General features: G+C 60.3%; 55 protein-coding genes (1 of these 55 cut by a window edge). 30 read left to right on the top strand and 25 right to left on the bottom strand.

Features of this window, described 5'->3' with window-relative positions; all coding sequences use genetic code 11:
* The 3 genes from AC1D1Z_RS08360 to AC1D1Z_RS08350 all read left to right on the top strand — a co-directional run.
* On the top strand, positions 1-404 hold the 3' portion of the coding sequence (locus AC1D1Z_RS08360) for a carbohydrate kinase family protein (protein WP_130759239.1). The gene continues 655 nt to the left of window position 1, outside the view; only the last 404 of its 1,059 coding nucleotides appear in the window; the start codon falls outside the window, past its left edge; it ends in the stop codon at positions 402-404.
* Between the two features lie 136 nt (positions 405-540).
* Positions 541-1,329, top strand: a complete 789-nt coding sequence (locus AC1D1Z_RS08355) for an L-iditol 2-dehydrogenase (RefSeq protein WP_130759240.1) — start codon at positions 541-543, stop codon at positions 1,327-1,329.
* Between the two features lie 88 nt (positions 1,330-1,417).
* Positions 1,418-2,428 (top strand): zinc-dependent alcohol dehydrogenase family protein, encoded by a 1,011-nt coding sequence (locus tag AC1D1Z_RS08350; RefSeq protein ID WP_477850132.1) that lies wholly within the window; start codon positions 1,418-1,420, stop codon positions 2,426-2,428.
* Positions 2,429-2,461: 33 nt separating this feature from the next.
* Here AC1D1Z_RS08350 and AC1D1Z_RS08345 read toward each other — a convergent pair whose 3' ends face one another.
* Complete coding sequence (locus AC1D1Z_RS08345) at positions 2,462-3,478, bottom strand: LacI family DNA-binding transcriptional regulator (RefSeq protein WP_028734063.1); 1,017 nt, start codon at positions 3,476-3,478, stop codon at positions 2,462-2,464.
* A 316-nt stretch (positions 3,479-3,794) separates the two neighbouring features.
* On the opposite strand from AC1D1Z_RS08345, the gene AC1D1Z_RS08340 reads away from it, so the two are divergent.
* From AC1D1Z_RS08340 to AC1D1Z_RS08325, 4 genes are all read left to right on the top strand, one after another.
* Entirely contained in the window at positions 3,795-5,213 is a 1,419-nt protein-coding gene (locus AC1D1Z_RS08340; RefSeq protein WP_477850130.1) for a rhamnulokinase, read from the top strand.
* A gap of 20 nt (positions 5,214-5,233) precedes the next feature.
* Positions 5,234-5,989 carry a DeoR/GlpR family DNA-binding transcription regulator gene (locus AC1D1Z_RS08335; RefSeq protein WP_130759242.1) on the top strand — a complete coding sequence of 252 codons (756 nt, stop codon included), beginning with the start codon at positions 5,234-5,236 and terminating at the stop codon, positions 5,987-5,989.
* A gap of 90 nt (positions 5,990-6,079) precedes the next feature.
* Positions 6,080-6,781, top strand: coding sequence for a class II aldolase/adducin family protein (locus tag AC1D1Z_RS08330; RefSeq protein WP_130759243.1), 702 nt, complete (start codon positions 6,080-6,082; stop codon positions 6,779-6,781).
* A gap of 27 nt (positions 6,782-6,808) precedes the next feature.
* On the top strand, positions 6,809-7,582 hold the full coding sequence (locus tag AC1D1Z_RS08325; RefSeq protein WP_477850127.1) for an SDR family NAD(P)-dependent oxidoreductase: 774 nt from the start codon (positions 6,809-6,811) through the stop codon (positions 7,580-7,582).
* Positions 7,583-7,744: 162 nt separating this feature from the next.
* On the opposite strand, the gene AC1D1Z_RS08320 is transcribed toward AC1D1Z_RS08325, so the two are convergent.
* The 9 genes from AC1D1Z_RS08320 to AC1D1Z_RS08280 all read right to left on the bottom strand — a co-directional run bounded on the left by AC1D1Z_RS08320 (position 7,745) and on the right by AC1D1Z_RS08280 (position 15,505).
* A complete protein-coding gene (locus AC1D1Z_RS08320) occupies positions 7,745-8,605 on the bottom strand; it encodes a Pnap_2097 family protein (RefSeq protein ID WP_130759245.1) in 861 nt (286 codons plus the stop codon).
* 2 nt (positions 8,606-8,607) lie between these two features.
* On the bottom strand, positions 8,608-9,882 hold the full coding sequence (locus AC1D1Z_RS08315) for an MSMEG_0569 family flavin-dependent oxidoreductase (protein ID WP_130759246.1): 1,275 nt from the start codon (positions 9,880-9,882) through the stop codon (positions 8,608-8,610).
* A gap of 11 nt (positions 9,883-9,893) precedes the next feature.
* Positions 9,894-10,181: an MSMEG_0570 family nitrogen starvation response protein gene (locus tag AC1D1Z_RS08310; protein ID WP_018445851.1), complete on the bottom strand. Its 288-nt coding sequence runs from the start codon at positions 10,179-10,181 to the stop codon at positions 9,894-9,896.
* A complete protein-coding gene (locus tag AC1D1Z_RS08305) occupies positions 10,174-11,343 on the bottom strand; it encodes an MSMEG_0565 family glycosyltransferase (protein WP_130759247.1) in 1,170 nt (389 codons plus the stop codon). Before AC1D1Z_RS08305 ends, AC1D1Z_RS08310 begins: the two co-directional genes overlap by 8 nt.
* A complete protein-coding gene (locus tag AC1D1Z_RS08300) occupies positions 11,340-12,314 on the bottom strand; it encodes a sll0787 family AIR synthase-like protein (protein ID WP_130759248.1) in 975 nt (324 codons plus the stop codon). Before AC1D1Z_RS08300 ends, AC1D1Z_RS08305 begins: the two co-directional genes overlap by 4 nt.
* A gap of 2 nt (positions 12,315-12,316) precedes the next feature.
* The gene (locus tag AC1D1Z_RS08295) at positions 12,317-12,859 is read right to left on the bottom strand and encodes an MSMEG_0567/Sll0786 family nitrogen starvation N-acetyltransferase (RefSeq protein ID WP_130759249.1); all 543 of its coding nucleotides are present in this window, start codon (positions 12,857-12,859) and stop codon (positions 12,317-12,319) included.
* On the bottom strand, positions 12,856-13,974 hold the full coding sequence (locus tag AC1D1Z_RS08290; protein WP_130759250.1) for an MSMEG_0568 family radical SAM protein: 1,119 nt from the start codon (positions 13,972-13,974) through the stop codon (positions 12,856-12,858). Before AC1D1Z_RS08290 ends, AC1D1Z_RS08295 begins: the two co-directional genes overlap by 4 nt.
* Positions 13,901-14,947: a Nit6803 family nitrilase gene (locus tag AC1D1Z_RS08285; protein WP_130759251.1), complete on the bottom strand. Its 1,047-nt coding sequence runs from the start codon at positions 14,945-14,947 to the stop codon at positions 13,901-13,903. The genes AC1D1Z_RS08290 and AC1D1Z_RS08285 overlap by 74 nt, the downstream gene beginning before the upstream one ends.
* Before the next feature lie 75 nt (positions 14,948-15,022).
* Positions 15,023-15,505 carry an MSMEG_0572/Sll0783 family nitrogen starvation response protein gene (locus AC1D1Z_RS08280; protein WP_018244765.1) on the bottom strand — a complete coding sequence of 161 codons (483 nt, stop codon included), beginning with the start codon at positions 15,503-15,505 and terminating at the stop codon, positions 15,023-15,025.
* Between the two features lie 550 nt (positions 15,506-16,055).
* Here AC1D1Z_RS08280 and AC1D1Z_RS08275 point away from each other — a divergent pair.
* Positions 16,056-16,751 carry an alpha/beta hydrolase gene (locus AC1D1Z_RS08275; RefSeq protein WP_130759252.1) on the top strand — a complete coding sequence of 232 codons (696 nt, stop codon included), beginning with the start codon at positions 16,056-16,058 and terminating at the stop codon, positions 16,749-16,751.
* A gap of 162 nt (positions 16,752-16,913) precedes the next feature.
* Here AC1D1Z_RS08275 and AC1D1Z_RS08270 read toward each other — a convergent pair whose 3' ends face one another.
* Positions 16,914-18,755, bottom strand: coding sequence for an acyltransferase family protein (locus AC1D1Z_RS08270; RefSeq protein WP_477850121.1), 1,842 nt, complete (start codon positions 18,753-18,755; stop codon positions 16,914-16,916).
* 594 nt (positions 18,756-19,349) lie between these two features.
* On the opposite strand from AC1D1Z_RS08270, the gene AC1D1Z_RS08265 reads away from it, so the two are divergent.
* Positions 19,350-20,495, top strand: coding sequence for a right-handed parallel beta-helix repeat-containing protein (locus AC1D1Z_RS08265; protein WP_130728870.1), 1,146 nt, complete (start codon positions 19,350-19,352; stop codon positions 20,493-20,495).
* A gap of 45 nt (positions 20,496-20,540) precedes the next feature.
* Here the strand turns inward: AC1D1Z_RS08265 and AC1D1Z_RS08260 are convergent, their stop codons facing one another.
* Positions 20,541-21,875, bottom strand: coding sequence for an O-antigen ligase family protein (locus AC1D1Z_RS08260; RefSeq protein ID WP_477850119.1), 1,335 nt, complete (start codon positions 21,873-21,875; stop codon positions 20,541-20,543).
* A gap of 394 nt (positions 21,876-22,269) precedes the next feature.
* The gene (locus AC1D1Z_RS08255) at positions 22,270-22,416 is read right to left on the bottom strand and encodes a hypothetical protein (RefSeq protein WP_155295872.1); all 147 of its coding nucleotides are present in this window, start codon (positions 22,414-22,416) and stop codon (positions 22,270-22,272) included.
* 30 nt (positions 22,417-22,446) lie between these two features.
* Here AC1D1Z_RS08255 and ku (AC1D1Z_RS08250) point away from each other — a divergent pair, with 30 nt between their 5' ends.
* Positions 22,447-23,253, top strand: a complete 807-nt coding sequence (gene ku / locus AC1D1Z_RS08250) for a non-homologous end joining protein Ku (RefSeq protein ID WP_130715618.1) — start codon at positions 22,447-22,449, stop codon at positions 23,251-23,253.
* Positions 23,254-23,429: 176 nt separating this feature from the next.
* Here ku (AC1D1Z_RS08250) and ku (AC1D1Z_RS08245) read toward each other — a convergent pair whose 3' ends face one another.
* From ku (AC1D1Z_RS08245) to AC1D1Z_RS08235, 3 genes are read right to left on the bottom strand one after another with little or no spacing between them, the layout of a single operon-like run.
* Positions 23,430-24,284: a non-homologous end joining protein Ku gene (gene ku / locus AC1D1Z_RS08245; protein ID WP_130759255.1), complete on the bottom strand. Its 855-nt coding sequence runs from the start codon at positions 24,282-24,284 to the stop codon at positions 23,430-23,432.
* An 18-nt stretch (positions 24,285-24,302) separates the two neighbouring features.
* Positions 24,303-24,536: a DUF2188 domain-containing protein gene (locus AC1D1Z_RS08240; protein ID WP_018244775.1), complete on the bottom strand. Its 234-nt coding sequence runs from the start codon at positions 24,534-24,536 to the stop codon at positions 24,303-24,305.
* Positions 24,537-24,582: 46 nt separating this feature from the next.
* Positions 24,583-24,843 (bottom strand): hypothetical protein, encoded by a 261-nt coding sequence (locus AC1D1Z_RS08235; RefSeq protein WP_018244776.1) that lies wholly within the window; start codon positions 24,841-24,843, stop codon positions 24,583-24,585.
* Positions 24,844-24,987: 144 nt separating this feature from the next.
* On the opposite strand from AC1D1Z_RS08235, the gene AC1D1Z_RS08230 reads away from it, so the two are divergent.
* From AC1D1Z_RS08230 to AC1D1Z_RS08220, 3 genes are all read left to right on the top strand, one after another.
* Positions 24,988-25,416: an OsmC family protein gene (locus AC1D1Z_RS08230; protein WP_018244777.1), complete on the top strand. Its 429-nt coding sequence runs from the start codon at positions 24,988-24,990 to the stop codon at positions 25,414-25,416.
* A gap of 54 nt (positions 25,417-25,470) precedes the next feature.
* Positions 25,471-26,955 carry an FAD/NAD(P)-binding protein gene (locus AC1D1Z_RS08225; protein WP_197728757.1) on the top strand — a complete coding sequence of 495 codons (1,485 nt, stop codon included), beginning with the start codon at positions 25,471-25,473 and terminating at the stop codon, positions 26,953-26,955.
* 107 nt (positions 26,956-27,062) lie between these two features.
* Positions 27,063-27,956, top strand: coding sequence for a DMT family transporter (locus tag AC1D1Z_RS08220; RefSeq protein ID WP_018445835.1), 894 nt, complete (start codon positions 27,063-27,065; stop codon positions 27,954-27,956).
* A gap of 3 nt (positions 27,957-27,959) precedes the next feature.
* On the opposite strand, the gene AC1D1Z_RS08215 is transcribed toward AC1D1Z_RS08220, so the two are convergent.
* From AC1D1Z_RS08215 to AC1D1Z_RS08200, 4 genes are read right to left on the bottom strand one after another with little or no spacing between them, the layout of a single operon-like run.
* On the bottom strand, positions 27,960-29,579 hold the full coding sequence (locus AC1D1Z_RS08215; RefSeq protein ID WP_477850113.1) for a VOC family protein: 1,620 nt from the start codon (positions 29,577-29,579) through the stop codon (positions 27,960-27,962).
* Positions 29,580-29,600: 21 nt separating this feature from the next.
* Positions 29,601-31,196, bottom strand: a complete 1,596-nt coding sequence (locus tag AC1D1Z_RS08210) for a response regulator (RefSeq protein ID WP_130759256.1) — start codon at positions 31,194-31,196, stop codon at positions 29,601-29,603.
* A gap of 4 nt (positions 31,197-31,200) precedes the next feature.
* Positions 31,201-31,626, bottom strand: coding sequence for a response regulator (locus AC1D1Z_RS08205; protein ID WP_018244782.1), 426 nt, complete (start codon positions 31,624-31,626; stop codon positions 31,201-31,203).
* A complete protein-coding gene (locus tag AC1D1Z_RS08200; protein WP_477850110.1) occupies positions 31,613-33,916 on the bottom strand; it encodes a sensor histidine kinase in 2,304 nt (767 codons plus the stop codon). Before AC1D1Z_RS08200 ends, AC1D1Z_RS08205 begins: the two co-directional genes overlap by 14 nt.
* Positions 33,917-33,944: 28 nt before the next feature.
* Between AC1D1Z_RS08200 and AC1D1Z_RS08195 the strand changes: the two genes are divergently transcribed.
* From AC1D1Z_RS08195 to AC1D1Z_RS08185, 3 genes are all read left to right on the top strand, one after another.
* Entirely contained in the window at positions 33,945-34,322 is a 378-nt protein-coding gene (locus AC1D1Z_RS08195) for a response regulator (RefSeq protein ID WP_130728873.1), read from the top strand.
* Between the two features lie 480 nt (positions 34,323-34,802).
* Positions 34,803-35,507, top strand: a complete 705-nt coding sequence (locus tag AC1D1Z_RS08190) for a response regulator transcription factor (protein ID WP_018244785.1) — start codon at positions 34,803-34,805, stop codon at positions 35,505-35,507.
* A gap of 30 nt (positions 35,508-35,537) precedes the next feature.
* On the top strand, positions 35,538-35,975 hold the full coding sequence (locus tag AC1D1Z_RS08185; protein ID WP_018445830.1) for a response regulator: 438 nt from the start codon (positions 35,538-35,540) through the stop codon (positions 35,973-35,975).
* Between the two features lie 3 nt (positions 35,976-35,978).
* Here the strand turns inward: AC1D1Z_RS08185 and AC1D1Z_RS08180 are convergent, their stop codons facing one another.
* From AC1D1Z_RS08180 to ybaL, 4 genes are all read right to left on the bottom strand, one after another.
* On the bottom strand, positions 35,979-36,695 hold the full coding sequence (locus tag AC1D1Z_RS08180; RefSeq protein ID WP_130759257.1) for a sensor histidine kinase: 717 nt from the start codon (positions 36,693-36,695) through the stop codon (positions 35,979-35,981).
* Between the two features lie 163 nt (positions 36,696-36,858).
* Positions 36,859-39,405 (bottom strand): protein translocase subunit SecD, encoded by a 2,547-nt coding sequence (secD, locus tag AC1D1Z_RS08175; RefSeq protein ID WP_477850106.1) that lies wholly within the window; start codon positions 39,403-39,405, stop codon positions 36,859-36,861.
* A gap of 82 nt (positions 39,406-39,487) precedes the next feature.
* Positions 39,488-39,868: a hypothetical protein gene (locus tag AC1D1Z_RS08170; RefSeq protein WP_130759258.1), complete on the bottom strand. Its 381-nt coding sequence runs from the start codon at positions 39,866-39,868 to the stop codon at positions 39,488-39,490.
* A gap of 54 nt (positions 39,869-39,922) precedes the next feature.
* Positions 39,923-41,743: a YbaL family putative K(+) efflux transporter gene (gene ybaL / locus AC1D1Z_RS08165; RefSeq protein ID WP_477850104.1), complete on the bottom strand. Its 1,821-nt coding sequence runs from the start codon at positions 41,741-41,743 to the stop codon at positions 39,923-39,925.
* Between the two features lie 34 nt (positions 41,744-41,777).
* On the opposite strand from ybaL, the gene AC1D1Z_RS08160 reads away from it, so the two are divergent.
* Positions 41,778-42,083, top strand: a complete 306-nt coding sequence (locus tag AC1D1Z_RS08160) for a helix-turn-helix transcriptional regulator (RefSeq protein ID WP_018244791.1) — start codon at positions 41,778-41,780, stop codon at positions 42,081-42,083.
* A 6-nt stretch (positions 42,084-42,089) separates the two neighbouring features.
* Here the strand turns inward: AC1D1Z_RS08160 and AC1D1Z_RS08155 are convergent, their stop codons facing one another.
* Positions 42,090-43,511, bottom strand: coding sequence for an ArnT family glycosyltransferase (locus AC1D1Z_RS08155; protein ID WP_131647251.1), 1,422 nt, complete (start codon positions 43,509-43,511; stop codon positions 42,090-42,092).
* An 830-nt stretch (positions 43,512-44,341) separates the two neighbouring features.
* On the opposite strand from AC1D1Z_RS08155, the gene AC1D1Z_RS08150 reads away from it, so the two are divergent.
* The 13 genes from AC1D1Z_RS08150 (at position 44,342) to visR (ending at position 56,619) form a co-directional block, all read left to right on the top strand.
* Positions 44,342-45,970 (top strand): globin-coupled sensor protein, encoded by a 1,629-nt coding sequence (locus tag AC1D1Z_RS08150; protein ID WP_446947549.1) that lies wholly within the window; start codon positions 44,342-44,344, stop codon positions 45,968-45,970.
* Between the two features lie 63 nt (positions 45,971-46,033).
* Entirely contained in the window at positions 46,034-46,330 is a 297-nt protein-coding gene (locus AC1D1Z_RS08145) for an STAS domain-containing protein (protein ID WP_003545491.1), read from the top strand.
* A complete protein-coding gene (gene cheY1 / locus AC1D1Z_RS08140; protein ID WP_003545492.1) occupies positions 46,327-46,692 on the top strand; it encodes a chemotaxis response regulator CheY1 in 366 nt (121 codons plus the stop codon). Before AC1D1Z_RS08145 ends, cheY1 begins: the two co-directional genes overlap by 4 nt.
* Before the next feature lie 17 nt (positions 46,693-46,709).
* The gene (locus AC1D1Z_RS08135) at positions 46,710-49,001 is read left to right on the top strand and encodes a chemotaxis protein CheA (RefSeq protein WP_018244794.1); all 2,292 of its coding nucleotides are present in this window, start codon (positions 46,710-46,712) and stop codon (positions 48,999-49,001) included.
* 4 nt (positions 49,002-49,005) lie between these two features.
* On the top strand, positions 49,006-49,473 hold the full coding sequence (locus tag AC1D1Z_RS08130) for a chemotaxis protein CheW (RefSeq protein WP_131609408.1): 468 nt from the start codon (positions 49,006-49,008) through the stop codon (positions 49,471-49,473).
* Positions 49,470-50,378, top strand: coding sequence for a protein-glutamate O-methyltransferase CheR (cheR, locus tag AC1D1Z_RS08125; protein ID WP_017992932.1), 909 nt, complete (start codon positions 49,470-49,472; stop codon positions 50,376-50,378). Before AC1D1Z_RS08130 ends, cheR begins: the two co-directional genes overlap by 4 nt.
* Entirely contained in the window at positions 50,375-51,418 is a 1,044-nt protein-coding gene (gene cheB, locus AC1D1Z_RS08120; protein WP_018445823.1) for a protein-glutamate O-methylesterase CheB, read from the top strand. The genes cheR and cheB overlap by 4 nt, the downstream gene beginning before the upstream one ends.
* Positions 51,419-51,808 carry a response regulator gene (locus AC1D1Z_RS08115; protein WP_003556488.1) on the top strand — a complete coding sequence of 130 codons (390 nt, stop codon included), beginning with the start codon at positions 51,419-51,421 and terminating at the stop codon, positions 51,806-51,808. It begins immediately after the preceding gene.
* Entirely contained in the window at positions 51,805-52,359 is a 555-nt protein-coding gene (cheD, locus tag AC1D1Z_RS08110; RefSeq protein WP_018244796.1) for a chemoreceptor glutamine deamidase CheD, read from the top strand. Before AC1D1Z_RS08115 ends, cheD begins: the two co-directional genes overlap by 4 nt.
* A 16-nt stretch (positions 52,360-52,375) precedes the next feature.
* Positions 52,376-52,765 (top strand): chemotaxis protein CheT, encoded by a 390-nt coding sequence (gene cheT / locus AC1D1Z_RS08105; protein ID WP_018072555.1) that lies wholly within the window; start codon positions 52,376-52,378, stop codon positions 52,763-52,765.
* Between the two features lie 212 nt (positions 52,766-52,977).
* The gene (gene fliF / locus AC1D1Z_RS08100) at positions 52,978-54,669 is read left to right on the top strand and encodes a flagellar basal-body MS-ring/collar protein FliF (RefSeq protein ID WP_018244797.1); all 1,692 of its coding nucleotides are present in this window, start codon (positions 52,978-52,980) and stop codon (positions 54,667-54,669) included.
* Positions 54,670-55,117: 448 nt separating this feature from the next.
* On the top strand, positions 55,118-55,864 hold the full coding sequence (visN, locus tag AC1D1Z_RS08095; protein WP_028734030.1) for a transcriptional regulator VisN: 747 nt from the start codon (positions 55,118-55,120) through the stop codon (positions 55,862-55,864).
* Positions 55,865-55,872: 8 nt separating this feature from the next.
* A complete protein-coding gene (gene visR / locus AC1D1Z_RS08090; RefSeq protein ID WP_477850097.1) occupies positions 55,873-56,619 on the top strand; it encodes a transcriptional regulator VisR in 747 nt (248 codons plus the stop codon).
* Positions 56,620-56,647 lie beyond the last annotated feature (28 nt).

Here is a 56,647-nt window from a genome sequence, read left to right as displayed (position 1 = left end):
AGGCGGGTCGGGCAACCGGCGTCATCGTTCGCGATGCGAAGGGAGATTTGATCGAGGCGGGACTTTTGGAAGCGGGCGAGCGCCTGCTTGCGGCAGGCGTCACCAAAGGCGCGATTATCCATGCACCGGAAATCTGCTTCTGGTTTGCATCAGGCGCCTCCCCGATCATGACGCGTTCACGACCCGTCGATCCCGATGACATCGTCAGTACGGTCGGCGCAGGAGACGCCTTCTGTGCCGCCGTGCTCTACGGCCTGCATGAGAACTGGCCGGTCGAGCATATCTGCGCCGTCGCCCATGCGGCGGCTGCGCATTGCCTCGCGGGTGCGACGGCCACCGACGGCATCCCCGACATGTCTGTGCTCCTTCGGGAGGCGCAGGAGGCGAGCCCGCAATCCGCATAGCCCATTGGCGTCGTCTCAGGAGAGGGCGGCGCCGATCACCATCCAGTCAGAATGGAGGAGCAGACATGAAGCTATTCACGATGGCAGCCGCGCACGGCACCCTTGCCGGCGCAGGTCCGAGCGGGGAGGCAGTGCGATGACCTATACGGAAACGGCGCGGCTCTCGGGCAAGGTGGCATTGGTCACAGGGGGAGCGAGCGGTATCGGCAAAGCAGTATGCGAACGCTTCGCCGCCGAAGGCGCCAGGGTTGTCGTGGCGGATCTCGACGGTGAACGATGCGCACGGGTGGCGGAAGCGATCGGTCCGCATGCCTGGGGTGTGGCGCTTGACGTGACCAGCCAGGACAGCATCGAAGAATCTGCACGCTTCGCCATCGCCACTGCCGGCAAGATCGATATCCTGGTCAATGCCGCAGGCATTTACGAGGTCGAGTCCATTCTGGAAATATCCCGGGAGCGCACCGCTAGGGTATTTCAGGTCAATATCGAAGGCGTGATTTTCATGACACAGGCCGTTGCCCGGCACATGGTGGAGAGGGGGGAAGGTGGACGCATCATCAACTTCTCGTCCCAGGCGGGGCGTCGGGGCGAAGGACCTGCTGTGGCTTACTGCGCATCCAAGGCGGCGGTCATCAGCATCACGCAAAGCTGCGCTCTGGAGCTGATCCGTTACGGGATCAATGTCAACGCCATCGCTCCCGGCGTCGTCGATACGCCGATGTGGGACGTCGTCGATGCAAAACTCGGCAGCCGGGAAGCTTTGAAACCCGGTGACGTCAAGCGCCGCGTGGCCGCCGCCGTTCCCGCCGGACGATTTGGCGCTCCCCAAGAACAAGCTGCCATGGCCGCCTTCCTGGCCGGGCCTGATGCAGCATACATCGTGGCGCAGTGCTACAATGTCGACGGCGGCAATGTCATGAGCTGAGCGTTTGAGCCGCGTCGCGGGTGCATCATCCTGCAAGGCGGCTTCATCAGCACGATCGGCAATCGAACTTGAGGTCTGGAGGAGTGGAATGAAGGCTGTACGCTTGGAGTCGATCGGGTCTTTGACCATGCGCAACGTTGAGAAACCGGTTGCCGGGCCAGGCGAACTGCTTGTCAGGGTGGCAGCAGCCGGCATCTGCGGTTCCGATCGCCACATGTACAAGGGCGAATATCCGACAGCGATCCCCGTCACGCTGGGCCACGAATTCTGCGGCATCGTGGAAGAGATCGGCGATGGTGTGACACGGTTTAGCGGTGGGGAGCTCGTGACGGTCGACCCCAATATCGCCTGCGGCATCTGTCCGGCTTGCACGCAGGCGCGGCCGAACCTGTGCGAGAGCCTGACTGCCATCGGCGTGACACGGGATGGCGGCTTTGCGGAATATGTGGCGGTGCCGCACGCGCAGGCCTTCAGGCTGCCGGCCGACCTCGATCCCGTTCACGGCGCCTTCAGTGAACCGCTGGCCTGCTGCATCCACGCCATCGATAAGGCAAGGATCCGTCCGGGCGACAGCGTCGCGATCCTCGGCGGGGGCGTGATCGGTCTGCTGATGGTGCAATTGGCCCGCCTGGCGGGGGCGAGCGAGATCATTTTGATCACGCGCCAGCAATCGCGACGCCAAACCGCTCTGCGCCTGGGGGCGACGCACGCCTTCGACCCGGCCTCCTCGGACACGATCGCTTCCGTGCGAGAGGTTACCAAAGGCGGCACAGACGTGGTCATCGAGTGCGCCGGCGTGCCCGACACGCTTCAAAGCGGTCTGAGGATGGCGCGGCGCGGTGGCACATTCGTGCTTTTCGGGGTCACGCCGGCAGGTGTCGAGGTGCCGGTTCTGCCCTTCGATCTGCTGGTGAACGAAGTCGATATCAGGYCGGCCTACCTCAATCCTTTCACCCATTCGCGCGCTGCTGCAATGGTAGCAAACGGGGCATTGGAGCTGGACGCGCTGGTCACCAAAACCATCGGTCTCGAGGAGGTCGCCGACGTGGTGGGCAACGCGCCATTACCGGGCGAGATCAAGGTCATCGTCCGACCCTAGCTCACGTCGCTCATCTCCGATCGACACTGCCGCTCAGTTGCGGACGGGGCCGGTGGAATCACGCTCGATCAGCGTGACCGGCACTTTTACGACCGCGCCTTGAGATTCGTCCCCTGTTTGGTGCTCCTCGATCAGCGCTTCCAGCAGCCGTGCTGCCTGCCGCCCGACATCGCGGATCGGCTGCGCGACCGTTGTCAGCCGCGGAAAGACATAGGCTGCCTCCGGCAGGTCGTCGAAGCCGACGACCGAATAGTCGTTCGGAACGGAAAATCCGCGATCCTGAATGGCGTGGATTGCGGCAATCGCCGAAACGTCGGTTGTGCCGATGATCGCGGTGACCTCAGGTCGAGACGCCAGCAATTCTCGCGCCAGCCGGTAGGTTTCCGCAAAGCTGTGCTCTTCCGCCATCGCCACGATGGCAGGTGCGATGCCATCCTTGGCCATTTCCGCCGTGATGCCCTGAAGGCGAAGCTGGATAGGTTGGCTGTGTGCCGGCGCGCCGACGATGGCGATCGCCCGGTGGCCGAGGTCGATCAGATGGCGCGCCATCAGCCGTCCACCTTCCGCGTGATCGGCCATGACAGCGTCGTCGGCGATGCCGTTCAGCTCGCGGTCAATGGCGATGATCGGAATACGGGCGTCCCTGAGCACCCCGAAATGCTCGATACTGCCGAAGGCGCTCGCCACGATGACGCCATCGACGCGCTGGGCGAGCAGCATGGAGATATAGCGCACCTCGTGGTCCAAGTTTTCCGCCGTGCTGCAGATCAGCGTCTGATAGCCGTGCTGGAACAATTCCTGTTCGATGGCATGGGCCAGGATGCCGAAGAAAGGCACTTCAATCGACGGCAGCATCAGTCCGATCATCCGGCTTGGTGCACCCCGCAGCATACGTGCACCCTTGCTGGGTGTGTAGTTCAGTGATCGGATTGCCGCCTCGACCCGGTCCCTGAGCTCAGGCGAGGCATAACCGCTGTTGTTGAGAACACGCGAGACCGAAGAGACTGACGTTCCTGCAAGCTTAGCAATATGTCTGATGCTGGTCGTCACGTGCTCGCATTTCTTTCTCTACGGCGCCGCGCGTCTTTTCAGACGCGCATAGCACGCTAGCACAGGAGCGGTCGAACATTCATCAGGCGGGCTGCTGAAGTTCACCTCCATTTGTCATTCCACTAGATCACTCGCGGGACGTCGCATCAAGCGCGCCGCTGTTCGAAGACCTTTCTGTCGGTGCAAAACCGCAAGCCTGGCGCTATACAAGTCAAAATAAAATCACATAAAACCACATTTATAAAGATTGGTTTGTGTTTGCGGTCTGATATTGTCGCTTTGGCGGGCGTCCGAGCCATTTTTTGAGAGAAGCAAAATGATCAATTGCCTCGTAGTCGATTTGGGCGCTGGGAGCGGGCGGGCGATGCTGGGCCGCTTCGACGGACAAAAGATCGATCTTTCGGAGGTTCGCCGGTTCTCCGGGATGGAGATGCGCCTCGATGATGGACCCCACTGGGACCTCAATCGTTTGCTTGAGGAAATCAAGAAAGGCTTGCAGCTGGCACTCGAGCGTTGCGCGAAGATCGATTCCATCGGCGTGGATAGTTGGGGGGTAGATTATGCTTTCGTTGACGCCACCGGACAGCTGCAGGCCGCGCCTCACCACTACCGGCATCCCCGTTCCCAACGAGGCTATGACGCCTTTCCCACGACACCCAGCGAAATGTTCGAACGGACCGGTTCGCAGGTTCTCCCAATCAACACGGTCTATCAGCTTTTCAGCGCAGGCAAGGAAGATCCATCGGTGATTGCCACCAGCCAGCGCGTGCTGATGATCGCCGATGCCGTCAATTATCACCTGACAGGGGCAGTCGGCGGCGACCTTACGCTTGCGCGCACCTCCGGCCTTCTCTCGTTGGACGGAAAATGGGATCGTTCCATTTGCAGCAGCGCCGGCATCCCCCTCGGCCTGCTTCCACCGTTAACGCAGCCGGGCACGGTCCTTGGCCGGCTTCGGGAAGAGCTCCAATTGGAACTTCAACTACACAACCGAATTCCCGTGATCTCGGTCGCGGCCCACGACACTGCAAGCGCAGTATGCGGACTTCCACTACGCACGCAGGAAGCCTTCCTGATCTGTGGTTCATGGTCAATCATCGGCCGCGAGGTGCGTCACGCGATTACTTCGGAGGACGCCCGGTTAACCGGTTTCGGGAACGAAGGTGGCATTGAAGGTCGTCAGCTTTTCTTACGAAGTTTGAATGGGTTACATCTGCTGCAAAAGCTTCGTTCGCACTGGTCGGCGCGCGTAGGGCAGGAGATCAGCTTCGCTCAAATGTCAGACCTTGCGACGATTGCCTCCGCACGGGGGATGTCAGCCTCGATCAATCCGTCGGATCCAGCTTTCTTCGATCCGCCCGACATTGTGGCCGCTTTGACGCGCGCCCGCCCCGAACTCGCTGGATGCACCAATGACGACCTCGGCACTCTCGCACTTGCCGTTTACCGCGGGTTGACTGGAGACGTTGCAGAAAGTCTTTTGGCGCTCGAACGGCAGACGCATGAGCCTGTGGCCCGCCTTCGGATCTGTGGTGGCGGGGGCCAGGACGCTCTTTTGTGCCAAATGATAGCAAACCGCACCAGCCGTATTGTCACCGTCGGACCAATCGAAGCAAGCGCTTGGGGAAATATCGCGATGCAGCTGATTGGCCTTGGTTTGATCGAAAACCTTGCAGCGGCTCGCATCGTGATTGAAAAGTCGGCCGATATCCTGAATTACTACCCTCAGAAATAACAATGGGTTTCCCCTAAAAAATGCTCGCAGTCGAACGAAGACAGAAAATTCTTGACCTGGTCTATCGTCACAAGACGGTGCAGGTCACTGATCTCAGCAAGTCTTTTGGCGTCACCGAAGAGACGATCCGCCGCGACCTGCAGACCTTGGATGGAAGCGGGCTTCTGAGCCGTACACACGGCGGGGCGGTAGCAAGGGAAGCCGAAGCGGAAGATCTTCCCTACCGGATGCGTCAGGTCACCAATATCGAGGCGAAGCGAAAGATTGCCGCTCTCGCGGCTGCATTGGTGCACGATGCGTATGCCGTTATGATTGACTCTTCATCGACAGCTTTTGAGGTGCTCAGCGCGCTTAAAGATCATCACGACCTAACATTGATTACCAATTCCGTACGCATTACCGCCAACCCCGGAGCAACGCAGCACACCATCGTGTCTGTCGGCGGCGAGCTGCGTAAGCAGTCGATGACCTTCGTAGGAACATTGGCGACGCAGGCAATCGCCAAATTCAATGCCGATATCGCGCTCATCAGCTGCAAGGCCATCTCGATATCGGGAGGCGTTATGGATGCAAGCCTTCCGGATGCTGAGGTCAAGCGTGCGTTCATTGCCGCCGCCCGAAAGGTGTGTCTCCTCGTCGACGGGGACAAGTTTGATGGTTCGGCGCTCACCAGCGTCTGCCCTGTAGATCAAATCAACGCTGTTATCACCGATCGTCAGCCTTCCCAGGAATGGATCAAACATTTTCAGAAGCTGGACATCCCAATTCTCTATTAAAAACAACATTTTCAGACATTAAAATTTCTGTTTTTGTTGACTATGTCGCTGTCGCGGTTATGGTCCTCTCCGGTATTGAAGGTGAGGATCATGGAAAATAATCTCGAACTGCGTGAATTTATCTGCGAGGTGGGCCGACGCGCCTACGCGCGTGAGATGGGCGCGGCCAACGACGGCAATATTTCCGTTCTACTGGATGACGGTACGCTTCTTTGCACGCCGACCGGTGTCTCCAAGGGCTTCATGAAGCCGGAAATGATCTGCCATATCGAGCGCAGCGGAAAGCCCATCGGTGATGGGCGATATCGTCCGTCCACCGAAATGGGCATGCATTTGTGTGTCTACGATCATCGCGACGATGTGCGTTCCGTCGTGCATGCGCATCCGCTTTACGCCACCGTGCATGCCATTTGTGGCAAGCCGCTGACCCAACAGATCATGCCTGAGTCGACAATGTTTTTGGGCGAAGTCCCGTTAACCCCGTACGGCCTTCCGTCCACGCCGGAACTTTCGGACGCCATCATACCCTACCTGCAAAGACACGATGCGCTTTTGCTCGAAAACCACGGTGCCCTGACTTATGGGCATGATTTGAACAGCGCCTATTTCAAGATGGAAGCACTCGATTATTACGCCAAGGTCGTCTACCTCGCGGCCTCCTACGGCGGCGCCAAGGAGTTCAATGCAGATCAGATCGAGAGGTTGCTCGATGTTCGCCGCAAGCACTTCAACCAGCCAGGCCGCCATCCGTTTTTGAATCTCGCAGAGCAAGTTCGTCAAGATGATCATTGATCTTCTGAAGTCTATGTGGAGGACACAATGTACGCAGAAAAGTTTCGCCTGGATGGCAAGGTCGCCGTCGTTACGGGTGGCGGACGCGGCATAGGGCTAAGCTGTGTCGAGGCGCTTGCCGAACACGGAGCAAAAGTTGTCATTGCCGATATTGATAAGGCAATCGCCGATGAGGGCGCGGCGGCAATGAAGGCAAAGGGATACGATGTCGCCACCTACCAGGTCGATGTTACGAAATCGGCGGACGTCGATGGGCTGGCCGACTGGGTGGTCTCGACCTATGGCAAGGTGGACATCCTGGTTGCGAATGCAGGGATCGCTCGTTCCGGCGTCGCCGCAGAAGACGTGACCGACGAGCATTGGCTCCACGTCAATGACGTCAACTACAATGGCGTCTTTTGGTGCAACCGCGCCTTCGCCCGGCATATGCTCAATGCCAATTCGGGCTCGATCGTCAACATTGGGTCGATGTCGGGTCTGATATCGAACTGCCCACAGAAGCAAACCTACTATAACGCCGCCAAGGCTGCCGTGCACCAGATGACATCGTCGCTTGCGGCCGAATGGGCCGACCGTGGCGTCCGTGTCAACGCCGTTGCGCCCACCTACATCGAGACTGCGATGACCACCTATCGTCACGACAATGAGGGAATGATCGATGTCTGGCTGCGAGATACGCCGATGCACCGTCTCGGCAAACCTGACGAGATCGCTTCCGTCGTCCATTTTCTTGCATCGGATGCGTCAAGCCTCATGACTGGTACGACAGTCGTTGCCGATGCTGGTTTTACCTGCTGGTAAATCCATTCCGAATGTATTTTGGCCGGCGGATCAAACGACCGGTGAGATCATGTCTAGTTTGAGGTTCGCATCCATGAGAGTGATGGCCAAGCTTGGGCTGCCGGCTTTCAGTCGGTTCCGACTTGCAAACCGAACCGAGGTGGCTGAAATCTGCAGGTAGCCTCAGCGAAGACATGTCCACGTACCGAATATTTTGGCGATCACTTTCCCGTTCTCACGTCGCAACTGCCCATGGACAGTTCTTTGCTCGTCGGAAAAATCAACAAGGTCGAAGAAAACGCTTTCATTTCGTTCGATATTTCCCAGGAAGAAGACGGCCTTACGGACGACCGGCCCCTTGCAGGGAAACCAGTTTTCCAAGGCGCGATCGGCGAGAGCCTGATACTCGGCAAAGTAAAACAGGCCTGCGCCGTTGAACTCCTGGGAGGTGCTGGGATCAAACCGAAAGGTTCGGAGCGCTTTGTTGGCGGGGACCGGAAACCCGAAATGCGTTGCTAACCGCCCATTCCGGATGTCTGCAGCATTCTGGGCGAGAAGGCTGGGCTGGAACCGCTGTCCCTGCGGCTCAGGCAACGTCACACGGGCTATCGAGTGATTGTTGTCTTTGATCGTTCTGTGAACGAAGGTTGAGATGAGTTCGACCGCGCCGACGCTTCGTCCGTGGACAGACAATTCGTGTCGGGTCGACGTCCGGGTTCGCGAGACTACGGACAGTCTCGAATGGATGGTCAAAATGTCGTTTGCCTGTACGACGTCGAAACATGCATCCGTCAGTGACGTTGCACAGATCGCGGCATAGGCCTCCTCTCCATCGGCCGTTCTGAAATCCGCATTGTCGAACCCGAGATGACAGGCAAGCATCAGCCAGTGACGATGGCCGAGTTCCTTCATCAGCCAGGTCTCCGATAGCCCGTTTCCATTCAAATGGGGCATGCCGAGCAGCATATGCGGATCAAGGGCACGTTCCATCAGGTCGCGTGCCGAAGGTCCTGCGGGCGGAAAATCGAGAAGGGCCGCGCTCATGATTAGGCGCTGACCGATTGCTTGAGAGACGATGTCTGCGCCGAACGTCGAGCTGCCAGATGCCCGACCACATGTTCGGCATCTCTGCCGACGCTGAGGAACCGGCCCGAGCCCCAGGTCCAGAGCCAGGGAAGTCCGAGCACGTAAACGCCATCGACGACGGTGACGCCGCGGCGATGAACGGGATAGGCATTGCCATCGAAGATCGGCAGTCCGACGAAGGACCAATCCGGACTGAATCCCGTGGCCCAAATGACCGAGGTGATCCCCTCCGCCTTCAGGTCGAGTTCGGCGATCTCCGCCTCAGGCTCCCAGACGGGGATATAGGGGGACCCGGCCGGAGCATCGATGCCCTTTTCGGCGATGTGCCGGTCAATCAGGGCATTGATGCCGTTGTAGACACGGTCGGCGCCGTCGAGATTGGCCTTCAGGTTCGGCTCGAACAGCATCCGGCCGGCGGCGACGCCGGACATGCGGCCATAAAGCGCCATGCCCTCCAGCGCGAACTTGCGCAGATCGATATCGCGTCCGCCGTCGCGTCCTGTCAGGTAATGGTTGGTGTCGTGCTTCTTCTTCGTCATGCCATCATGTTCGACCGTGATGTCGTACTGGCCGATATCGGAAAGCCAGTCGACTACATCGCGACCGCGATAGAACCGGGCGCAGCGTGGCGCGTTGCCGGTGACGAGATGCACCTTGCGGCCGGCCAGATGCAGATCCTCTGCAATCTGGCAGCCGGACTGGCCGGAGCCGACCACGATGACGCCGCCGTCCGGCAGGTGATCGGCGCTGCGGTAGGCGGCGGTGTGGATCTGCATGATGTCCTCGGGCAGGCGCTCGGCAGCACGCGGAATGGCCGGAGCTGCATAGAGGCTGGTGGCGATCACCACGGCGTCGGCGGTCACCGCGCCCGCCGAAGTCGCGAGCCGGAAGAGGTCGCCGTGCTTTTCGAGCGACGTCACGCCGGTTTGCTCGAAGACCGGCGCATCGAGCTTTTTCACGAAGCGATCGACATAGGCGAGAATCTCGTCCTTGACCATAAAACCGTGCGGATCCGTGCCGTCATAGGGATGGTCGGGAAGCTGGCATTGCCAGTTCGGCGTCACCAGGCAGAAGGCGTCCCAGCGTTCGTTCTTCCACTTATGCGCAACGGTCTTCTTCTCGAAGACCACGTGATCGATGCCGTGCCCCTTCAGATAATGAGAGGCCGAGAGCCCGGCCTGGCCACCGCCGATGACGACTGCACTGTAATGGCTCTTGAGGAATGGTGTGGTCATGGTGGGTCCTTTCAAAGGATGAAGCTTTCGCAGCGGACTTCGGCCCCTGCGTCGGTGAGATAGGGAGTGGCGGCCTGTTCGATGCGCGACAGCTGGCCGAGCGCTAGGGAACAGGGATAGCCGTATTTCGCCTTGACCCTGTCGCTGGCGATGGTCAGCGCCGTGCGGCTGCGATCGAGAAAGTCGGACAGCGGATAGCTTCGGCCCTCGGCGAAATAGTCCTTGATCACCAGGGAGGGCGAGTAACAGGTCTCCTTGCGGCCATCCGGCCAGGCAATGACGAACCGCATTTCAGGCATGGTTGGGCTCCAACAGACTGTGATAGCGGGCAAGATGGGCTATTGCGGTTTGGTGCCAGCCATGGCGGGCGGCAACCTCGAGACCACGGGGAATGATCTGCTCGCGGATCGGTGCGACCAGCGCCAGCGCCATGCCCTCGGCAATGGAGACGGGATGGTGCGGATCGCACCAGATCGCATCGCCGGGACCCAGATATTCGGTGAAGGGCGCAATCGAGGACGTCACGACCGGAATGCCACTGGCCATGGCTTCGAGAACGACGAGGCCGAAACCTTCCTTGAACGAGGGAAATACCAGCGCATCCGCCAGCCGGTAGAGGCTGGGCATGTCGGTATCTGCTATCGGACCGGTGATATGCACCGCCGCGGCGTCCCGACCGAGGCAGGCGAGGCAAGAACGGAACTCTTCCTGATAGTCGCCATGGTCCAGGAGCGAGGCGCCCCCGGCAATGACGAGCTGGGCATCCGGCCGGATGGCGCGGACCTGACGAAAGGCTTCGAGAATACCAAGGGTGTTCTTTCGCGCCTCGATGCCGCCGACACTAAGGAAGATCGGCCCGCTTCCCAGCTGCAGCCTGTCGCGCAGAGCGACCTGCTCCCCGCTCCAGGCCGGCGAGAAGCGGTTGGTGTCGACGCCATTGCCGACTACCACCGCATCAATGCCGCGATCCTCTCTCAGCTTGTCCCGCCAGAGGCGGCTGACGGCGAAGACGATATCGGCCGCGTCGATCGCGCGATCTTGCAGAGCCATCAGACGCGGATCGGCGAACTGGTCGATGTGGTGGACCGTGCGGGCAAAATTCGGGATCAGGCCCTCCAGCTTGAGGGTTGCCAGCGCATTGCCGGAAATGCCGTCATGGGCGTGGAACAGGTCGAAGCCATTGGTTGCGGTTCTTCGGAAATAACCGACATAGTCGGCAATCCGCTGCTCGACCATTTCCGTCATGTCCGCGGGTGCCGGCGGCACGGCAATGCAGGCCGTGCCGCAGGAGGGCTGACGAAAGAAGCCCGCCCCCTTGGCATCAGGCGCATGCAGGACCACCTCATGGCCAAGCGAGGTCAGCGCTTCCGAAAGCTGCATGGCATGAACCACGCCGCCACGCGGATTGGTGGAATGGGTCAGCATGGCAATGCGCAAGGTTCGGTGCGACGGGAGGCTCATGCGGCGACATCCTGCCGACCGAGCTGCAGAAGGGGTGTTTCGGCATGATTGCGCACCACTGCACGGCTATCGCCATCGACCAGTGCGACCTCGGCACCAGCCACGACTGCGCCGATGACCGCGGCGCTGATGCCGCGCGCGGTGAAGCGGGTGACGACATCGACCGCATGTTCCGGCGCGACCGAGAGCAGATAGCCGAAGCTCGGAAAGGTGACGAGCCAGCGGCCGAGGCTCACACCGGCGGGCAGGGGAATGGCGGTGACGTCGATATCGATGCCGACATGCGAACATTCTGCGAGCATGATGGCCGTGCCGACGATGCCGCCCTGGCTGATATCCTTCGCAGACAGCGCCAGCCCGGCCTCGGCGATCTCGGGTAGCAGCTCGAGGTCGCCGCGCAGGCGCGCCGGCGCGGCGTCGGTGGCGGCTTCCCAGTTGTTGAAGGGTTCGCGGTAACGGCCGCGATGGTCGATCGCTGCAACCAGCACATCGCCCGGCTGTGCATCGAAGCTCGTCAGCAGCTTCTTGGCACGACCGAGAATGGCGACCGACAATTGGCCGCGTTCGGTGCGGATATTGGTGTGCCCGCCGACGATCGGCACGCCAAAGGCGCTGGATGCCGCCCGCATGCCTTCGAGAACGGGTGTCGCGCCAGCCTCGCCATTGGCCCAGACGGCATCAACCACGGCGATTGGCCGGCCGCCCATGGCAACGACGTCGGAGATATTGACCATGACGCCGCACCAGCCAGCGAACCAGGGGTCGGCGGCGACGAACTCGTTCATGAACCCTTCGATGGCAAAAAGCAGATAACCGTCGCCATCACGCAGCGCGGCGCAATCGTCGCCGACGGCAATCTGCTGCCCCTGCAGGCCGAGCCTTGCCGCAATCGTGCCGATATCCTGCTTGGCGGCGATGCCGCTGCTGGTCGAGAGTTTTGCCGCCAGGGTCTTGATGTCGATCGCGACCATTCTCACGCCGCCTTTCTGGAAAGGGCGGTGAAGCCTGCCTCGGGTGTGACGCAGGGCGGATAATAGGCAAGGTCGGCCTTCATCCTGAGATGCGGCTTGCCGTAGACCTCGAACTCCTCGATCACATCCCAGTGCAGCCTGCGGAACAGCAGACCGTTCTGAACCTGCACATTGGCGAGAAATGTGTGGCATCCGATCGCATTGGCGGAGGATACGGCGAGCTTGATCAGGGTCGCCCCCAGGGCGCCGATCTTGCGAAAATCCGGATGGACCGCCAGTCGCGAGCCCCACCAGAGGCCGGGTTCGGCCTGATGGATGCGCACCGTTCCGACCAACTGGTCGGCGGCAATGCCGAGCATGGAGAGAGCCACGATCGGGATGGCGTCGTCGTCGATCGCGTCGCGGTCATCGCCTTCGAAGATCCGCTGTTCCTGGCAGAAGACGGCGCGGCGTAGCGTATGCGCTTCGCGGCGCTCCCAGGCGGAGGTTGCGAACTTCACCTGGAATTCGCTCGAGCGATAGGGAGCAAAGGCTTCGAGCATCATTTGGTGAGCATCCTTTCATAGGTGGAAAGGGCGGAGCAGGCGCCGCATTTGCCGCAGCCGGCCTTGATGTCGACGGCCTTCAAGCCGCTGACGACCAGCATCCTGGACAAGGGTCCGAGGATCGAGTCCATGAAGTCGGGCCGCGGCGCCGGGTGGCTTTCGAGCGGCGTGCCGGAGATTGGTACGAAGGGCACGACGAAGGGATAGACACCGAGCGCAACCAGCTTTTCGCAGATGTCCAGAATGGCTTCACGGCTGTCGCCGAGACCCGCCAGAATGTAGGTCGAGACCTGGCCGCGCCCGAAGACCTCCACTGCGGCTTTGAACGAGGCCATGTATTTGGCGATCGAGACCTGCGCCTTGCCCGGCATGATGCGGGCACGCACCTCCGGCGTTACGGCTTCCAGATGCATGCCCAGTGCATCGACGCTGGCCTCCTTCATGCGGGTGAACCATATATCGTCTTCCGGCGGCTCGCATTGCGCCTGGATGGGAATATTGACGGCCGCCTTGATGGCGCGGGCGCTGTCGGCGAGGATCGCAGCACCGCGGTCGTCGCCCTTCGGCGTGCCGGTGGTCATCACCATATGTTTGACGCCGTCCAGTTCGACGGCGGCCCTGGCGACTTCCGCGAGCTGCTCTGGCGTCTTGTGGGCGATAGTGCGGCCGGCGGCCAGCGATTGGCCGATGGCGCAGAACTGACAGGTCTTGGTGCGGCTCTGATAGCGGATGCAGGTCTGCAGCACGGTGGTAGCGAGCACGTCCTTGCCGTGCAGAACGGCGATCTGCGAATAGGGAATGCCGTCGGCGGTCGAGCGCTCGTAGAAGCGCGGGCGCAGGGGAAAGGAAACCTCGCCCAGCACCGTGCCGTCCCGGCTGATACGGCTGCGACCCATGTCATCCGGCTTTTCCACCAGATAGGGGCTCTCGAATGCGGGTGCGGTGTGAACCGGCACCATCACCGTCATGCCGTCAATGGTCAGCGCCTTGTGGTCGGAAGGTCCGGCACCACCGCGGCGGCTTTCATGCCCGGCCTTGGGGTCAACGAGCCGGGCTCCGTAGGACTGCAATTCGTTGATCAGAATCTCGGTCGGCAGACGTGTCGTATTCTCCATCGGAAAGGGTCCTTGCTTCGGCTGTGGGGAGGGATGGCTGGGTGGTGGTGACCATCGGCGCCGTGGCGCGGCCATCCATGACAAGATGCAGCAGCTCGGGTCGGGCATAATGGCCGACCGAATCCATCATCCGCTTGCGTTTGACGATCAGGCTCATGTCGAGATCGGCGATCAGGATGCCTTCGCCTTCTGTGAGCGGCGGCACGACATGTTTGCCTTCGGGCGAGATGATTGCGGTCATGCAGCCGCCGCGCAGCGCCTTCTGCAGGCCGGCGTCGGACGTGATGGAGGCGATCTGCTCGTCGGTCAGCCAGCCTGTGGCATTGACCACGAAACAACCGCTTTCCAGCGCGTGGTGGCGGATGGTGACTTCCATCTGGTCGGCAAAAATCGGTCCGACCATCGAGCCCGGAAACTGGGCGATATGGATATCCTCGTGCTGGGCCATCAGAGCGTAGCGGGCCAGTGGATTGTAATGCTCCCAGCAGGCCAGCGCCCCAAGGCGTCCGACGGCGCTGTCGACCACCTTCAGGCCGGAGGCGTCGCCCTGGCCCCAGATCATTCGCTCATGAAAGGTTGGGGTGATCTTGCGACGCTTGAGGATGAGCGTGCCATCGGCATCAAACAGCAGCTGGGCATTATAGAGCGATCCGTGGTCACGCTCGTTGACGCCAAGCGCCACGACGATGCCATGCTGGCGGGCGGCTGCCGAGACGGCATCGGTGGCAGCACTCGGCACCGTGACGGCTTCCTCATAAAGTCGCACATGCTCCTTGCCGGAAAGAACCGGCGGCAACACGAAAGAAAAATAGGGGTACCAGGGGACGAAGGTTTCGGGAAAGACGATCAGCTCGGCGCCTTTGGCGGCGGCCTCACGAATTGCATCCAGCACCCGGGCCAGTGTTTTCTCGCGCGAGGTCAGATCCGGCGCGATCTGCGCGGCGGCAACCCGGACGCTCGGTTTTTTCTCCATGACGAAATCCTCGATTGACGGGTGGGGAGGCGGAGCGCCAAGGCTCCGCCCTTTATTTTTTGGGGCGCCTGATGCTCAGAGCGTCCAGGTATCAAGGATGAAGGCGCCGTCGCGGCGATGGATCAGGATCAGGTCGAGAACGTCGAGCGGACTGATCGGCGTGATGCCGGGGATCAGCGCGCCTTCGCCATGGCCGTAAAGCGCCTGAAGGGCAAAACGGCACGCATAGACTTTGCCGCCTTCTTCCATGAACTTGACGATCTGGTTATTGAAATTCAGATGGCCGGGAAAGGCCTCCGCCCCGAGCGTCGGAAAACCGCGCTGGACGCCGAGCGTGACGCCCGGGCCGTAGAGAAGGACCGAGGTCTCGAACCCCTTCCGCTTCAGGCGCGTCGCCTGCAGCAGGTTGACGAATCCGATCGATCCTTCGAAGGCCACTGTATGGAAGGTGACGAGGGCCTTTTCGCCTTCGCCGGCCTGTACGTCCTCAAAAACCTTGTCCTCGTAATCGACAAGAAAGTCGCCTTTTTGATTGGCTGGCTTGGTCACTGCGGGCATGGATGGCTCCTTGATTGAAATCCGATCCCCATCCGGGGAGCATCCATCCAATTGCAAGCGCCATGCCAGATTGATTATGCACAAATAGCAGTCAAATCTGTCGATAATGCATTCAATTATACTATCAATAACGAAAACAAAAATTTTAGAGCTAATTTTCTGAGCGACGGCGTGCAAAAATCGAATGCACGAAAGCTCAAATCAGATGCATTCAATTGGGCGTCAATCATTGGAGGGAGCCATGACATTTGTGCAGCCCGGGCCAGGATCGAAGCTGTTGTCCGAGTTGAGGCCGCCTTTCCGGCGACGTCGCAATGCAATGGATGCGTCTCGGTCCGAAGAAGGGCTACGCGTCAACAGGCATTATCGCATCAATCGAAAAAACCTAGCTATATTGAATGCAATCAATTAAAGCGGTTGGATGTGTGCGTGAGACCGTTGGTGTACCAACGGAACAAGCCGCCAATTCCGCCGACGGCGAAAGAGGATGCCTTGATTCCGTTCTCGCCGATCACAGTCGTATCGCTCTTTTCAGAAAACAGGAGAAACTATGAGTCATAAACCCACGATCATTCTGGTGCACGGCTTTTGGGGTGGGGCCGCCCATTGGGGAAAGGTGATACTCGAGCTGGCGCATAGGGGCTATCAGTCCGTTCACGCCGTCGAACTGCCGTTGACTTCGCTCGCCGAGGACGCTGAACGGACACGCAAGATGGTGGCCCAGCAGAAAGGGCCGGTCGTGCTTGTCGGTCATTCCTACGGCGGTGCGGTCATCACCGAAGCGGGAGATCAACCGAATGTCGCGGGGCTTGTCTATATCGCCGCATTCGCCCCCGATGCAGGTGAAAGTCCAGCTGCTATCACCCAACGGCATCCGCCCGCGGCAATGGCCAATATCGAGCCGGACAGCGACAGCTACCTCTGGCTCAAGGCCGATAAATTTCACGAAAGCTTCTGCCAGGATCTGCCTCCCGAAGAAGGTGTCGTTCTGGCGGCCACCCAAAAAGCGCCGCTTGCCGGTACCTTTGGCGACGTCGTCACCGCGCCCGCCTGGAGGAAGAAGCCATCCTGGTATCAAATAGCAAGTGACGACAGAATGATTGCTCCTGAAAACCAGAGGGCAATGTCGGCTCGTCTCGGTGCTCGGAAAGTCATGACCTTGGAAGCAAGTCATGCTTTGCCGCAATCAAAGCCTCTGGAGGTCGCGGCTTTTATCGATGAGGCGGCCATGGCAGTCTCAAAGTAAGAACAAGGCGCTTGTGGCGGGGGCGTGAGAATAAGCGCCTCCGCGCGAGCCGCCCGATCATCTGCTTGATCGCTTCCGCCTTCCATGCTCCGGCTTAATCCCTGCTGCGCCGGTATCGAAGGGATCAGTTCAACTAAACGCGCGATGATGGGCACGCTCTTATCACTGAACGACGAGGGCTTGCTTAACTCTTGAAATCAGAACGCGGGAGCCGTCGGCGGTGAAGTGCCCATAGTCGAATTGGACTGGGTCTCCGCTTTTTGTCCACACCACACAATCTGGGTTGCACATCGTCTTATAGGTAGAGATGTATGTTGCCCCGCTTCCGGCCAACGCGTCTTGAATGTCCAGACCGATGTGTTGTCGAGGCACCAGATGATCGGCGGCCTTAAATGGTTGCTTGTCGTAGAGACTGTGTGCGAGCAACCGCGGCAGGGAAGATTTATACTCTGCCACTGGTCCGAAGACGACGATCTTTTTGGCAAATGGTGACAGGTAATCCACCGTCTTTCTGATGAGTTTCACGTCATCTTTTGTCCAGCGTCCAGCCAATACGAGAACATCGACTTTATGGCTCGGCAAGAATTCCTTGAACATGTAGTTCATGAGTTCGATGCAGCGTTCCTCGCCTTCGGCGTCGAGGGTGGGACGACATCCTGATGCGTTCGCTTGAATGACATTGGCCCCCGAAAGCGCCCTTAGCCCGGGATATAGATGAGCGGCGTGACTATCACCGACAAGCGCCATGTTTTGCTGATTGTTTGATAGAGCCAGGCAGGCATCACGATCATATTTTTCGATGCCGTCGTTTGACGTGAGGAAGCATTGTCCACTGCGAAAGGCTTTCGAAGGGTCGTAGTCAGCAAATTCCGCCACCCGTTCAACAGCCGTGTTGTCCTCTTTCATTTGATCGGCAGCGAGTTGCCCGACAAATGCCAGCATTGCTACGGATGCGATTGAAGCAGCTCCGGCGGCTACGGACACGAGAGGTCGGTATCTCATTGTTCGGAACGGCGTTTCGACAAATCGCCACGAAACATATGCGACGACGAAACTCAAAGCGATCGGCACCAATTGCCAGCCATGCTCCCAAGCTCCGTACTGGTTCGAAAACACCCAAATCGCCCAATGCCACAGATAGAGGGAGTACGAGATCAAGCCTATAGCAGTGGCGACCCTCAATGAGAGAAGCTTGCTGACAAGGGTGCTTGGGCCCGTCCAGATGATCAGCGCCGTGCCTGCGGTCGCGGGCAACGCCGTCAATCCGGGAAACTCGGACGTCTTCGACAGCAGCAACGCGCTGAGGCAGATGAGCAAAGCACCGATTGCCGAAAGCACATCGTTGATCCGCGCATCAGAGAATTTCGTCAGTGCCGGTCCTGCGATGAGAGCGCCTACGAGCAGTTCCCACGCGCGATACTGTACAAGATAAAAGGCTGCGGAGCGGTTGATTGGAACAGTGATAATGGAAGCAATGATGCTGACCGCAAAAAGCCCCGCTATGGCCATCCCGGTTGCCCTGCGCCCATATCGGCTTGCCAACATGACGATCAGTGGAAAAAAGACGTAGAACTGCTCTTCGACCGACAACGACCATGTGTGCAGGACTGGATTGAATTCCGAGGAATCATCGAAATATCCAGTTGTAAAATAGAAATAAGCATTTGAGGCAAAAAGCGCGGAGGAAGTGACAGACTTAAAGACCCGCAAGCTTTCGTCAGGCAGCATCGTAAAATAAGAAGCCGCCATCACAACGGCATACATGACCACGACAGCGGGAAGAATTCGTTTTGCGCGGCGACTATAAAAGTTGCCAATCGAGAATCGGCCATCCCCGACGTCAGCAAGAATGATTTTCGTAATCAGGTATCCCGAGATCACGAAAAAAATGTCCACCCCGATAAATCCACCGGGGAGAATGCGGTCAAATCCACAGTGATAAAGAATCACAAAAATTACGGCTACGGCACGCAGGCCGTCGATATCTTGACGATGCGTAATCATTTGGGCCTCGATATTTGGCCTCCCAGGATTTCGTACCGTGAGACCGGTCAATATGCAATCAGCATCAGGGTGAAATGAAAACTACTCGCCTTAGACGGGCTTCTGTCCACAGCGAGAACGACCTCGAGAGTCGGCGGAGGGGCCGCAAGGGTCATCGGGTGTTTTCGGAGTATTGCTTATTTTACCATTCGTCCGATGAAGCTGGCGAGAAGCAGAGCGATGTCCATCCGCTTCTCATTTCGACGGTGATTCGACTAAAGGGCACATTTTACAGCTGCCTTTCAACGGTTCCACAACTCAGGCCATAAGGCTGACGGGTGATTTAACATTGACTGCCGAAACGCAGCGCGGCATTGCCAGGACGGCTTGCAGGCCAAATTGGGCGAACGTGTGACCAACAGAGTGCCGGAAGGCGATCCCAGGGCAGCACGCAGCTGGACGGACACAGTTTCAATCGATGTGGCCGGGACGTCATGGGTCTATTTACATGGATTTCTCAGGGGTCGTTCAGGTTAGGATAATTTCCAGATATTCAAACATCCGCCACACGACCCCTCATTATTAGAAGCTGTAACCGTATCGAATGGAGATCCGATGCCCGCCATCTTGCGAAAGAAAATTCACGGTGCATCCACGCGGGGACAGGTCATCGACGGCGCTCCGGACATCGGCGTCGCCTATCAGGTGTTTTCCGATACGGTGGTCGAAGACGTGATCGTCAAGAATTCTCCCCGCGGCTTCAAATTTCACAATGGCAGGAATCTCGTCATACGGCGCTGTGAGACCGAGAATGTGAACGGCGACGGCATTTACCTAACCATGACGTCGGACGTGTTGCTGGAGAACAACCGCGTCGGCCCGGCGCCCGGCCAGGGGGCGGATTGTTGCCAATTCGCCTACGAAAACGACGATCGCAATGTGAGCTCCAATGTGGTGGTTCGGGGCAACCTTTTTCTTCAGTCGCCGACCAGCACATCCAACAAGGGGGCGCTGGTTTGCGGTAGAACGCGACAATACCTTGTTGAATACAATTTCATCGGGGGGAAAAATTTCTCCTTTTCATCGATCGGCGACGATGCCGTCGTGCGCAGTAACGTCATGCGCGACGGGAAGATGAATGATTATTCCTTCGGGTATGGGGTTGGCGATCAAGTCGACCATGCTGGCCACCATGTTTATGACAACAGGATCGAGAACAGCAATCGTGGCGTGAGTTTGAGCGGTTACTCGGACCAGAGCCTGGCATTTCGCAAAGACATGGATATCCACGATAACGTGATCAGCGAATGTGAGATTGGGTTTTTTGCCAATCGGCCGTGGTCTGGAAGCTTTCGACGCAACATATTCTTGCGGTGCAAGCAGGACATCTTTCTGAAAGGAAACGGCAAAGCGACTGCGGGGGAAATCGAAGGCAACTATCTCAACGACGGCAGCTTTCTGAACGTCACGCCGCCGCCGCTTCGCGTCAAGCCGGACGGAAAGGCTTCCGTTTCCTCCGGCGAATGGACATCCGAGCCCGACGAAATCCGCATCCAGTGGCGGAACAAAGGGATCGATATATCAGGCGCCAACCGGCCCTCCATTGCGATCGAGCCTAGCATGGAATTGTCATGCGTCTTGCTGGCCCGCAAGGGGCAGAATTGGATGTTGGCGATTGCCGAGACGGCCTATGACGATTTCACGCCGCGTGCATGGCAAGAAAACATGCTGCCTTGGCAGAAGCGCTATCTCTCTATTTAATCGCCACACTGAGGCCAGGCGGAGCCTCAGTGAAGCCTCCGCGTCTCAAGCCTCACGCGGTCTCCGGTTTGCCAACAACCTCGGACGCAGCTCGGAGAGTGCAATCACCGTGTGTGGCCAGAGAATAAAGGGTGCGAGCATCATCCCCGCCTCTGTCATGGATCCAAGCATGATCAGGATGATAATCACGATCTCCTTCCGTCTGGCGCCCGATTGCTCTTGATCGGATTCGACGATTGTCATCTTCCGGAAAAGGCGAGTCACCAAGAACACGACCCATGCACCGATACCGGGAATGCCGATATTGAGGGCAAGTTCGAGATAGGTGTTGTGCGTCGACCGCGCGTCGAACGTCACCTTGACATATTCCTCCATGACATCAGGCTGGCGGAACATCGCAAAGCCGTAACCGGTTATGGGCCTATCCCATATCAGCGGAAACAGCTGTTCCCAGATGTTGGTGCGCCCCGAGAAAGTAAGGTCTTTGCCGAAAGCTTCAGCAACGGCAGAGGCCACACCTAAATAAATGAAACTGGCGGCAAAACCCACAAGAAGAAACAGCAGACCGACGACAAATGAGCGAAAAAGGCGATTTGGGTAGACGTGGATAATCCGGATAGCATACAGCATGACACTGCCGAACATCGTCAATACAACCGCTGTCGAGGACTTTGTCGCTACAATCAAAGCGAGGAGGCAAAGCATCGCAGCCCATCGAACAAGCGTGCTGTAACGAAGTCGACCTAGCTTCTGCGTCGACAACAGGCAAACAAAGCTGACTGAGCAAAATTGTCCCAATGTATTCTTGTGGTAAAACGCTCCCTTTACCATACCGGCATAGCTGCCGCGCATGATTGCAAATTGCGGGAAAGCGGCAGTATAGAGAACATTGATAAATGCCGCCGCGATCGCAAAACGCCCCAGGATGCGAAATGCTTCCACGTTGCCATAGCGCGCGCGATAAAGAAGCGGCGGGACCGCAAGAACGATGACGGCGGCCAATCCCTTTAAAGATGCACCTTTGTCAATCGAGAAGACGATTGATGTCAGACAGGAAATGGCAACGACCCCGATGAGCGGTGAAATCCTTGAAAAGGTTCTTATGAATTGCCGTTGTTCCAACAGAAAATACAGACCGGACAATGGGATAAGGCTGTAAAGCATTAACTTCATCGGAAGCGGGTCTACCGACGCGCCATCATCGAAATTTGCAGGCAGGCCGTACCACATGCCGGTCGCCCGCCAAAGCGCCGCATAAAATGCGACAGTAAGAACCAGCTTCGCCAGCACGTCTCGCCTGACGCGCCATCTGGACGCCGTGCGCCGACGGTGGCTGCCTTGATAATAGTCTCGTGCTATAGACGCGTCTTGTATCGCCATTAAGAGCTCTTCTATCTCATGTTCGGGGATGTTCCTATTCGAAATAGGACTGAGCCAAAATCACAATTTACCTCTGTTCGACTCTGTGTGCGACATTGAAATCATTGACACTGGTTTCTGTCTACAATCCATCACAAATCGATACGGTTCGATTGGTTCGCCACTCCCAATCCAAAACAGCCGGCACGTAGCTCGTTTGCAAGTGTGTGTGGTTGGCGTGCAATTCATGAACCAGATCAATAAGTTATTGCTTCAATTTCTGCTTAAGCCGCCATGTGGGCGCCACTCTAAGCCATATTATTCGTCGAATCCAGTTTGCTAAACCTTCCAATATGTCGCGCCAACTGGTCCTAGCCATCCGCTGTCACACGCTCGCAACTGCGTAACGCCACTATCATTCAATGTGGGTATGATCTTGTCCAACTTCCCCGGCGGGTACGATCGCACCCCTGACGCGCACGCCGGGAGGTTTGCTGTTGTCGCCAATCGAAACCTCGTTCAGCTCGCGGAACCAAAGACCGAACCCGCCGTTGATAGCCATGCCCAACCGTGTCCGGGAGGCAGGACAGACATGGCACGTCAGACATTCTGGAAAGGCTATCTCAAGCTCTCGCTCGTCACCGCCGCCGTCTCGCTGACGCCGGCGACGACCGAAAGCAACAAGGTCCGTTTCCACGTCCTCAATCGCCAGACGAAGAACCGCGTCGAAAGCCGCTATGTCGACAGCGTCACCCACAAACCGGTGGCCGAGAGGGACCAGGTGAAGGGCTATCCGCGCGGCGAGGACGACTATGTTCTCCTCGAAGACGAGGAGATCGAGGAAATCGGGCTCGAAAGCACCCGCACCATCGAGATCGACAGTTTCGTGCCGCGCGGCTCGATCGATTGGATCTGGTACGATAAACCGCATTTTCTGGCGCCCGAGGACAAGGTCGGGGTCGAAGCCTTCTGCGTCATCCGCGAGGCGATGAAGGCGAATGAGGTCGTCGGCATCGCCCGCCTTGTCCTTTATCGTCGTGAGCGTGCCGTGCTGCTGGAGCCGCAAGGCAAAGGCATCGTTCTCTGGACCCTGCGCTACGGCGACGAGGTGCGTGATCCCATAGCCGAACTCGACGATAAGGCCGAGATCGACAGCAAGCTGCTGACGCTGATGACGCAACTGGTGAAGGAAGAGACGAAGGATTGGAGCCCGACCATGGTGCAGGACCCGATCCAGAAACGCCTGAAGTCGATGATCCGCGGCAAGCAGAAGAGCCTGAAGAAGGCAGCGCCCGTGGCAAAACCCGCACCGGTGAAATCGACCGGCAACGTCATCAATATCATGGATGCGCTGAAGAAGAGCCTGGCAGCGGAAGGCGGCCAGAAGCCGCGCCAATGAAAAAGTGGCCAGCGATTTTGGGAAACGATATACATAAATCAAAGACTTAAAGCATCGCGGGAATCACTTTGACGCGCTTCAGGTCCCGCGGCTTCGCCGGCGCGACAAACCGTTGTATTCGCGCGAGGTCGGGTGCGCTTGAGATTGCCCATCGCCCGCCAGGGGGCGAGGCCATCTCAGCTTGCCTTCTTGCTGCGGCTGTCGCTGCGCGCCGGCGCCTTCTTCTTCGCCAGGGCCTTCTTTGCTGGCGCCTTGCCGCTCATCTTGGCACTCTGGCGCAGTGCCTCCATCAGGTCGACGACCTTGCGTTCCGGGGCCTGTTTCTTCTTCGGTGGCGCCCGGCCTTCGATCTTAGCCTTCACCAGTTCGACGAGGGCAGCCTCGTAGCGATCCTCGTACGTGCTCGGTTCGAAGCTGCCTTGTTTGGTGCCGATGATATGGCCCGCAAGCTCGATCATTTCCTTGTCGAACTTGATGTCGGGGATATCCTTGAAGACCGTATCGGCAGAACGCACCTCGTGGTCGAAATTCAGCATCGTCGCGACGATGTAGTCGTCATGCGGACGGATCAGCAGCGTCCGGATTCGCCGGAAAAGCACGGCTTCGGCCAAAGCCGCGACCTTGCCGTCACGCATGCCCCTGGCGATCAGCGACAGCGCCTCCTCGTCATGTTCGTCGACGGGCGCGAGATAGTAAGGGCGGTCGAAATAGAGCTTGTCGATATCGTCGAAGGCGATGAAAGCCTTGATATTGAGGATCTTGTCGCTTTCCGGCATGATTTCGGCGATCTCGTCGCCCTCGATGACGATGTAGTCGCCATTCTCCATCTGGTAGCCCTTGACCTGGTCGCCCCGCTCGACCGGTTTACCGGTCTCGCTGTCGACGAATTGCCGTTCCACCCGGTGGCCGGTCCTGCGGTTGATAATGTTGAAGGAGACGCGGTCAGAGGAGGAAACAGCGGTGTAGAGCCCGACGGCGCAGGCAAGGTCGCCTACCTTCAGATGACCCTTCCAGCTTGCCCGAGCGGCCATTCCATCCTCCGTCGCAAATCAGAGCCGGCTGCCGCTCTTGTCGGTTTCGAGTTCCTGAAATGCCCAGCCGCGGCCGTCGGGTGCGGGATAGGCGAGCAGCGCATCGCCATTGCCGATCTTCTGGCGCGATGCGGCGTCCTTGGCATGGACAATCGCTTCGTCAGCTGTCGCATAGGTTTCCGAAAGTGTGTCGCCGAGCTTATAGGCCCAGCCATTGTCATGCGGCACGACCTGATAGGTGATATCGGCCATTTCGGATCTCCTCTTCTCAACTAAATAGGGTGCATGATGTCGTCGGCTAGTTCCGCTTTGATTTGCGCCGTTCATCGAGCGCAATGATCTTCTCCAACGATGCGATGTCCTCGCTGGTGACGACGGGAACCGGATCGGCAGCGATGGCTTCCAGCACCGCCTGTGAGACGGCGCCATTTCGGATCGCCCATTCCAGCGTTTCGCGGGTTTCCCGCTCGGCCTTCAGCTGCGCATAGAGCGCAACGATCAGCCGATCGCGAGCATCCATCCGCCGGCCTTGGTTATCCATGCTGCGGACGTCAGGCATCGCAATCCACCTTTGTCACTGATTTCGTTCAGGTGTATTCAACTGATGACGGATGGAAAGGTTCCGAAACCCAGGGGCGGCGTTTGCCATTGCCGCCTCGGGCGGAAATCACCATCTGCAAGATATTCGCAAGAGGATTTCAACATGGCCGATCTCAAGGCTCGTCCCCGCCCGACCGGCGCCACCGCCGTTCTCGGCCGTACCGGTTTCCCGCACGTCACCTCCGCCACCAAGGGCGAGATCGATATCGTCACCGCGCCGTCGCAGCCGGGTTTCAATCCGCTCGATCTGCTCTATTCCTCGCTCTCGGCCTGCCTGGTGCTCAGCGCCCGCATCGCCGCCAGCCAGATGGGCATTCTCGACAAGATCAGCGAGATCACTGCCGAGGTCACCGGCGAGAAGGCGGCGGAAGGCCTTTCGCGCGTCGCCAAGTTCAACATCGCCTTTTCGATCAAGGGCGATATCGACGAGGAAACCCGACAGAAAATCGCCCATGCCGCCGAAGACGAGATCTGCACGGTGAGCAACACCATCCGAGGCAATCCCGAGTTCTCGACGACGATATCGGGATAAGGTTAAATCTGCATAATAATTATAGACAATAGAGAGCGGAGGATTGCGTGACCAATGCCCGGCTTCTATGCTCGGGCATCGAAAGCAATGATCCCGGCCACCATGCAGCCCAAGCCTCTCCCGACGTCTGAACAGCCCGTCGTCGCCATCATTGGCGGCGGTGTCTCCGGCGCCGGCGTCGCCTATCATCTCGCGAGAGCCGACTGCGGCGAGCGCCCTGCCATCATGGTCTTCGAGCCGCGCGCCGAACTCGGCCGCGGCCTTGCCTACGACACGGCCGATCCGGCCCACCGCATCAATGTTCCCGCCGCCAAGATGAGCCTGCAGCCCGATGACCTGGGCGAATTCCTGGCCTGGATCGAAGCCCGCGACGCCGTCGCCGGCGACCCTGAGGCCAGGCAGCCCGATGGCTCGCTCTTCCCCCAGCGCCGGCTCTTCGGCGAATATGTCGCCTCGCTGCTGAAGCCGCTGCTGGAATACGGTAGCGTGCGTCATTGCCGCGCTGCGGTGACGGCTGTCGAAGCCCGTGCCGGCCGTTGGTCGATCCGCGACGACAGAGGCGGCGTGACGGAGGCCGATATCGTCGCGATCGCCACCAGCCATCCGCCGCCGGCAGCCCCCGGCCGGCTTGCGACCCGGCTTGCCGCCCATCCCCGTTTCGTCGCCGATACCACCAAGCCGGGCGCGCTCGACGTGGTCCGCCCGCATGACCGGGTGCTGGTCATCGGCAATGGCCTGACGGCTGCCGATGTCATTGCCTCGCTGGCGCAGCGCGGGCATGACGGCCCGGTGACCGCGATCTCGCGCCGCGGTCTGCGGTCTCGCGGCCATGCGCCGGTACCGCAGGAGCTCTTCGGCGATTTCGTCTCCAATGCCGCCCATTCGGCCATATCGTTGTTGGCAGCGATCCGCACTGCCATAAAAGCGGCGAAGGCAGAGGGCATAAGCTGGCATGGCGTGATCGATCAGGTGCGGGCGCAGGGATACGATCTCTGGCAGGCGCTGCCGGTTGCCGAACGACGCCGTCTCGTCCGCCATCTGCGTCCCTATTGGGATGTGCATCGCTTTCGCATCGCCCCGCAGGTCGAGGCCGTGCTCGACGCAGCGATTGCCTCGGGCCGCCTGGATATCCTGGCCGGCTCGGTTGCCGATGCGCGCATCGAGGGCGAACTGATCCTTTGCACCCTGCAGCCGCGTCATCAGCGCCAGCCGCTGGAGCGGCGCTATGACGCCGTCGTCGTCACCACCGGCCCGGCGCATGGTGGCATTCTCGAAACCCAGCCCTGGCTCGCGGCACTTGCGGCAAGCGGCCACCTATCGCTCGATCCGACCGGCCTTGGCCTTGCCTGTAACCAGCATTCGCAAGCGATCGGCCCGTCCGGACATGCAGATCCTTCGCTGCTGATCTCCGGCCCGTTGGCACGCGGCACGTTCGGCGAGCTGATGGGCCTACCGCAGGTGACCGAGCATGCGTTCTTCATCGCCGGCGAGATCGCCGAAAAGCTGCGGACCAGCGCGACGAATAAGCATCCTGCCTGATTTTCCACCAATATGTCGCTCTTCGACTGTCCCCGGTGAGCGACTTCTGATAGTCACTCGGCCACCAATTCCCGCCCGGCATTCGGGCGACCAGAAATATCGAGACCATGTCGCAGGCTGCCTCCACCCTTTCCGAAGCCTCGCCTTCCAATCGTTTCGCCCTCGCGGCGCTGCTTCTCGGCGGGGCGGCGATCGGCGGCTCGCCGATCTTCGTCAGACTGTCCGAGGTCGGACCGATGGCGACGGCCTTCTGGCGCGTGGCGCTGGCGCTGATCCCGATCCTCATCGTCTCGCTGCTGAAGAAGGATGCGGGGCCAAAGCCGCAGAGCCTTTCCGACTATGGCATGCTGATTCTGCCAGGCCTCATGCTGGCGCTCGACCTCGGCGCCTGGCACCTTTCGCTCACCATGACGTCGGTCGCCAATGCGACGCTGCTGGCCAACCTCGCACCGGTTTTCGTCACGCTGATCGCCTTCCTCTTCTTCAGCGCGAGGATCAGCCGCATCTTCATGCTYGGACTTGCCGTGGCTCTCTCCGGCCTCGTCATTTTGAAGGGCGGGCCCGCAGCCATTGGCAACGGCGATTTCAGCGGCGATGGCATCGCGATGATCGCCGCCTTCTTCTATGCCTGCTACATCCTGGCGATCGGCAGGCTGCGCAGCCGGTTCGATACGATCCGCATCATGTTGTGGAGCACAGCCTGCGCTGCGGTCTGCATCTTTCCGATCGGCCTGATCTACGAGGGCCATATGCTRCCCGCAACCGTCTACGGCTGGTCGATCGTTTTCGGCCTGGCCTTTATCAGCCATGCCGGCGGGCAGGTGGCGATCACCTATGCGCTGGCCTATCTGCCGGCGGCCTTTTCCTCGCTGACGCTGCTGTTGCAGCCGGTTGTTGCGGCCATTCTCGCCTGGGCGTTGCTCAACGAGGCGATCGGGACGATGCAGGCGCTCGGCGGCGGCGTCGTGCTTGCCGGCATCATGGTTGCCCGCCGCGGCTGATCGTCAGCGATTTTCCTGCAGCAGCCATTTCTGGATGATCGGAATGTCGGCATCGCCGAGATCGTGGCCGCCGGGGATGACGTCGGAATCGACGGTGGCGCCTGAACTCTTCAGCCTCTCTTCCAACTCGCTCGCATATTTGCCGTAGGCATCCGTCTTGCCGCTGATGACGAGCAGGTCCGTGCCTTTCAGATCGGCATGCGGATAGTCGCTGAGCACAGGCATGGAGCGCAGCAGCACCGCCTTGTGAACCAGGTTCGGGTGCAGGTAGAGCAGCGAGTTCAAAAGGTTGGYGCCATTGGAGTAGCCGACATAGACGACCTTCTGAGGATCGAGCCCGTAGGATTTGACGGCGCCCTCGATGAAGGCCGCGAAGGCCTCCGCCTCGGTCTTGATGTCGTTCTGGTCGAAGGAGAAGGGAGTAATGCGCTTGTACCAGCGCGGAAACCCTTCCTCCGTCGCCCGGCCGCGCACGCCGAGCAGCGTCGCCCGCGGCGCCGCCTTGTTCAGCAGCGGCATCAGCGTCGTCTCGTTGCCGCCGGAGCCGTGCAGCAGCACGAAGACGCTGCCATCGGGGTCCGGGGGCGTATAGAAGCGATGGACGAATGGCAGCTCGCGATAATTGATGCGCGGCTGACCGGGCATTGAAAATTGCGGCAGCATCACCTTCAGGTCATGGAGATTGGTGATGGCTTCGGGTGGCGCGAAGAGCTTGCCCCCGAGGGCGGCGTGCTCTTCGTCCACGGTCATGCCCGGCTTGTCGGTCGCAAGCTCCACCAGCGTGCCGCCGGGCTCGCGCGCATAGAGCGAGCGGAAATATTTGCGGTCGTGCATGTTGGTCGGCGATGCGTCGGTCGCTTCGAGCGCCTTGCGCACCGAAAGCAGCGTCTCCTCGTCGGCAGCGCGGAAGGCAACGTGATCGACCGTGCCGGTGCCCGGCGCACCGGACCAGAAGCCACGCGCATCGCGCACGTCGATAATGTCGCCGGACTGCGACACCAACCTATCGATCGTGCCGCGGCTGGCCTGCAAACGGTAACCGAAATGGCTCTCGAGGAAGCTGCGGCTTTCGGCGGGCTTCTCCGTCAGCATGGTGGCTCCGCGCACTCGCTGGATGGCATGCTCGGCCGGGATCGAGGCGCCGTCCCAGGCGGCCGGCGATACCAAGTTCTTTGCGCCTGCGAGCTTGAGGATGATGTTATCTGGGTCCTTCAGCCGCAGGACGGGCTCACCGAATTCGTCGGCCGGGCCCTCCGAGCGCAGGCCGAAACTCATGGCGCGCGTCAGCCAGTAGCCGATGCTGGCAGGGTCGATCGACAGCGATATTTCGCTGATCTGGCCATAGCCGGCCCGGCCGGGCGCGCCATCTTCCCAGGCGAGGAAGGTCAGCAGCGACCCCGGCGTCCCTGCCGCATCGCCATAGAAGAGATGAAGTTGCGTCGCGTCCTCGTAACCGGCTGTCTGCTTGACGAGCCGCATGCCGAGAAATCCCGCGTAGAAGTCCACGTTCGCCTGCACCTTTCGGGTGACGGCCGTGACGTGATGTATGCCTGATACCATCGAGAGCAGTCCTGATTGAAGCGGCGTCGTCAGGAGCGCGAGTATGAGAGCTGCGAAGGTCATACCGTTGCCAATGACGATCGCTTAGTTTTGTTCCGCACAAAGCGCAAGCGAATCGCCGCGCTGCAACAACTCCAAATGTTCAACATCTTCGAGCGCCTCTTCCAGTTGCTGCAGGGTCGGCGGCTTGACCATATAGGCGCGCGCGCCGAGATTTCTGGCCCGTCGCATGTCGCTCTCGTCGCTTGACGTGCTGAGGATGCAGACGGGAATTTGCTTGAGGCGGACGTCGGCTGAAAGCGCATGCAGCACCTCGAAGCCGTCCATGATCGGCATGTTGATGTCGAGCAGCATCAGGTCGATCTGCGGCACATCGGCGATGCCTGCGCGTTCTTCGAGCAGCCGCATTGCCTCGCGTCCGTTGGTGGCGACATGCAGGTTGAAATTCACCTTCTCCCGCCGCATCAGCTTGATCTTCAGAATCTGGATGTCGGCCGGGCTGTCTTCCACCAGCAGCACCTCGGCCAGCCTGCCCGAACCTTCGCCTGGCTGCTCCGCCGGCTTGGCGCTGTGCGGGATGACCGATGCGGCAGGCGGCGTGGACCTCACCTCGGCGAGCGGCACTTCGAGAATGAAGGTGGCGCCCGGCCCATTTTCTGCCTCGCACCAGATCGAGCCGCCATGCATCTGCGCGATGCGGCGGCATATGGCAAGGCCGAGCCCGGTGCCTTCGATGCCACGACCGACGAGGCGCTTGAACGGCTGGAAAATCAGTTCGCGATGCTCAGGATCGATGCCAGGCCCGTTGTCACCCACGGTGAGGCGGCAGATATCGCCCTGCGCTTCGCCTGTGATGCTGATCTCCGGAACCTTCTGCTCGCAATAGCGGATGGCATTCGACACCAGGTTCTGCAGGAGCTGGGTCAGCAGCGTCGCATCGCCCATGACCTCCGGCAGCGCCCCGCGGATGATGACGGCGCCGCGGCTTTCGGTCTGCTGACGCAGATTGTCCTCCACCTGGTCGAGCACCGCCGATAGCGAGACCGGCCTGAGCTCCAGCCCGCCGTAGGCCTCGAGCTTGGTGAAACCCGAGACTTTGACGATCAGGTCTTCCATATGGTCGGCGGCGCTGAGTACGTAATCGAGCAATTCCCGGTCTTCGGCCGGAAGCGCGGCAGAACCGTGCAGGATGCGGCTGAAGGATTTGATCGTCCGCAGCGGCTCCTTCAGATCATGGGCCATGGCGCGGGTGAAGATCTCCAGCGATTGTCGCTTCTGCTCCAGCTTTGCTTCCAGCATGCCGTGCATGATGGCGTTCTGGATGCAGCGATGCAGTGTTTCAGGCGAAAGCGAATCCTTTGTCAGATAGTCGCGTGCCCCGCTCTTCATCACCTCGACGGCGACCGTTTCGTTGCCTTGGCCGGTCAGCATGATGACGTTGGCGGCGGGGTCATCCTCCAGGATATCGGCAAGAACGCCGAGCCCGTCGCGCCCCGGCAGCGAATAGTCGAGCAGGATGCAATCCGGCCGTTTCCGGCCGTTCAGTGCAAGGCCCTCTTCGCCCGTCTCCGCCTCCACGACGGTGTAGGCGGTGCTGGAAACGCGGCCCAATATGCGGCGATAGACCTCGCGATCGTCGATGTTGTCGTCGATGATGAGAATGGAGCAGTGTTCCGCCAATCTGTCAGTCCTCTAGCGGCAGGATGGCGATTTCGAACCAGTATTCCTTCAGCCGCTGGATCGCGGCGAAGAGCCCGTCGAGATCGACCGGCTTCTGCACATAGGTATTGGCGCCGAGCGCATAGCAGCCTTCGATGTCACGTTCGTCGTCGGAGGTCGTGAGGATCACCACCGGGATCTTGCGCCAGCCGGCATTCGACTTGATCGCCTCCAGCGTCTTGCGGCCGTCAAGGCCCGGCATGTTGAGATCGAGCAAGATCAGTCCCGGTTTCGGCACCATCGAGGCGAGCATGTCGAGCGCTTCCTGACCGGAAGCCGCCCAGCGGATCGAGTTGCGCAGGTTGGTGCGTTTGAAGGCGCGCATCGTCGCTTCGAAATCGTCTTCGCTGTCTTCGACGATCAGGATCGGTTGCGTGTCACGCTGCTGCATTTTGCCCCTCGCGCTTTTTTCCCAAGGTGAAATAGAATGTTGTGCCGGTGCCGACCTCGGATTCCAGCCAGATATCGCCATTGTGCCGCGCGATGATCTTGCGCACGAAGGTAAGGCCTGCTCCGGTGCCGTCGTCGGAATCCTGCGACTTTTCCAGCCGCTTGAAAATGCGGAAAATATCCTCGTGGAATTCCTGCGGGATGCCCTTGCCGTTATCCTTAACGAAAAACACGTTGCGGGCAACCGTGCCGTCCTTGCCGACGAACCGATCGAGGTAACCGATCGAGACGAGCGGCGCCGGCTTGTCGTTGTATTTGATCGCATTGGTAATGAGATTGCGGAACACTTCGGTCAGCCGCGGCGCGTCGCAGACCACCTCCGGCAGCCGGCCGTCAATGATGACCTTGGCATGCCGCTCCTCCAGCAACAACTCCATCGTCGCGACGACATCCTTGACGATCAAGCCGATATCGGTGCGTTTGACCGCCAGCTGCTGACGCCCGAGCCGGGAGAAATAAAGTAGGTCGTTGACGAGTTTCTCCATGCGTTGGCTGAGACGCACGAGGCGGTTCAGCCGGCGCACGCCGTCCTCGTCGAGCTTGTCTTCATAGTCCTCCAGAAGGAAGCGGGAGTGGTTGTGCAGGCCGCGCAGCGGCTCTTTGAGATCATGCGAAGCGATATAAGCGAATTCATCGAGGTCGTGGTTGCTGCGCTCGAGCTCGGCCGTATAGGCCTCGAGCTGGGAAAGCGTCGTTTTCATCCGTTMTTCCTGCCGGACGCGCTCGCTGATGTCGCGCACGATACCGACGAAGGTCTTTGTCTGGCCGGTGACGACGGCGCTGATGGAAACATCGATCGGAAAGACGATGCCGTTCTTGCGTCGTCCGGAGACCATGCGCGTCGTGCCGATGATGCGCTCCTCGCCGGTCTGCCGGTAATGGGCGAGATAGCCGTCGTGCTCGGAATGGTAGGGTTCGGGCATCAGCATCTTGATGTTCCGGCCGATGGTCTCCTGCGGGGAGTAGCCGAACATGCTTTCAGCCGCCGGATTGAAATTCTTGATCGTTCCACGCTCGTCGATGACGACGACCGCATCAGGGGTGCCGCGCACCAGCGCGCCGAAGCGGACGCGCTCGCCTTCCAGGTGATGGGTGTTGCGCATGAAATAGTAGACGAGGAGCGCGATCAGCCAGAGCGTGGCAGCTGTAATAGTGCGGTTGGCGATCTCCTGCCAGAACGCCGCCTCATTGTGCCTGACGGCGAAGAAGCCGAGCATCAACAGCACGGTGCAGGCAAAGGCGAAGAAAAGCGGCGCATTTCTGTTGCCGAACCAGAGCGCCGTCAGCACCAGCGGCACATAGAGGATGCCGTTGGCGACACCCAGCGGCGTATAGAGATCGACGAGAAGGCCGGTGAAGCAGACCGCAGCCGGGATCCAGAGCGGGATCTGCGCCCGGTTTGCCGGCTGCATCCACCAGGAGCGGGCGAGAAGCCCCGAGCCGAAGATCACAATGCCGATCGCCGTATGCAGCGCCATTGCCGCATAGGGACCCCAGCGGTAACCCTGTTCGGCATCGGTGACATAGCCGGCCAGCGCGATCATGCCGAGCGTGACAACGACGTAGCTCGTCAGTTCCTGCACCACCTGGCTTTTTTTCTCCATGTGGAGCGAGAGCAGCAGCGAAAGATTGGCGAGCAAGAAGACCAACGCCGTGTTCGGTCCCATGCCGCCGCCGATCTTGGCGATGAAATCGGGCGGAACCAGGAAGCGCGTGATCAACACGTCGACATTGTGAAAAGTCCGCCCGATCGTGACGATTTCCACGAGCCGGGCCGCAGCGATCGCCGCCGCAAGCCCCGCCGTGATCGTTGCCGTCACCCGAAAGCGGCGGGCCGCCAGTGTCGAGGCGGCAAGCCCCACGCCGGAAAGCACGAAGCACAGCGCGGTGTTGAAGGCCATCGACGGAAAGCCAGGAACCAGCGAAATGACAATCTCGACCTGCAGCAGCCAGCCGGCAAGGGCAGTCACGCCGAGAAGGAACATCAGGCAGCCGACCGCAATCGCAAAGGCACGGTAGTGCCGCCTTGGCTGGTCCTGCAGGTCCACGTTGCCCTGATCCTGCACCCGTGTGTCCTCCTTCGGTTCGCGCGGCCATCTTTTCCGAAATCGAGGAATACTCAATAGGCAAGGCGGGGCGGTGCCACGCTTTTTGCGAAATGATCTGCGATGAGGTATATCGAATTTCAGTGGAACCGCGATATGGTGATGTCGAAGGACAGCGAGGTTCATTCGAACAATATCCAAATTACGGTGCTAGATGACCACCCTATTTTATGTCGACGACAGCAAGGATGACCTCTTCTATCTCGACTATATCTGCAGAAAGCAGCAGATAGACGTCGATCTATTCTGTTTCTCCGCAGCCGAAATGGCGCTGGAGGCGCTGGAGACGCGCGCGGCGGAAGGCAAGACACCGCCTGACGTGCTGGTCGCCGATCTCTACATGCCACTCGATAGCGGCATCGGCCTGATCACTCGGTTGCGCCTGGATGATCGTTTCAAGGCGATGCGGCTTGCTATCTGCAGCGGATCGGATGCTGCCGAGGACCGCGCGCGCTCACTCGATGCCGGCGCCGATGTCTATCTGGAAAAGCCACTTGACCTTGCCTCGATCGTTCTCAATCTTGAGATGTAGAATACGGCGAAAGCCGGATGACCTATTCCCCCTCATTCGTCCAAGCCATATGACGAACCGCAATTGACAAGGTCGAGGACGCATCACAAGATGCAACCGGAGCGAAGAATATGGAACGCAAAATAAGCGCTGAGAGAACCGATCAACCCGCGTTCGCCGCCACGAACATCAGCCAACCCCTTAGCTGAATGGGTCTATCGGCTCTCTCGCGCTTACGTCTGGCACTGCCTTCTCGCATTCATGGATGTTGAATGCAGGAAGAATACGATACCCAGGTAAGAACTACTGCCCCTCAGTAAAATCTGCCCGTGCATCACCTGTCGTTGAGATAATTGATGATTTCCGCCTTACATATCGAAAGTCCCCGTTTTCGATATCCCTCATCAACCGTCTCGCAATTTTTGTAGCTCTTCGCGTTTAAGACGTATATCCCAAGATTTCGGGATTAGAGGTATTGGCGGGAGGAGAGGAAGAGTTGGAATGAGCAATGCCCCGGCAATTCCCTTTCATGCCGGACCGGAGCTTAGCCGGGCGATCAACCGCACCGATTTTTTCCGTCTGCTGAAGTCGGCGGCGCAGCATTACAACTTCAACAACTTCGCGCTTGCCCGCATTTCCGAGGCTTCGGCCCCTTTCGGTGAACGTGATATCGTCATCACCAATGTCGCCGAGCGACGTGTCGGCCTTTTCATCACGACGTTGAAGGAAGCGCTCGGGACCGTCCGGGCAAAGAGCGCCCAGTTCCTGGCAACGCCCGTCCATGGCAGGAGCGCACAGCCGGAAGCTTACCCGTCCAATCTTGTTTTCAACGAATTCCTGAGCGGCGTCTTTCTCTTCATCCCGCTATTTACGCCGGAAGGGCGGCGATATTGCCTCGTGCTCAGCGGCGAGCGTCAGGAGCCGGATCAGAGTGAGATCGCCGACATGCTTCTCGACGCCATGCGCATTTTCGACAAGCTCTACGAGGAAATCCTGACGCCGGAAATGTCCGGACGGCTGACCCAGCGCGAATCGGAAATCGTCAAATGGACGAGCGAAGGCAAGACGTCGGCGGAAATCGCCATCATTCTCGGTCTGTCCGAACATACGGTCAATTCGCACATCACCGCGGCCGCGCGCAAACTTGACGCTGTCAACCGCGTTCATATGGTGGCGATCGCCTTGAGGAATGGTTTGGTTTCGTGAAGTTGGTTTCGGGATTGGGGAAATGAGACGATGATCACCGAAACGAGCCGAAGGAACACTGTCAAGGTTCTCTTTGTCGATGACGAATTCATCGAATTCCGTGCGCTCAAGAAGAAGATCGCCGATCTCTCCGAGCCGGCCGTCGAGGTTGAATATTCGCCATCGATCGGTGACGCGCTGGAAAAGATCCGCTTGGCGCGCTTCGATCTCATCCTGCTCGACAACCGCCTGCTGCCCAATGCCGATTTCCGCGAAACGGTGCCGGAGCTGCGGGGCATCGGTTACACCGGCCCGATCGGCGTTGTCTCGACCGATATATCGGGCGGCTATTTCCAGGAATTCCCGGATTACGGCGTCGATTTCCGCATCGGCAAGGACGAAATCGATGCCCAGGCGCTGCAGCACATCATCCGCGAATATGTGACCTATGACGTCCCTGATTTCTGGAAGGACGATTACAGCATCTAACCATCAAGCGATGGGAAGGCGGATGATGAAACAGCTGCCGCTTGCATCCGAATGTTCGAGGCTGATATCGCCGCCAAGCGCCGTCAGAAACTCCCGCGCCGTCGTCAGTCCGAGACCGGCGCCCTGGACTGCTCCCGGCTTCGGCAATTTCCAGAACGGCTCGAATATCCGCTCCCGATAAGGCGGATCGATGCCCATCCCATTGTCGGCAATCCGGATGAACCAGTCCGTCCCCTCGCGCTCCGCGGCAATGGCCACACGCGGCGACGCTTCGCTGCGATAGGTGAGGGCATTGGTCAAAAGATGCCGCAGCACCAGACCGAAGAGGGCAGGGTCGGTACGGATGGAAGGCAGGCCGTCGCTTTCAAGCGTTGCCTCACGGACCGCCGTCTCATCGGTCAGTTCGCCCCAGACATTTTCGGCCAACGCCTGCAGATCGATCTCTTCAGGCGTCACCTGAGGTGTGCCACCGGCAAGGCTCATCAACGCCTTGGTGAGACGCTGCGCCGTCTGCGCCTTTTCCATGATCATCCGGAGGCTCTGAAGCTGTTCGCCGTCGAGCGTCTCCTCGAGATCGTCGAGCAGCAGCTCGGCATACATGGCGATATGGCGGAGCGGCGATTGCAGGTCGTGCGAGGCGGTTGCGAGAAAACGCTTGATGCGCTCCTCGCTGTCTCCGGCAACGGTGGTTTCCGGCGGTCTCGTCGGGTCGGATGACATCTGGCGGTTTCCCCGATCTCAATTGCAGCGCCGCGCGTCTTTTCAGACGCGCTAAGGACGCTCTAACACTTTGAATTGGCACATAATGCAGCAGCCGACAATAGAAAGAGGGCGCCGGCTCTGCAACAGGCGCCCTCTTCAAAGATGCGTTAAAAACGGGGACTTAGCTCGCGGACTTGCGCGGGCGACCCTGTTCCGGCGGGATGATCTCGACTGCCGCATCGGTTGCCGGTGCCTTGGCATGGCGGCGGCGCCAGTCGCCCAGGAAGAGCAGGATGGGTGCTGCGATGAAGATCGACGAGGCGCCGGCCACGAGAATGCCGAAGACCATCGGGATCGCGAAGCTCGAGACGGCACTACCGCCCCAGATCGCCATCGGCACCAGGGCGAGGAAGGCCGTCGCATTGGTGTAGAGGCTTCGCGCCAAGGTCTCGTTGATCGACTTGTCGATGATCTCGCGCAGCGGCATCGATTTATAGAGTCGCATGTTTTCGCGCATGCGGTCATAGACGACGACCTTGTCGTTCACCGAGTAACCGACGAGCGTCAGAATGGCGGCGATCGCCGTCAGATTGAAGTCGAGGCCGGTGATCGCGAAGAAGCCGATCGCCTTGGTGACGTCGAGCACCAGCGTGACGATGGCGCCGACGRCAAACGGCCATTCGAACCGTACCCAGATATAGATGAGCATCGCGAAGCTTGCGATCACGACCGACAGGATACCGGCCCAGGCAAGCTCGCCGCTGACCTTCGGCCCGATGACGTCGGTGCCCTCGATGGTGGCGGTCGGATCGATTTTGGCGACTTCGGCCTTCAGCTTGGTCACCGCTGCCGTCTGTGCCTCTTCGCCGCCTTCCTGCCGTTGGGCACGAACGAGAATGCTGTTCTTGTCACCGAAGGACTGCAGCGAGATTTCGCCGAGACCAAGCGTGTTCAGGCCTTCACGGAACGTCGCAAGATCGGCCGGGGCGGTGGTCCTGACGGCCATCTGGATGCCGCCGCGGAAATCGACGCCGTAGTTGAGGCCGGGATGGATGAAGAGCACGACGGAGGCGATCGAAAGCAGCGCTGAGACGGTGATGCCGAAGAAGCGCGCCTTCATGAACTGGATGTGCTTGTCATAGGGGCTGAACGGGATCAACGGCCGGATGTTCAGCACCTTGAGCTTTCTGCGGCGGGTGATCTCGATCATCGCCACACGCACGAAGGCGACCGATGTGAACATCGAGATGATCAGGCCGAGCGCCATGGTCACGGCAAAGCCGCGAACCGGTCCGGAGCCGAAAAAGAACAGGATGGCCGCAGCGATCAGGGCCGTCATGTTGCCGTCGATGATGGTCGAATAGGCACGGCGGAAACCGGTGTCGATGGCGGCGAAGGCGCTCCTGCCCTTGCGCGTTTCTTCGCGGATGCGCTCGTTGATGAGAACGTTGGCGTCGACCGCAAGGCCGATGCCGAGCACGACACCGGCAATGCCCGGTAGCGTCAGCGTCGCACCAACCAGCGTAAGCGCCGAGAAGGTCAGGATCGTGTGAATCAACAGTGCGATATTCGCCAGGAAGCCCCAGGTGCCATACAGAACGAAGATGAAGACTGCGACGAGGACAAAGCCGACGATGCCGGAATAAATGCCCATCTTGATCGCATCGGCGCCGAGGTCGGCGCCGACGGTGCGCTCTTCGATGACCGTCAGCTTGGCGGGCAGGGCGCCGGCGCGCAGCATGGCCGCCAGCGTCGTGGCGCTATCGGCCGAGAAGCTGCCGGAGATCTGGCCGGAACCGCCGGTGATCGGCTCGCGGATAACAGGCGCGCTCAGCACCTTGTCGTCGAGGACGATGGCGAAGGGATTGCCGACATTCTGGCGGGTGATCTCGGCAAAGCGGCTGGCGCCGGCGCTGTCGAAGCGGAAGCTGACGATCGGCTCATGCGTGTTCGGGTCGAAGCCGACGCGGGCATCCGAAAGGCGGTCGCCGGAGATTTCGACGCGGTCGAGGACCGGATAGGATCGGCCCTCATCGTCCTTCAGCATGGTCACGCCGGGTCCGGGCGCATTGTTCGGCGCCAGCATGTGGAACGACATCTTGGCGGTGGAACCGAGAAGTTCGCGCAGGCGTGACGGATCCTGCGCGCCCGGAAGCTGGACGAGCACGCGGTTGGCGCCGATACGCTGGATGGTCGGCTCGGAGACGCCGACCTGGTCGACGCGCTGGCGGATGACTTCGAGGCTCTGCTGGACGGCATTGTCGACGTTGGCGGAAATGCCGGCCGGCGAGAAGCCGACGGTGATGGTGGCGCCGTTTGCAGTGACATCAAGATCGGACTGGCCGGCGCTGAGGCCGGTGCTGATTGGGTTGGCGAGTGTCTTGAGTTCGGTGACGGCGGCATCGCTCTGCGAGGCATCGGCGAGCGTCACGACGATCTGGTTCTGGCTGCGGACCACGGCTTTCGGCTGGATGCCCTTTTCGCGCAGCACGCGGCGCGCGTCCTGAAGCAGCGATTGCAGCCGCTCCTTGGTCAGGTCGGCTTCGTCGACTTCCAGAACGAGGTGCGAGCCGCCGCGAAGGTCGAGGCCGAGCGACACCTGCTCATGCGGCAGCCAGGCCGGCACGCGCTGGAGGACGGATTGCGGCAGGACGTTCGGCAGGGCGATCAATAGGCCGAGTAGGATGATCACCGTATAGGTGAACACCAGCCATGGTGAAGTACGCATGTTGTATTCCTTGATATCGAGGGCCGGCGCTCGGGCGCTGGCGGCATGTCGTCAATGTCGGAAGCGCCGATCGGCGCGAGCGTCAGGCAGCGACCGGCGGTGCGCGCGGCTGATGGGTCCTGGAGACTGCGGCGTGAAGCGAAGCTTCGAATGCCGGAAAAGCGGCTGATATGTTCCAGCCGGCGAAATCAAGGGCCGGAGCGGCGGCAAGGGCAGGCGATCCGGCGTCATGTGCCGTCTGCTTCGGCGCAAGCTTGCGCTCCGTGGCAAGCAGCCCACGCACGGTATCGCGCGCAGTCAGCTGCGGCGGCTGCGGATCTCGACCGGAAGAGGTAAGCGTATTGACGGCAGCGGCCGGCGAGATCACCAGATTGCCGCCGAAAAGCAGGCCGAGATAGGCAAGGATGGCGACGAGGAGAGAAGCGGCGATATGGCTCGTCAGACGGTGCTGGTCCAGCTCCATCTTCTCCGTCCCGGCGATGTCACTCCCGTATCGGCTCAAAAGCGCGCCAATCTCTCATTCTCTTTCCGGCGGAGGGTCATCCGTCGGCATAATTGTATCAGGCCCATGCCCGTCTTCATAGGGCACACTCTCATGATGCACTTGGGCGAGCCGGTCAACCATGCCAAGCGCGATTTCACGCTCGCCCATGATGACTGTGTCGGCGCCATAGTGCTTCAGCTCATCGACCTCGGCGTCGGAATGGGCGCGGGCGACGATGAGGATCGACGGATTGACGCTGCGCGCCTGCTCGGCGATGCGGCAGGCCTCGAAGGCGTTTGGGATGGCGATGGCAATGCTGCGGGCGCCGGAAAGATTGGCAAGGTCGAGCGTTTCCCGCATCACTRCATTGCCCGCCAGGGTTTCGATACCCTGCACCTTCAGCTCGCCGATGCGCTTGTCGGAGTCCTCAATGACGAGAAAAGGTGTGGCTGACGACTTGAGATTCTGTCCGACGATGCTGCCAACCCGCCCGTAGCCGACGAGAATGGCGTGGCCGCTGAGAGCCGTCGGGTGCACCTCGTCATCTTCAGACGCCATCTCCTCCTGCGCTGCTATCACATCTGCAGCGGGAGCAGGGTCCGCCACGACGTCTTCGCGCTTTGCACCATCCAGCAGCGGCCGCATGCGGTCGCAGAGGAAAAACAGCAGCGGATTGAGGATGATCGAGATGATGGCGCCGGCAAGGATCAGATCGCGGCCTTCCTCCGGCAGCAGCCCCAGTTCGACGCCGAGGGCGGCGAGGATGAAGGAGAATTCGCCAATCTGGCCGAGGCTGGCCGAAATCGTCAGCGCGGTGCCGAGCGGTTTCTTGAAGGCGAGCACGATCAGGAGCGCGGCGACTGACTTGCCGATGACGATGATGAAGATGGTGGCAAGGATCGGCAGCGGTTTGTCGATCAGGATGTTCGGATCGAACAGCATCCCGACAGAGACGAAGAACAGCACGGCAAAGGCGTCGCGCAGCGGCAGGCTTTCCTGTGCTGCGCGATGGCTGAGCTCGCTTTCGGCAAGCACCATGCCGGCAAAGAAGGCGCCGAGCGCCAGCGATACGCCGAAGAGCTTTGCCGCTCCGAAGGCGACGCCGAGCGCGATCGCCAGCACGCCGAGCCGGAAGAGTTCGCGCGAACCGGTATGAGCGATGCGGTGCATCGTCCATGGAATGAGCTTACGGCCGAAGACCAGCATCAGCGCCACGAACAGCGCCACCTTGACCAGCGTCATGGCGATCATGCCGCCGATGCCGAGATCGAGGTCGAACAGCCGGCTCAGCGCGGCCGAGAGCGGCTCGACGGGAGCGTGACCCTCACCGCCGATGCTGGCTGCGGCCGGGATCAGCACCAGCGCCAGCACCATGGCGAGATCCTCGACGATCAGCCAGCCGACGGCGATCCTGCCGCGTTCCGTCTCGACGAGGCGCCGCTCCTGCAGCGCTTTCAAGAGCACAACGGTGGAGGCGACCGAAAGCGCCAGGCCGAAGACCAGACTGCCGCCGGTCGGCCAGCCCATGAAGGCGCCAAGCCCCCAGCCGAGCAGTGTCGCAAAGGCGATCTGCACGATCGCGCCGGGCACGGCGATGCCTCGCACCGATAGCAGGTCTTTCAGGGAGAAGTGCAGCCCGACGCCGAACATCAGCAGAATGACGCCGATTTCGGCCAGCTCCGGCGCAAGGTTCTGATCCGCCACATAACCTGGCGTATGTGGCCCCACAAGCACGCCGGCGATGAGATAACCGACGAGCGGCGGCATCCGCAGCCGATGGGCGAAGGCGCCGAAGATGAAAGCCAACACGAGGCCGCCGACGATTGTCGAAATCAAGGGCGTATCGTGTGGCATTGCTGTCTCCCGATCTGGAAATCCCGTTCGTAATATGACATATATGGTCTATATCGACCAATATGGGCAACTTGAAATCATGGGTCAAGGCGCAAGGGAAACAATTCTCACTCCCCCTCTCTGTCGCGCGGCGCGCGGACTGCTCGACTGGACTCAGACCGATCTTGCCGAGAGGGCTGCCGTCTCGCGCAGCACCATCCGCGATTATGAAGGCCGGCACCACGACATCCACCGCGCGACGGAGGCGCAGCTGCGCCTCGCCTTCGAGGAGGGCGGCGTCAAATTTGTGGAGATCGAAGGGGCGGGCACCGGCCTTTGCCTGCCTGATCCAGCCGGCTGAACCGGCTCAGGGTGCCAGGCAGGTGGCTGAGACCTTGTAGATGGAAAGCGCCTTGCCCTTGTAGTTGCCTTCCGTCGGCTGCCAGTTCTTCAGCACCTCGGGCGTCTCGGTGGCGCAGGTGAAGGGCCCGTCCGTCAGGAAAAGCACCTTGCCGGTGATGTCGGCAGGCAGAGCGAACTCCTGCTCGTAATAGCTCTCCGGAAGGCCCGCGGGCGCTCGCGCATAGATCCTGTAGGTCGCATCGCGGAGCGTATAGAAAAGATCGGCGACCATGTCGCGATTGTCGGTGACGATGATGTCGGTGCCGGCCTGAGCGGCGAGTGCGGCGGCCTCGCGGCTGACTTCGGCGCGGCCGAGATAGCGCTTCATCAGCTCGTCGCCGTTCGGCAGCAGCAATTGATGCGGAAAGATCGTCGCCAGCGGAAAAAGCAGGCTGGCGATGCCGTTGATGGTCAACGACAGCCTGAGCCCCTTCGGCCACATCCGGTAAAGCAGCCAGACGGCAAGGATGGTCCCGGCGACATAGGCGGTCACCGCCCAGTTGGCGTAGGCCTTGGCGACGGTTGCCTGAAGCGTGATGAGCACCACCACCGGCATCGACAGCCAGATCAGCATCTTCTCGCGGTCGTCGCTCCTGCCCTTGATCATGCGATAGACCGCCCAGAGCATCGCGAAGAAGATGATCGGCCCGACGACGCCGAACTGGGCGGAGAAGAATTCAAGCCCGCGACGGACATTGATACCGAGTTCGCTCCAATGGGCGATATCCTGCGTATGCCGCACCGTCGTGTTGTCGTGCTGCAGGTTCCACCACAGGTTCGGCAGGGCGACGACCGCCGCGACCGCGACCGCGATGATGCAATCCCGGATGGCGATGCGCGCCGCCGGAATGAGGAGGAGGGCAAGCGCGCCGCCCGGAACGACGAACAGCACGGCATATTTCGTCAGGAAGGCGAGGCCGACGCTAAGGCCCATGACGAGCGCCAGCCCGACCGAGCGTCGCTGCGTAAGGCCGAAATAGGCAAGCAGCGCGATCGCGATGAAGAACAGCAGGATCACGTCGGTCGAGAAGAACACCGAAGAAAGCGCAACGCCGGGGAGCGTGATGTAGGTGGCGCCCGTCCAGCCTTCGATCTCCGGCCCGACGAAACGTTTTGCCGTCTTCATCAGCACCAGTGCCGCCGCCATGTGGATCAGCGGTCCGAGCAGCCTGATCCAATAGATGGCGTTGGAGCCGGAAAGCTCGGTCATCGCCCGGATCACCCAGGCAATCATCGGCGGCTTGGAATAATATCCGAGATCGAGATTCTGCGACCAGAACCAGTACTGCGCCTCGTCGACGAAAAGGTCCGTCGCATCGAAATTGAGCGTGACGACGCGCCAGAGCGTGAAGCCAAGAACGATGAGGAGACCAGATCTGGGGGACATGAACCGATAGTTCCGCTGACATGAAAGGCGCGAGTGCGATACACCAAAGGTGCCGGACTGCCAACGGGGAAGGGTGGGTCTAGCGCATCGGCCCGAAAATCGGAATCGATCTTCGGAAAGCACGATGCGTAGATTCAAAGTGTTAGAGCGTCCTTTGTGCGTCCGAAAAGACGCACGGCGCTCTAATGCATGTCGCGCAAAACTGTGCAGCGGTTTTGCGACAACAACATGCGGAAAACAGAGAGCTAAATCGCGAGGAGCGAATCCGAAAGAATCGCGATGCGCTTTAGAACACCCGAAGCGCGCGGAGATCGCGGTTTGCAGCGAGAAAATCGAGACGGGCGACGGCGGCAAGCAGCGTCATTGCAATCAAGCAGGAACCCAATCCGAGAACAATCATTGCTCTGTCCTTGTCGACGTCATGTCTTGGTTATCGACCGGCATATAACACGGAGCTTGCGTGTGCCTTGTAGCAGCCGTGCAACTCCGCAGCAGTATTTGCTGTGAACGGCCTTGAATTGCTTCAAAAGCCTGCACCGCGAAAGGCTTATTAACCTTCAAGCAAGGAATTAACCATAAACATTGGGTTACACGTCGGAATGGGAAGATGCACTCGTTCCCACCAGGCATGACGCCGTCCCGCCGTACCGGGTTGATCCGGTATCCATCTMTTCAGACAGCTCCGAAACATAGCTGATCAGGGGGCTCGATCCGCCGGTTGCGACCGGTGGTGAGGACCGTCTCCACGCTTCGCGTTCATCGGATGCTGCGAAAGTTTTTGGCCGGGCCTTTGCCCGGAAAGTGGTTGGGGACAGGCGTTGAGGCAGGATATGCCATCAGATCAGGCTCGTGGCGCGCAGGCAGGCAGCTTGCGCGACCGCCTGCGCTTTGCCGGTCTCGATGCCGACCAGTGCGAGCTGGTGCGCCGCAACCGGCCGGCCCTCGAAGCGCATCTGAAGGCGGGCATCAGGGATCTCTTCCACAGGTTCCAGTCATTCCCCGACGCCTCGCGCAATTTCGAGAGCGAGCGCCAGGTCGACCGCCTGCACGATCTGCAGTCCTCGCATTGGGATGTGCTGACGGATGCGCGGTTCGACAGCCTCTATGCCGAGCGCGTCAAGGTTCTCTCCGATACCGAAAGCAAAATGGGCCTCGACCCGCGCTGGCACGTGGCCGGCCATGCCGTCATGCTGGAGCATGTCGTTTCCGGTCTCGCCGAGGAGATCGCCGGCCGTCCGCTGCTGCCGTCGGCCAAGCGCCGCACCCGCGAAATCTCCGATCTGATGACGGCGATCATCCGCATCGTCATGGTCGATGTGGAAATTGCCGTCTCGCTCCGCTTCAACGCGCTGCGCGCCGGGGAGCAGCGTGCGCTTGCCGAACAGCGCGCCGACAACGAGGCCGAGATCGCCCGGATCTTCGGTGATGTCATCGACGGTCTTTCCGCACGCGACCTGACGCGACGCGCGCCCGTCGACGGCGCCTATGCCGGGATCGCCGCCGCGCTGAACGGCGCGTTGGATGGCCTCCAGGCCGAGTTCACCGCCATCACCGAGCGGACGGTCAAGGCGGAAGCGGCGACGGGCTCGCTTGCCGGTCTGTCGCGGCAGTTCGCCGGCACGGCTTCCGGCCAGGCCGATCGGCTGCTGCTTTCCGCTGCGGCCCTTGCCGGCATCGCCGGCAGTGTGCGCGATGGTGCTGCCGACAGCCGCGCTGCCGAACAGGCGGCCGCCACGACGCGCGCTGCCGTCGAGGAAAGCGGTGAGGTCGTCGGCCGCGCGATCAGCGCGATGGCCGATATCGAGCAGTCGGCCGAAAAGATCGGCCAGATCATCGGTGCGATCGACGAGATCGCCTTCCAGACTAATCTTCTGGCGCTGAATGCCGGTATCGAGGCCGCTCGCGCCGGCGATTCCGGCCGCGGTTTTGCCGTCGTCGCCCAGGAAGTCCGCGCCCTTGCCCAGCGCTCGGCCGAAGCCGCCCGCGAGATCAAGACGCTGGTGACGACGACCAAGGCGCAAGTCGACGCCGGCGTGCAGATGGTCGGCCGCACACAGGATTCGATCGGCAGCATCGTGCGTCAGGTCACCGACATCAACGCCGCCATCGCCGGCATCGCTACTCGAACGGGCGAACATGCCGCCAGCCTCGACAGCGTGACTTCAGACGTCAAGGGCCTGGGTGGCGAAGTGGCGGATAGTGCCGGCCTTGCGGAGCGCTCCGCTGAAGGAGCCGACCACCTCCACACCGTCATTCTCGAACTCGGCCAGACGATTCGCGAATTCCGCATCGCCCGGGAAAATGCCACTGCCGGGCGTCAAGCACCGGTTCGCGTGACACCGCCGCGCGCCATCGAGGTCACTGCCCGTCCGGCACCGGCCGTGGACGAATACGAAAATGACGATTTTGGCCTTCCACAGCCCTTCGCAGGCGTCGGAGGTGGGCGGAATGTTTACTAACCTATCGGATGATTGCCCCAGCTCGTCTTTTCGGGCCGGGGATAAGGGGACAAGGAAAAGCTGATGGCAGCAAAGAAGAGTGGCAAGACGCTGGATTTGACAGCGGTGCTCGACCTCAACGAGGCTTCCGCCTTGCGCGATAAACTCCTCTCCCTCCGGGGTAGCGGTCTTTCGATAGACGCTTCCGGCGTCGAACGAATCGGTGCTCTTTGCGCCCAGGTTCTGATGTCCGCCGAGAAGACCTGGGAGCAGGACAAGCAGCCGTTCACCTTCTCCAAGGTGTCCGACGCATTTCAGAAAACGATGCAGCTGGTTGGCGTCAATATTGACCACCTGCTTGCCAAGGAGATTCGGCAATGAAGAAAAAAGTGCTCACCGTGGATGATTCCCGCACCATCCGAAACATGCTTCTCGTGACGCTGAACAATGCCGGCTTCGAGACGATCCAGGCGGAAGACGGCATCGAGGGCCTCGAGGTTCTCGAAGAGTCCAATCCTGACGTGATCGTGACCGACATCAACATGCCGCGCCTCGACGGTTTCGGCTTCATCGAAGGTGTCCGCCGCAACGAGAAATATCGGGCGATCCCGATCCTGGTCCTGACCACCGAAAGCGACGCGGAAAAGAAGAACCGCGCCCGCCAGGCCGGTGCCACGGGCTGGATCGTCAAGCCTTTCGACCCGGCTAAGCTGATCGATGCCATTGAGCGTGTAACCGCTTAAACCCAGGATTTGCTCCTATGGATATGAACGAAATCAAAGAGATCTTTTTCCAGGAGTGCGAGGAACAGCTCGCCGAGCTGGAATCCGGTCTTCTGAAAATGAATGATGGCGATCGCGATCCGGAAACCGTCAATGCGGTGTTCCGTGCCGTACATTCGATCAAGGGTGGCGCCGGCGCCTTCGGCCTTGACGATCTGGTAGCCTTCGCCCATGTTTTCGAGACCACTCTCGATTGCGTTCGATCCAACAAGCTTGAGCCGAACCAGGATGTCCTGAAGGTGATGCTGAAGTCGGCCGACGTGCTCGCCGACCTGACGAACGCCGCACGCGACGGCGGCAGCGTCGATGAAAGCCGCAGCCGCGGCCTCGTCAAGGAACTCGAGGCGTTGGCTAACGGCGAATTGCCGTCTCCCTCGGCATCGTCCGAAGCGCCGGCGCCGAAGGCCGCCGCAAAGGCTGCTCCGGCCGCTCCGGCGCCGACCCCCAAGCCGACCGACGACAGCGGCTTCCAGCCAGTCCCTTTTTCCTTTGACGATTTTGGCGGCGAGGGCGATGCGGGCGGCATGCCGGCCTATGAAGTCATCTTCAAGCCGCGCTACGAACTCTATTCCAAGGGCAATGACGCCACCCTGCTGCTGCGCGACCTCTCGCGCCTCGGCGAAATGACCATCTACTGCAATACGGATGAGCTGCCGGGCCTCGAGGAACTCGATCCGGAAGGCGCCTATTTCTTCTGGAACGTCACGATCAAGACGGACAAGGGCGAGGACGCTATTCGCACCGTCTTCGAATTCGCCGAGTGGGATTGCGAACTGACGGTGAAGCCGGTCGAAGAAGCAAGGGCGGACGCGACCAGCAACGACGAACTGCCGATGGTGCCGGTCCCCTTCGATCTGTCGATCCTGGACGAAACGGGCGCAACGGAAGAGGTTTCCGCCTCAGACGCGCGGGCCGAGGAGACGGCCGCAGCCGTTGCCGCCGCCGAAACTGCCTCCAACGTCACGCAGATGGCCGCAGCCGCCGCCCGCGTCGAGAAGAAGGAATCGGCAGCCGCCGCAGCGGCCGCAGCAAGTGCTGCCGCCCAGAACAATGCCGCCGGTGCCGGCCAGACGATCCGCGTCGATCTCGACCGTGTCGACCGCCTGATCAACCTCGTCGGCGAATTGGTCATCAACCAGGCGATGCTGTCGCAGAGTGTCATCGAGAATGACACGACCGGCACCTCCTCGATCAATATGGGCCTCGAAGAGCTGCAGCAGCTCACCCGCGAGATCCAGGACTCGGTCATGGCGATCCGCGCGCAGCCGGTGAAGCCGGTGTTCCAGCGCATGTCGCGTATCGTCCGCGAAATCGCCGACATGACCGGCAAATCGATCCGCCTCATCACTGAAGGTGAAAACACCGAAGTCGACAAGACGGTCATCGACAAGCTGGCCGAGCCGCTGACCCACATGATCCGCAACGCCGTCGACCACGGCATCGAAACACCCGAAAAGCGCGCAGCTGCCGGCAAGAACACCGAAGGCACGGTCCGCCTCACCGCCAAGCATCGTTCGGGACGCATCCTGATCGAGCTTGCCGACGACGGCGCCGGCATCAACCGCGAGAAGGTCCGCCAGAAGGCGATCGACAACGACCTCATCCCGGCCGACGCCAACCTGTCGGACGAGGAAATCGACAACCTGATCTTCCTGCCGGGCTTCTCGACGGCCGACAAGATCTCCGACATCTCCGGCCGCGGCGTCGGCATGGACGTCGTCAAGCGCTCGATCCAGGCGCTCGGCGGCCGCATCAACATCACCTCGAAGCCGGGCCACGGTTCGGTCTTCACCATGAGCCTGCCGCTGACGCTCGCCGTCCTCGACGGCATGGTAGTCACCGTCGCCGGCCAGACGCTGGTCGTGCCGCTGACCGCGATCGTCGAAACCCTGCAGCCGGAAGCTGCCGCGATCCATTCCTTCGGTGCCAACCACCGGCTGATCTCGATCCGCAACAGCTTCTGCCCGCTGGTCGATGTCGGCCGCATCCTGAACTTCCGCGCCACCCAGGCCAATCCGGTCGAGGGCGTGGCGCTTCTGGTGGAATCCGAAGGCGGCGGCCAGCGCGCCCTGATGGTCGACGCCATCCAGGGTCAGCGCCAGGTGGTCATCAAGAGCCTGGAAGCGAACTACACCCACGTGCCGGGCATTGCTGCCGCCACAATCCTCGGTGACGGCCGCGTGGCTCTCATCCTCGATGTCGACGCAGTTGTCGGCGCCTCGCGCGGCCAGTCGCTCAAAGCGGAAATGTCGTTAGCAGCGGTGGGCTAAGGGAATGTCGTACACTGTAAAAAATCTGAACGAGGGGGATCGCGAGCTGATCGCGTTCCGCATCGGGGATCAGGAATTTTGCGTGAACATCATGTCGGTTCGCGAAATCCGGGGCTGGACTCCGGCGACCGCGATGCCGCATTCGCCTGGCTATATGCTGGGTGTCATCAACCTGCGCGGTGCGGTGCTGCCGATCATCGATCTTTCGGCCCGGCTCGGCATGAAGCCGGCCGATCCGACCGCCCGTCATGTCATCATCGTCGCCCAGGTCCGGCGTAAGGTCGTCGGCCTCCTGGTCGACGCCGTTTCTGATATCCTGACGGTGACCGACGAAACCATCCAGCCGACGCCCGAGATCTCCTCCGAACTCGAGCGTCAATTTGCCCGCGGCATTCTCGCCATCGAGAAGCGAATGATCTGCCTGATCGAACTCGAATCCCTCTTTCCAGAGACCGAAAGCGAAGCCGCATGAGTGTAATGGGCGCAAAAGATCAGAGACAGGGATCCGACGAGGTCCTGGCGAGCGGAGAATATCCGCTGACGCGCCGCGACCTCACTGAGATCGCCGCAATGATCTATTCGGATGCCGGCATCTTCCTCAACGAGACGAAGGCGTCGCTGGTCTATTCGCGTCTATCGAAGCATATCCGCAATCTCGGTCTGTCCGGCTTTCGGGAATATTGCGACCTCGTCGCTTCGCCAGCGGGTGCTGCGCCGCGGCGCGAGATGCTTTCGCACCTGACCACCAACTTTACCCGCTTCTTCCGCGAGAACCACCATTTCGACCACCTGCGCGACCATGTCCTGCCGGAACTTCTGCAGCGGGCGAGATCGGGCGGCAGGGTGCGCATCTGGTCAGCCGCCTCCTCCGATGGCCAGGAACCCTATTCGATCGCGCTGACGGTGCTGTCGCTGATGCCGAATGTCGCGGACTACGACTTCAAGATCCTGGCAACCGACATCGATCCGAAGATTCTCGCGATCGCCCGGGCCGGCGCCTATGACGAGAGCGCGCTTGAAACCGTGTCGCCTGCCATGCGCAAGCAATGGTTCAGCGAAGTCGAGATACAGGGCCGCAGGAAGTTCCAGGTCGACGACCGCGTGAAGCGGCTGATCACCTACAACGAGCTGAACCTGATGGCGCAATGGCCGTTCAAGGGCAAGTTCGACGTCATCTTCTGCCGCAACGTCGTCATCTATTTCGACGAGCCGACGCAGATGAAGATCTGGCAGCGTTTCGCCGGTCTGCTGCCGGAGGGCGGGCATCTCTATATCGGCCATTCCGAGCGCGTTTCGGGTGAGGCAAAACACGTCTTCGACAATATCGGCATCACGACCTATCGCTATACGGCCAAAGGTCTCGGGAGGAAGGCATGAGCGCTCCGGCAAGAGTTCTCGTTGTTGACGACTCCCCGACGATGCGGGGCCTGATCACCGCCGTGCTGAGTTCCGACCCCGAGGTCAACGTCATCGGCCAGGCCGGCGATGCGCTGGAAGCGCGCGAGGCGATCAAGCGGCTGAACCCCGACGTCGTGACGCTCGACATCGAGATGCCGAACATGAACGGTCTCGATTTCCTCGAAAAGATCATGACGCTGCGTCCGATGCCGGTGATCATGGTATCCACCATGACCCATCGCGGCGCCGAGGCGACGCTCGCGGCGCTGGAGATCGGCGCCTTCGACTGCGTCGGCAAGCCGGCGCCGGGCGAACTCAGGCCGTTTGGCGACCTCGCTGAGAAGGTCAAGGCCGCCGCGCGCACGCAACGCCAGTATTCCCAGCCTGCTGCCGCCGTCGCGCCACCACCCTCGGTCGCCGATTTCCGCGTCGGCCGCAAGATCGTCGCGATCGGCTCGTCGACCGGCGGTGTCGAGGCGCTGATTGCCGTGCTGCAGAAATTTCCGGCGAATTGCCCGCCCACCGTCATCACCCAGCATATGCCGCCGACCTTCACCAAGAGCTTCGCCGAACGGCTGAACCGCCTCTGTGCGCCGGTGGTGCAGGAAGCGACCGATGGTGCCCGTCTCGAAATCGGCAAGATCTATCTGGCGCCCGGCGGCGAGCGTCACCTCCAGGTCAGCAGCGCCTCGGCGCCGTGCTGCCGTCTCATTGACCGGGCACCGGTCAACGGTCACCGCCCCTCGGTGGACGTACTTTTCGATTCGGTCGCGGAACTGGCGGGCCGCAATGCCGTCGGTGTGATTTTGACCGGAATGGGCCGCGATGGCGCCGCCGGATTGTTGAAAATGCGCCACGCCGGCGCCAGAACGCTCGGCCAGAACGAAAAAACCTGTGTCGTTTACGGAATGCCAAGGGTTGCTCACGAACTTGGCGCCGTTGAGCAGCAGCTCCCGCTGTCTGCCATCGGTGAAGAAATATTGAAAATGACAGCCGCCCGAAAGGAAGGGACCGAATAAATGTCGATCGCGGAGAAAATCAAAGTTCTGATCGTCGATGATCAGGTAACGAGCCGGTTGCTGCTCAGCGACGCGCTGACCCAGCTCGGTTTCAAGCAGATCACCTCGGCCGGCGACGGCGAGCAGGGCATGAAGATCATGGCCGAGCAGCCGCACCACCTGGTGATCTCGGACTTCAACATGCCGAAGATGGATGGCATCGGCTTCCTGCAGGCTGTTCGCACCAACCCGAACACCAAGAAGGCGGCCTTCATCATCCTGACCGCCCAGGGCGACCGCGCGCTGGTGCAGAAGGCAGCCCAGCTCGGCGCCAACAACGTGCTCGCCAAGCCGTTCACGATTGAGAAGATGAAAGCGGCCATCGAAGCCGTGTTTGGAGCCCTGAAATGATCACTGAGGGGGCAGCCCGCCGCGTGCACATCATTCAAGGCGAGTACAAGGTTCTGAGCGATCCGAATGCGGTCCTCTCGACCATTCTCGGCTCGTGCGTGGCTGCGTGCCTCAGAGATCCTGTCGCCGGTGTCGGCGGCATGAACCACTTTCTGCTACCCGGTTCGGCGACGTCGCCGACTTCAGGTGGCGATGCAACGCGGTACGGCGTGCATCTGATGGAACTGCTGATMAACGGCCTCCTGAAGCAGGGCGCCCGGCGCGACCGGCTGGAAGCAAAAATCTTCGGCGGCGCGAAGACGATCTCGACATTCTCCAATGTCGGTGAGCAGAACGCGGCCTTCGCCGTGCAGTTCCTGAGGGATGAAGGCATTCCGGTGGTCGGTTCCTCGACCGGTGGAGAGCATGGACGCAAGCTTGAATATTGGCCGGTCTCCGGTCGTGCGCGGCAATACCCCCTGACCGGCGCCGAAACGCAGAGAACTGTCGCTCTCGAGCAGCGTCCCGCCGCTCCGCAGAAGCCCGTCGAAACCAGTATCGAATTTTTTTGATGGCGAGGATTTTCATATGACATTTAACCCGGTGATGGAGCCGCCTGCGCCTGTTGAAGCGCTGAGCGACATCCTGATGCGCATCGTGTCCGAACTGCACGATGTCGCCTATCTCATCGAGCGCATCGAGCCGCAGCTTCTCGAAATCGGCGGCGCCGAAATCCTGAATTCGCCGGATGCCATGAAGGTCATGCAGGGCATTGATCTGGCAGTGCAGAAATCGCGCGGCCTTGCCGAATTTATCGATACCATCACCGGTGAAATCCCGCACGGCTGGGCAGTCGATGTCGCAACCGCGCTCAGCCTCGTCAAGCTGGCAGAGATGCAGAAGGCATTGGGCGGCGCCACACGCCACGGCCATTCCCAGCCATTGAGCAAGGCAGCCGGCGACTTCGATTTCTTCTAAAGCGCGTCGCAATCTTCCAGATTCGCGCCTTGCGCTTTAGGCCCATTTTGCGCATGTCGTTTTCGCAAAACCGCTGCACACTTTTGCGCGACATGCTTTGGAACCTTTTCGGCCCTGCCGTTCTCCACGAAACGCTCGCACAAGTTTCGCCGACTATTCGTCTGATGAGGCAATAAGCCTGCTTTGTCTTTGACGGATCGTGCGAGAACAGAATGAATCTGTTAAATCAATTAGTTCAGATATTTAAGAACTTCGGCGCCTTGGGCCGAACGCGCCTGATGATTCTTGGAGGCGTCGGTGCCGTCTCTATCGCAATCGTCCTTGCTGCTGCCCTTTTCGTCAACAAGCCGGCACAGGAAACGCTCTATGTCGGTCTGGACTCGCCGGATCTCAACCAGATCAGCATGGCGCTTGCCGAAGCCAACATCAATTTCCAGGTCGGCACGGACGGCACCAGCATCAGCGTCCCCGCGGGGATGACGGGCAAGGCCCGCTTGATGCTTGCCGAGCGCGGCCTGCCGAACAGCGCCAATGCCGGTTACGAACTCTTCGACAATGTCGGCTCTCTCGGCCTGACCTCCTTCATGCAGGAGGTGACGCGGGTTCGGGCGCTGGAAGGCGAAATCGCCCGCACCATCCAGTCGATCTCGGGCATAACAGCCGCACGCGTCCACATCGTCATGCCGGAGGTCGGAAACTTCCGGAAGGCGGAGCAGAAACCGACTGCCTCCGTCATGATTCGCGCCAGCGCGACCACCGGGCGCAGCGCAGCGACCTCGATCCGCCACCTCGTCGCCTCGGCTGTGCCGGGGCTTGACGTCGATGACGTGACCATTCTCGATTCCGCCGGCCAGCTGCTCGCTTCCGGCGACGAGGCGAGCAACAGCTCGCTGAACCGCTCGCTCAACATCGTCCAGAACGTTCAGCAGGAAGTCGAATCCAACATCGACAAGGCGCTGGCACCCTTCCTCGGCATGGACAACTTCCGCTCCAGCGTCACCGCCGATCTCAACACGGACGCCCAGCAGATCCAGGAAACGACCTACGATCCCGAATCCAAGGTCGAACGCTCGGTTCGCTCGACGAAGGAAGCCCAGCAGTCACAGCAGAAGCAGTCCGATAGCGCGACGACGGTCGAGCAGAACATTCCGCAGGCGGCCCCCGAGGCCGGCGGTTCCGCCGGGCCTGAATCGCAGGACAAATCCGACAAGCGCGAAGAGCAGACCAACTACGAAATCAACAGCAAGACGACGGCGACGACCCGCAACAGCTATAAGGTCGAGAAGCTTTCGATCGCTGTGGTGGTCAACAAGGGCCGCATCGCCAAGATGGTCGGAGAACCCGCCGACCAGACCAAGGTTGATGCCTATCTTGCCGAAATGCAGAAGATCGTCGCTTCGGCGGCCGGCATCGACGCCAAGCGCGGCGACGTCGTCACCGTCACGGCCATGGACTTCCTCGAAAACCAGCTGCTTGAAGACGCCACCGGTGGCGTCCGCGTCATGGACATGCTGAGCCGCAACCTTGCCGGCATCATCAACTCGCTCGCCTTTGTCGCTGTCGCCTTCGTGGTGGTCTGGATGGGTCTGCGGCCGCTGGTGCGCAGCGTCAGCGGCAACGGCAGCTCCGCGGCTTTCGGCGACGCCACGCCGGAAGCGGCCGGCCTCGAGCTTCCGGACTTCGCGCCTGCATCAGGCGCCGCCGGTGGCGCTCTCATGGACGGCTTCGGGTCCGATTTCGGCTTCGACAGTACCGAAGACCTGCTCAGCCTCGGCGACGACGATGGAAACTTCAATCGGCGCGTCAAGGAAGGCCCGGAACGCAAGCTTTCCCGTATGGTCGAGATCAACGAGGAACGCGCCGCGAAAATCCTCAGGAAATGGGCGATCGACGACGCAGCGTAAAGCAAAGGCCGGGCAACCGGCCTTTTTTCATGTCGGTACCCGAAGCGTGATTCCCCAACCGCTGTTTGCTGAAAAGCAGTGACTGCAGATACGAGAGACCCGGCCTGACATTCAGGGTCGGGAATTCGAATAAGACGATAGACCCGACCACTGAAATGCGGCTGTAGCGCGACATGATGAGATGGACTCGCGTAAAACGCGAAGCAAGTTGCGATACCGCCAGAATCACCTTAGCCTCCTTATATCTTGAAGGCTGGAACGAGTGATCGAATCAGTGCATTGGCGACAGCGAAAGTAAATCCCTAGAAGTCGGAGATGGTGATTTGCATCGGCTGGCTTACCCTTAGGTGATTCGAAATGGGATTCGAGCGGGACTTGAATTGAATCCCTTACAGAAAAATTGCTGTTGCACCGAGTTCGATCGTTTCTCAGCCGCAGGACGTTGCCAATGGATATGAATGTAATTCAGGCGAGCAAAGGCGAGAGGCAGATGGCGAATTTCGCGAGTGCGGTGGTGCCGGATCTGTTGCCGCGCGATGAGCTGCTCCAGCGCCTCCACGGTGTCACCAGCAGCGGCAGGTTGCAGTCTGGCCTGCGCGCACTGACGGACTACGTGGGTGCTTCGCACTACCTTCTGGCGCGCTGCGATCTCCTCCAGGAAAGTGGCCTCGATTTCATCGTTTCGTCCGATTGGCCCTTCGACCTGGTCAGGGACATCGCCAATGATCTGGTCCGCGGCTATGCCCGGTCGACCGAGCTGGAAAGATGCATGCAGGTCTTCCAGCCGAATTTTGCTCTTCTGCCTGACAGTGCCGAAGTTCCGGACGGCGCCAGCCGCCAATATTGTTCGGTGACCTTCAATGTCGGCCGGTCGCGGCTGGCTCTGATGTTCCTGTTCGGCGAGGGATTCATTCTTTCGCCGGAGCGGTTGCGCGATGTCGGTCTGCTTGCAGGTTATGTCGCGAGCTTCCTTCGCTGCGGCGGGACGAGGGTCGATCGCGATTTCGAATTGACGGACCGGGAACTGGAATGCCTGTTCTGGATTGCCGAGGGCAAGACCAGCGACGAGATCGCGATGATCCTCGGAATTTCCCGCAATACCATCAACAACTACATCACCAGTGTGATGCGCAAGACGGCGACCAAGACGCGGTCCGAGGCCATTGCTTTCGCCGTCCGGAATAATCTCGTATAGGGGGATCTATGGGGCACCCATCAGGCAGGACGATGAGCAGCGCTGAGCAGCTGCGCATGGTGCGTGTGAGCAGGATTTCCAGCCGGTCCGATCTTTTTCCGCGGCTGATCGCGATGCAGAAGCTCGTCGATGCGCAAGGATTCGCGATCTTCCGCGTCAGCGGTTCGGGCCTTCCGGCAAAGCAGCGGCTTGTCTGCGAGCTTGAGAACTGGGGACCGTCCAATGCCGGTTTCGGCAAGGCCTTCACGGACGCCTATGGCGATATTCTTCTCGACCATATCGACAAATCGCTGCTGCCGCTTTCATGGGCCGGCAGTTACGACCGTGCGGCACCCGGTCCGGCGGACTTCGCGCCGTTCATGACCCGGCTGCAGGACGGTATTCTGCCTTTCTCCGGACTTGCCTTTCCGGTGCGGCTCGGCGCCGTCGGCAACGGTTTCATCCTTTTTACCGGCGATGAGATCGATCCCTCGAGCGATACCATCGTCGAGCTGCACGGTCGCTGCTGCCATATCATGATGGATCTACTCTCGCTCGACGAACGCCGCACCGCCGCCGCCGAGGCGCTCAGCGAACGCGAGATCGCCTGTCTGCAGCTTGCCGGCGACGGCCGCATCAGCGAAGAGATTGCCGACAAGCTTGGCCTGTCGGTGCACACCGTGAACGCCTATCTCGGCTCGGCGACCATCAAGCTCGATTCCGTCAACCRTATCCAGGCGATCGCCAAGGCAATCCGGCTCGGTTACATCAGCTGAACCCGCGCAGTCCTTACAGCGTGCGTCG

The sequence above is a fragment of the Rhizobium sp. P1_E1 genome, assembly GCF_056406015.1.
Note: the sequence above shows the minus strand (reverse complement) of the source record. Positions and strands in the feature narration are given on the sequence as shown.

Excerpts from the sequence above, each read along its gene's own strand:
- AC1D1Z_RS08355 (WP_130759240.1), top strand. The coding sequence starts at position 541 with ATGACCTATACGGAAACGGCGCGGCTCTCGGGCAAGGTGGCATTGGTC.
- AC1D1Z_RS08340 (WP_477850130.1), top strand. The coding sequence starts at position 3,795 with ATGATCAATTGCCTCGTAGTCGATTTGGGCGCTGGGAGCGGGCGGGCG.
- AC1D1Z_RS08335 (WP_130759242.1), top strand. The coding sequence starts at position 5,234 with ATGCTCGCAGTCGAACGAAGACAGAAAATTCTTGACCTGGTCTATCGT.
- AC1D1Z_RS08330 (WP_130759243.1), top strand. The coding sequence starts at position 6,080 with ATGGAAAATAATCTCGAACTGCGTGAATTTATCTGCGAGGTGGGCCGA.
- AC1D1Z_RS08325 (WP_477850127.1), top strand. The coding sequence starts at position 6,809 with ATGTACGCAGAAAAGTTTCGCCTGGATGGCAAGGTCGCCGTCGTTACG.
- AC1D1Z_RS08320 (WP_130759245.1), bottom strand. The coding sequence starts at position 8,605 with ATGAGCGCGGCCCTTCTCGATTTTCCGCCCGCAGGACCTTCGGCACGC.
- AC1D1Z_RS08315 (WP_130759246.1), bottom strand. The coding sequence starts at position 9,882 with ATGACCACACCATTCCTCAAGAGCCATTACAGTGCAGTCGTCATCGGC.
- AC1D1Z_RS08310 (WP_018445851.1), bottom strand. The coding sequence starts at position 10,181 with ATGCCTGAAATGCGGTTCGTCATTGCCTGGCCGGATGGCCGCAAGGAG.
- AC1D1Z_RS08305 (WP_130759247.1), bottom strand. The coding sequence starts at position 11,343 with ATGAGCCTCCCGTCGCACCGAACCTTGCGCATTGCCATGCTGACCCAT.
- AC1D1Z_RS08300 (WP_130759248.1), bottom strand. The coding sequence starts at position 12,314 with ATGGTCGCGATCGACATCAAGACCCTGGCGGCAAAACTCTCGACCAGC.
- AC1D1Z_RS08295 (WP_130759249.1), bottom strand. The coding sequence starts at position 12,859 with ATGATGCTCGAAGCCTTTGCTCCCTATCGCTCGAGCGAATTCCAGGTG.
- AC1D1Z_RS08290 (WP_130759250.1), bottom strand. The coding sequence starts at position 13,974 with ATGGAGAATACGACACGTCTGCCGACCGAGATTCTGATCAACGAATTG.
- AC1D1Z_RS08285 (WP_130759251.1), bottom strand. The coding sequence starts at position 14,947 with ATGGAGAAAAAACCGAGCGTCCGGGTTGCCGCCGCGCAGATCGCGCCG.
- AC1D1Z_RS08280 (WP_018244765.1), bottom strand. The coding sequence starts at position 15,505 with ATGCCCGCAGTGACCAAGCCAGCCAATCAAAAAGGCGACTTTCTTGTC.
- AC1D1Z_RS08275 (WP_130759252.1), top strand. The coding sequence starts at position 16,056 with ATGAGTCATAAACCCACGATCATTCTGGTGCACGGCTTTTGGGGTGGG.
- AC1D1Z_RS08270 (WP_477850121.1), bottom strand. The coding sequence starts at position 18,755 with ATGATTACGCATCGTCAAGATATCGACGGCCTGCGTGCCGTAGCCGTA.
- AC1D1Z_RS08265 (WP_130728870.1), top strand. The coding sequence starts at position 19,350 with ATGCCCGCCATCTTGCGAAAGAAAATTCACGGTGCATCCACGCGGGGA.
- AC1D1Z_RS08260 (WP_477850119.1), bottom strand. The coding sequence starts at position 21,875 with ATGGCGATACAAGACGCGTCTATAGCACGAGACTATTATCAAGGCAGC.
- AC1D1Z_RS08255 (WP_155295872.1), bottom strand. The coding sequence starts at position 22,416 with ATGGCTATCAACGGCGGGTTCGGTCTTTGGTTCCGCGAGCTGAACGAG.
- ku (WP_130715618.1), top strand. The coding sequence starts at position 22,447 with ATGGCACGTCAGACATTCTGGAAAGGCTATCTCAAGCTCTCGCTCGTC.
- ku (WP_130759255.1), bottom strand. The coding sequence starts at position 24,284 with ATGGCCGCTCGGGCAAGCTGGAAGGGTCATCTGAAGGTAGGCGACCTT.
- AC1D1Z_RS08240 (WP_018244775.1), bottom strand. The coding sequence starts at position 24,536 with ATGGCCGATATCACCTATCAGGTCGTGCCGCATGACAATGGCTGGGCC.
- AC1D1Z_RS08235 (WP_018244776.1), bottom strand. The coding sequence starts at position 24,843 with ATGCCTGACGTCCGCAGCATGGATAACCAAGGCCGGCGGATGGATGCT.
- AC1D1Z_RS08230 (WP_018244777.1), top strand. The coding sequence starts at position 24,988 with ATGGCCGATCTCAAGGCTCGTCCCCGCCCGACCGGCGCCACCGCCGTT.
- AC1D1Z_RS08225 (WP_197728757.1), top strand. The coding sequence starts at position 25,471 with ATGCCCGGCTTCTATGCTCGGGCATCGAAAGCAATGATCCCGGCCACC.
- AC1D1Z_RS08205 (WP_018244782.1), bottom strand. The coding sequence starts at position 31,626 with ATGCAGCAGCGTGACACGCAACCGATCCTGATCGTCGAAGACAGCGAA.
- AC1D1Z_RS08195 (WP_130728873.1), top strand. The coding sequence starts at position 33,945 with ATGACCACCCTATTTTATGTCGACGACAGCAAGGATGACCTCTTCTAT.
- AC1D1Z_RS08190 (WP_018244785.1), top strand. The coding sequence starts at position 34,803 with ATGAGCAATGCCCCGGCAATTCCCTTTCATGCCGGACCGGAGCTTAGC.
- AC1D1Z_RS08185 (WP_018445830.1), top strand. The coding sequence starts at position 35,538 with ATGATCACCGAAACGAGCCGAAGGAACACTGTCAAGGTTCTCTTTGTC.
- AC1D1Z_RS08180 (WP_130759257.1), bottom strand. The coding sequence starts at position 36,695 with ATGTCATCCGACCCGACGAGACCGCCGGAAACCACCGTTGCCGGAGAC.
- AC1D1Z_RS08170 (WP_130759258.1), bottom strand. The coding sequence starts at position 39,868 with ATGGAGCTGGACCAGCACCGTCTGACGAGCCATATCGCCGCTTCTCTC.
- AC1D1Z_RS08160 (WP_018244791.1), top strand. The coding sequence starts at position 41,778 with ATGACATATATGGTCTATATCGACCAATATGGGCAACTTGAAATCATG.
- AC1D1Z_RS08155 (WP_131647251.1), bottom strand. The coding sequence starts at position 43,511 with ATGTCCCCCAGATCTGGTCTCCTCATCGTTCTTGGCTTCACGCTCTGG.
- AC1D1Z_RS08150 (WP_446947549.1), top strand. The coding sequence starts at position 44,342 with ATGCCATCAGATCAGGCTCGTGGCGCGCAGGCAGGCAGCTTGCGCGAC.
- AC1D1Z_RS08145 (WP_003545491.1), top strand. The coding sequence starts at position 46,034 with ATGGCAGCAAAGAAGAGTGGCAAGACGCTGGATTTGACAGCGGTGCTC.
- cheY1 (WP_003545492.1), top strand. The coding sequence starts at position 46,327 with ATGAAGAAAAAAGTGCTCACCGTGGATGATTCCCGCACCATCCGAAAC.
- AC1D1Z_RS08135 (WP_018244794.1), top strand. The coding sequence starts at position 46,710 with ATGGATATGAACGAAATCAAAGAGATCTTTTTCCAGGAGTGCGAGGAA.
- AC1D1Z_RS08130 (WP_131609408.1), top strand. The coding sequence starts at position 49,006 with ATGTCGTACACTGTAAAAAATCTGAACGAGGGGGATCGCGAGCTGATC.
- cheR (WP_017992932.1), top strand. The coding sequence starts at position 49,470 with ATGAGTGTAATGGGCGCAAAAGATCAGAGACAGGGATCCGACGAGGTC.
- cheB (WP_018445823.1), top strand. The coding sequence starts at position 50,375 with ATGAGCGCTCCGGCAAGAGTTCTCGTTGTTGACGACTCCCCGACGATG.
- AC1D1Z_RS08115 (WP_003556488.1), top strand. The coding sequence starts at position 51,419 with ATGTCGATCGCGGAGAAAATCAAAGTTCTGATCGTCGATGATCAGGTA.
- cheT (WP_018072555.1), top strand. The coding sequence starts at position 52,376 with ATGACATTTAACCCGGTGATGGAGCCGCCTGCGCCTGTTGAAGCGCTG.
- fliF (WP_018244797.1), top strand. The coding sequence starts at position 52,978 with ATGAATCTGTTAAATCAATTAGTTCAGATATTTAAGAACTTCGGCGCC.
- visN (WP_028734030.1), top strand. The coding sequence starts at position 55,118 with ATGGATATGAATGTAATTCAGGCGAGCAAAGGCGAGAGGCAGATGGCG.